Origin of the sequence: Pseudomonas sp. zjy_15 (assembly GCF_043101865.1) — a bacterium.
Lineage (GTDB): Bacteria > Pseudomonadota > Gammaproteobacteria > Pseudomonadales > Pseudomonadaceae > Aquipseudomonas > Aquipseudomonas putida_Y.
In genome coordinates, this window is the sequence record NZ_JBICII010000103.1 from 1 (window position 1) to 54539 (window position 54539).

General features: G+C 61.5%; 59 protein-coding genes and 1 tRNA gene (1 of these 60 running past the window's edge). 17 read left to right on the forward strand and 43 right to left on the reverse strand.

Translation table 11 applies throughout. The annotated features are described in order from the left end of the window. Positions 1-396 precede the first annotated feature (396 nt). Positions 397-2268, forward strand: coding sequence for a TonB-dependent receptor domain-containing protein (locus ACF8EF_RS18995; RefSeq protein WP_392461584.1), 1872 nt, complete (start codon positions 397-399; stop codon positions 2266-2268). On the opposite strand, the gene ACF8EF_RS19000 is transcribed toward ACF8EF_RS18995, so the two are convergent. From ACF8EF_RS19000 to nrdR, 12 genes are all read right to left on the reverse strand, one after another. Continuing rightward, complete coding sequence (locus ACF8EF_RS19000) at positions 2246-3058, reverse strand: cobalamin-binding protein (protein WP_176684358.1); 813 nt, start codon at positions 3056-3058, stop codon at positions 2246-2248. The genes ACF8EF_RS18995 and ACF8EF_RS19000 overlap by 23 nt on opposite strands. After that, positions 3058-3477, reverse strand: coding sequence for an MFS transporter (locus tag ACF8EF_RS19005; protein ID WP_176684357.1), 420 nt, complete (start codon positions 3475-3477; stop codon positions 3058-3060). The genes ACF8EF_RS19000 and ACF8EF_RS19005 overlap by 1 nt, the downstream gene beginning before the upstream one ends. Further along, the gene (gene ribA / locus ACF8EF_RS19010) at positions 3474-4091 is read right to left on the reverse strand and encodes a GTP cyclohydrolase II (protein WP_003255389.1); all 618 of its coding nucleotides are present in this window, start codon (positions 4089-4091) and stop codon (positions 3474-3476) included. Before ribA ends, ACF8EF_RS19005 begins: the two co-directional genes overlap by 4 nt. Before the next feature lie 180 nt (positions 4092-4271). Beyond that, positions 4272-5015: an ABC transporter substrate-binding protein gene (locus ACF8EF_RS19015; protein ID WP_176684356.1), complete on the reverse strand. Its 744-nt coding sequence runs from the start codon at positions 5013-5015 to the stop codon at positions 4272-4274. A gap of 16 nt (positions 5016-5031) precedes the next feature. Further along, on the reverse strand, positions 5032-5535 hold the full coding sequence (locus tag ACF8EF_RS19020) for a phosphatidylglycerophosphatase A (protein ID WP_028697792.1): 504 nt from the start codon (positions 5533-5535) through the stop codon (positions 5032-5034). Then, a complete protein-coding gene (gene thiL, locus ACF8EF_RS19025; RefSeq protein WP_392461586.1) occupies positions 5532-6500 on the reverse strand; it encodes a thiamine-phosphate kinase in 969 nt (322 codons plus the stop codon). The genes ACF8EF_RS19020 and thiL overlap by 4 nt, the downstream gene beginning before the upstream one ends. An 18-nt stretch (positions 6501-6518) precedes the next feature. After that, positions 6519-7019, reverse strand: coding sequence for a transcription antitermination factor NusB (nusB, locus tag ACF8EF_RS19030; RefSeq protein ID WP_003255393.1), 501 nt, complete (start codon positions 7017-7019; stop codon positions 6519-6521). Then, positions 7016-7492 carry a 6,7-dimethyl-8-ribityllumazine synthase gene (ribE, locus tag ACF8EF_RS19035; RefSeq protein ID WP_003255395.1) on the reverse strand — a complete coding sequence of 159 codons (477 nt, stop codon included), beginning with the start codon at positions 7490-7492 and terminating at the stop codon, positions 7016-7018. The genes nusB and ribE overlap by 4 nt, the downstream gene beginning before the upstream one ends. A gap of 91 nt (positions 7493-7583) precedes the next feature. Next, positions 7584-8675 (reverse strand): bifunctional 3,4-dihydroxy-2-butanone-4-phosphate synthase/GTP cyclohydrolase II, encoded by a 1092-nt coding sequence (gene ribBA, locus ACF8EF_RS19040; protein ID WP_209968241.1) that lies wholly within the window; start codon positions 8673-8675, stop codon positions 7584-7586. Positions 8676-8693: 18 nt separating this feature from the next. Continuing rightward, complete coding sequence (locus ACF8EF_RS19045; protein ID WP_003255399.1) at positions 8694-9359, reverse strand: riboflavin synthase; 666 nt, start codon at positions 9357-9359, stop codon at positions 8694-8696. Between the two features lie 42 nt (positions 9360-9401). Continuing rightward, positions 9402-10532 carry a bifunctional diaminohydroxyphosphoribosylaminopyrimidine deaminase/5-amino-6-(5-phosphoribosylamino)uracil reductase RibD gene (gene ribD, locus ACF8EF_RS19050; RefSeq protein ID WP_339443320.1) on the reverse strand — a complete coding sequence of 377 codons (1131 nt, stop codon included), beginning with the start codon at positions 10530-10532 and terminating at the stop codon, positions 9402-9404. Positions 10533-10534: 2 nt separating this feature from the next. Then, on the reverse strand, positions 10535-10999 hold the full coding sequence (nrdR, locus tag ACF8EF_RS19055) for a transcriptional regulator NrdR (protein WP_003255402.1): 465 nt from the start codon (positions 10997-10999) through the stop codon (positions 10535-10537). A 106-nt stretch (positions 11000-11105) separates the two neighbouring features. Here nrdR and ACF8EF_RS19060 point away from each other — a divergent pair, with 106 nt between their 5' ends. From ACF8EF_RS19060 to trxA, 3 genes are read left to right on the forward strand one after another with little or no spacing between them, the layout of a single operon-like run. Beyond that, entirely contained in the window at positions 11106-11552 is a 447-nt protein-coding gene (locus ACF8EF_RS19060; RefSeq protein ID WP_339535389.1) for a YbaY family lipoprotein, read from the forward strand. Then, entirely contained in the window at positions 11553-12212 is a 660-nt protein-coding gene (locus ACF8EF_RS19065; RefSeq protein ID WP_176684351.1) for a 50S ribosomal protein L11 methyltransferase, read from the forward strand. 31 nt (positions 12213-12243) lie between these two features. Continuing rightward, the gene (gene trxA, locus ACF8EF_RS19070; protein WP_176684350.1) at positions 12244-13116 is read left to right on the forward strand and encodes a thioredoxin; all 873 of its coding nucleotides are present in this window, start codon (positions 12244-12246) and stop codon (positions 13114-13116) included. 151 nt (positions 13117-13267) lie between these two features. On the opposite strand, the gene ACF8EF_RS19075 is transcribed toward trxA, so the two are convergent. Further along, entirely contained in the window at positions 13268-13612 is a 345-nt protein-coding gene (locus ACF8EF_RS19075) for a hypothetical protein (RefSeq protein WP_392461588.1), read from the reverse strand. A 130-nt stretch (positions 13613-13742) separates the two neighbouring features. Between ACF8EF_RS19075 and ACF8EF_RS19080 the strand changes: the two genes are divergently transcribed. From ACF8EF_RS19080 to ACF8EF_RS19100, 5 genes are all read left to right on the forward strand, one after another. After that, positions 13743-14330 carry a DUF2796 domain-containing protein gene (locus ACF8EF_RS19080; protein ID WP_392461590.1) on the forward strand — a complete coding sequence of 196 codons (588 nt, stop codon included), beginning with the start codon at positions 13743-13745 and terminating at the stop codon, positions 14328-14330. Beyond that, a complete protein-coding gene (locus ACF8EF_RS19085; RefSeq protein ID WP_176684347.1) occupies positions 14331-15041 on the forward strand; it encodes an ABC transporter ATP-binding protein in 711 nt (236 codons plus the stop codon). It abuts the gene before it with no gap. Beyond that, entirely contained in the window at positions 15041-16306 is a 1266-nt protein-coding gene (locus ACF8EF_RS19090) for an ABC transporter permease (protein ID WP_392461592.1), read from the forward strand. The genes ACF8EF_RS19085 and ACF8EF_RS19090 overlap by 1 nt, the downstream gene beginning before the upstream one ends. 126 nt (positions 16307-16432) lie before the next feature. Beyond that, a complete protein-coding gene (locus tag ACF8EF_RS19095) occupies positions 16433-16945 on the forward strand; it encodes a DUF3299 domain-containing protein (protein WP_209968269.1) in 513 nt (170 codons plus the stop codon). A gap of 109 nt (positions 16946-17054) precedes the next feature. Next, positions 17055-17738: an OmpW family protein gene (locus tag ACF8EF_RS19100; protein WP_021783920.1), complete on the forward strand. Its 684-nt coding sequence runs from the start codon at positions 17055-17057 to the stop codon at positions 17736-17738. On the opposite strand, the gene ACF8EF_RS19105 is transcribed toward ACF8EF_RS19100, so the two are convergent. Beyond that, positions 17726-18931 (reverse strand): MFS transporter, encoded by a 1206-nt coding sequence (locus ACF8EF_RS19105; RefSeq protein WP_392461594.1) that lies wholly within the window; start codon positions 18929-18931, stop codon positions 17726-17728. The genes ACF8EF_RS19100 and ACF8EF_RS19105 overlap by 13 nt on opposite strands. Positions 18932-19033: 102 nt before the next feature. Between ACF8EF_RS19105 and ACF8EF_RS19110 the strand changes: the two genes are divergently transcribed. Then, positions 19034-19477 (forward strand): helix-turn-helix domain-containing protein, encoded by a 444-nt coding sequence (locus ACF8EF_RS19110; RefSeq protein WP_209968275.1) that lies wholly within the window; start codon positions 19034-19036, stop codon positions 19475-19477. A 30-nt stretch (positions 19478-19507) separates the two neighbouring features. On the opposite strand, the gene ACF8EF_RS19115 is transcribed toward ACF8EF_RS19110, so the two are convergent. Continuing rightward, positions 19508-20446, reverse strand: coding sequence for an NAD-dependent epimerase/dehydratase family protein (locus ACF8EF_RS19115; RefSeq protein ID WP_176684342.1), 939 nt, complete (start codon positions 20444-20446; stop codon positions 19508-19510). After that, positions 20439-21323 (reverse strand): sugar nucleotide-binding protein, encoded by an 885-nt coding sequence (locus tag ACF8EF_RS19120; protein ID WP_176684341.1) that lies wholly within the window; start codon positions 21321-21323, stop codon positions 20439-20441. Before ACF8EF_RS19120 ends, ACF8EF_RS19115 begins: the two co-directional genes overlap by 8 nt. A 261-nt stretch (positions 21324-21584) precedes the next feature. Between ACF8EF_RS19120 and ACF8EF_RS19125 the strand changes: the two genes are divergently transcribed. The 3 genes from ACF8EF_RS19125 to ACF8EF_RS19135 are packed head-to-tail and all read left to right on the forward strand — an operon-like array spanning position 21585 to position 24287. Continuing rightward, complete coding sequence (locus ACF8EF_RS19125) at positions 21585-22625, forward strand: hypothetical protein (protein ID WP_392461596.1); 1041 nt, start codon at positions 21585-21587, stop codon at positions 22623-22625. A gap of 16 nt (positions 22626-22641) precedes the next feature. After that, on the forward strand, positions 22642-23433 hold the full coding sequence (locus ACF8EF_RS19130) for a TSUP family transporter (RefSeq protein WP_209968281.1): 792 nt from the start codon (positions 22642-22644) through the stop codon (positions 23431-23433). Between the two features lie 8 nt (positions 23434-23441). Further along, positions 23442-24287, forward strand: coding sequence for an alpha/beta fold hydrolase (locus tag ACF8EF_RS19135; protein ID WP_339535376.1), 846 nt, complete (start codon positions 23442-23444; stop codon positions 24285-24287). Between the two features lie 11 nt (positions 24288-24298). Here the strand turns inward: ACF8EF_RS19135 and ACF8EF_RS19140 are convergent, their stop codons facing one another. Then, a complete protein-coding gene (locus ACF8EF_RS19140; protein ID WP_176684338.1) occupies positions 24299-25108 on the reverse strand; it encodes a helix-turn-helix transcriptional regulator in 810 nt (269 codons plus the stop codon). 178 nt (positions 25109-25286) lie between these two features. Here ACF8EF_RS19140 and ACF8EF_RS19145 point away from each other — a divergent pair, with 178 nt between their 5' ends. Together ACF8EF_RS19145 and ACF8EF_RS19150 are read left to right on the forward strand one after the other, a co-directional pair. Beyond that, the gene (locus ACF8EF_RS19145; protein WP_176684337.1) at positions 25287-26729 is read left to right on the forward strand and encodes a sodium:alanine symporter family protein; all 1443 of its coding nucleotides are present in this window, start codon (positions 25287-25289) and stop codon (positions 26727-26729) included. Between the two features lie 63 nt (positions 26730-26792). After that, complete coding sequence (locus tag ACF8EF_RS19150; RefSeq protein WP_392461598.1) at positions 26793-27791, forward strand: asparaginase; 999 nt, start codon at positions 26793-26795, stop codon at positions 27789-27791. A 106-nt stretch (positions 27792-27897) separates the two neighbouring features. Here ACF8EF_RS19150 and ACF8EF_RS19155 read toward each other — a convergent pair. The 9 genes from ACF8EF_RS19155 to ACF8EF_RS19195 form a co-directional block, all read right to left on the reverse strand. Then, positions 27898-27993, reverse strand: a tRNA-Sec gene (locus ACF8EF_RS19155). 6 nt (positions 27994-27999) lie between these two features. Then, on the reverse strand, positions 28000-29922 hold the full coding sequence (gene selB / locus ACF8EF_RS19160; protein WP_392461599.1) for a selenocysteine-specific translation elongation factor: 1923 nt from the start codon (positions 29920-29922) through the stop codon (positions 28000-28002). Further along, on the reverse strand, positions 29919-31346 hold the full coding sequence (gene selA / locus ACF8EF_RS19165) for an L-seryl-tRNA(Sec) selenium transferase (protein WP_176684334.1): 1428 nt from the start codon (positions 31344-31346) through the stop codon (positions 29919-29921). Before selA ends, selB begins: the two co-directional genes overlap by 4 nt. Positions 31347-31485: 139 nt before the next feature. Further along, complete coding sequence (gene fdhE, locus ACF8EF_RS19170; protein WP_392461600.1) at positions 31486-32412, reverse strand: formate dehydrogenase accessory protein FdhE; 927 nt, start codon at positions 32410-32412, stop codon at positions 31486-31488. Positions 32413-32416: 4 nt separating this feature from the next. Beyond that, on the reverse strand, positions 32417-33073 hold the full coding sequence (locus tag ACF8EF_RS19175; protein ID WP_392461602.1) for a formate dehydrogenase subunit gamma: 657 nt from the start codon (positions 33071-33073) through the stop codon (positions 32417-32419). Further along, positions 33070-34020 carry a formate dehydrogenase subunit beta gene (gene fdxH, locus ACF8EF_RS19180; protein ID WP_176684331.1) on the reverse strand — a complete coding sequence of 317 codons (951 nt, stop codon included), beginning with the start codon at positions 34018-34020 and terminating at the stop codon, positions 33070-33072. Before fdxH ends, ACF8EF_RS19175 begins: the two co-directional genes overlap by 4 nt. Then, positions 34020-37088, reverse strand: a complete 3069-nt coding sequence (gene fdnG, locus ACF8EF_RS19185) for a formate dehydrogenase-N subunit alpha (protein WP_176684330.1) — start codon at positions 37086-37088, stop codon at positions 34020-34022. The genes fdxH and fdnG overlap by 1 nt, the downstream gene beginning before the upstream one ends. Positions 37089-37235: 147 nt before the next feature. Further along, a complete protein-coding gene (locus ACF8EF_RS19190; RefSeq protein ID WP_021783900.1) occupies positions 37236-37997 on the reverse strand; it encodes an SDR family NAD(P)-dependent oxidoreductase in 762 nt (253 codons plus the stop codon). Positions 37998-38018: 21 nt separating this feature from the next. Beyond that, complete coding sequence (locus tag ACF8EF_RS19195; protein ID WP_021783899.1) at positions 38019-38804, reverse strand: TSUP family transporter; 786 nt, start codon at positions 38802-38804, stop codon at positions 38019-38021. 201 nt (positions 38805-39005) lie between these two features. Here ACF8EF_RS19195 and ACF8EF_RS19200 point away from each other — a divergent pair, with 201 nt between their 5' ends. Continuing rightward, positions 39006-40388, forward strand: a complete 1383-nt coding sequence (locus tag ACF8EF_RS19200; RefSeq protein ID WP_176684328.1) for a PLP-dependent aminotransferase family protein — start codon at positions 39006-39008, stop codon at positions 40386-40388. Between the two features lie 90 nt (positions 40389-40478). Here the strand turns inward: ACF8EF_RS19200 and ACF8EF_RS19205 are convergent, their stop codons facing one another. Further along, entirely contained in the window at positions 40479-41024 is a 546-nt protein-coding gene (locus tag ACF8EF_RS19205) for a single-stranded DNA-binding protein (RefSeq protein ID WP_003255446.1), read from the reverse strand. Between the two features lie 9 nt (positions 41025-41033). Continuing rightward, complete coding sequence (locus ACF8EF_RS19210; RefSeq protein ID WP_392461631.1) at positions 41034-42428, reverse strand: MFS transporter; 1395 nt, start codon at positions 42426-42428, stop codon at positions 41034-41036. A 129-nt stretch (positions 42429-42557) separates the two neighbouring features. On the opposite strand from ACF8EF_RS19210, the gene uvrA reads away from it, so the two are divergent. Continuing rightward, entirely contained in the window at positions 42558-45392 is a 2835-nt protein-coding gene (gene uvrA / locus ACF8EF_RS19215; RefSeq protein ID WP_392461633.1) for an excinuclease ABC subunit UvrA, read from the forward strand. 72 nt (positions 45393-45464) lie between these two features. On the opposite strand, the gene bfr is transcribed toward uvrA, so the two are convergent. From bfr to rpsH, 15 genes are all read right to left on the reverse strand, one after another. Further along, entirely contained in the window at positions 45465-45929 is a 465-nt protein-coding gene (gene bfr / locus ACF8EF_RS19220) for a bacterioferritin (RefSeq protein ID WP_003255449.1), read from the reverse strand. Positions 45930-46092: 163 nt separating this feature from the next. Next, complete coding sequence (locus tag ACF8EF_RS19225; protein ID WP_339443336.1) at positions 46093-47532, reverse strand: catalase; 1440 nt, start codon at positions 47530-47532, stop codon at positions 46093-46095. Between the two features lie 172 nt (positions 47533-47704). Beyond that, on the reverse strand, positions 47705-48091 hold the full coding sequence (rplQ, locus tag ACF8EF_RS19230) for a 50S ribosomal protein L17 (protein ID WP_003255451.1): 387 nt from the start codon (positions 48089-48091) through the stop codon (positions 47705-47707). 42 nt (positions 48092-48133) lie between these two features. Then, positions 48134-49135 carry a DNA-directed RNA polymerase subunit alpha gene (locus ACF8EF_RS19235; RefSeq protein ID WP_003255452.1) on the reverse strand — a complete coding sequence of 334 codons (1002 nt, stop codon included), beginning with the start codon at positions 49133-49135 and terminating at the stop codon, positions 48134-48136. Positions 49136-49157: 22 nt separating this feature from the next. Next, positions 49158-49778 (reverse strand): 30S ribosomal protein S4, encoded by a 621-nt coding sequence (gene rpsD / locus ACF8EF_RS19240; protein ID WP_003255453.1) that lies wholly within the window; start codon positions 49776-49778, stop codon positions 49158-49160. 15 nt (positions 49779-49793) lie between these two features. Beyond that, entirely contained in the window at positions 49794-50183 is a 390-nt protein-coding gene (gene rpsK / locus ACF8EF_RS19245) for a 30S ribosomal protein S11 (protein WP_003255454.1), read from the reverse strand. An 18-nt stretch (positions 50184-50201) separates the two neighbouring features. Further along, positions 50202-50558 (reverse strand): 30S ribosomal protein S13, encoded by a 357-nt coding sequence (gene rpsM / locus ACF8EF_RS19250; protein WP_012316515.1) that lies wholly within the window; start codon positions 50556-50558, stop codon positions 50202-50204. A 131-nt stretch (positions 50559-50689) separates the two neighbouring features. After that, entirely contained in the window at positions 50690-50806 is a 117-nt protein-coding gene (gene rpmJ, locus ACF8EF_RS19255) for a 50S ribosomal protein L36 (RefSeq protein ID WP_002555468.1), read from the reverse strand. A 28-nt stretch (positions 50807-50834) separates the two neighbouring features. After that, entirely contained in the window at positions 50835-52166 is a 1332-nt protein-coding gene (gene secY / locus ACF8EF_RS19260) for a preprotein translocase subunit SecY (RefSeq protein WP_003257108.1), read from the reverse strand. Continuing rightward, complete coding sequence (rplO, locus tag ACF8EF_RS19265; protein ID WP_003255461.1) at positions 52167-52601, reverse strand: 50S ribosomal protein L15; 435 nt, start codon at positions 52599-52601, stop codon at positions 52167-52169. A gap of 3 nt (positions 52602-52604) precedes the next feature. After that, positions 52605-52781: a 50S ribosomal protein L30 gene (gene rpmD / locus ACF8EF_RS19270; protein WP_003255463.1), complete on the reverse strand. Its 177-nt coding sequence runs from the start codon at positions 52779-52781 to the stop codon at positions 52605-52607. Positions 52782-52783: 2 nt separating this feature from the next. Continuing rightward, on the reverse strand, positions 52784-53284 hold the full coding sequence (gene rpsE / locus ACF8EF_RS19275) for a 30S ribosomal protein S5 (protein ID WP_003255465.1): 501 nt from the start codon (positions 53282-53284) through the stop codon (positions 52784-52786). A 3-nt stretch (positions 53285-53287) separates the two neighbouring features. Beyond that, the gene (gene rplR / locus ACF8EF_RS19280; RefSeq protein WP_003255467.1) at positions 53288-53638 is read right to left on the reverse strand and encodes a 50S ribosomal protein L18; all 351 of its coding nucleotides are present in this window, start codon (positions 53636-53638) and stop codon (positions 53288-53290) included. 10 nt (positions 53639-53648) lie between these two features. After that, entirely contained in the window at positions 53649-54182 is a 534-nt protein-coding gene (gene rplF, locus ACF8EF_RS19285; protein ID WP_003255469.1) for a 50S ribosomal protein L6, read from the reverse strand. Positions 54183-54194: 12 nt separating this feature from the next. Continuing rightward, a protein-coding gene (gene rpsH / locus ACF8EF_RS19290) for a 30S ribosomal protein S8 (protein ID WP_003255471.1) crosses the window boundary here: on the reverse strand, positions 54195-54539 show its 3' portion. The gene runs 48 nt beyond the window's last position; 345 of the gene's 393 nt are visible here — the last part of the coding sequence; its start codon lies beyond the right edge, outside the window; it ends in the stop codon at positions 54195-54197.

The following is a 54539-nucleotide window of genomic DNA, read 5'->3' on the forward strand; positions in this document are numbered from 1 at the left end:
GGTAGCGGCGGCAACGGTGAACGGCTGGTGGAAATTGGCCTGCAGGACCGGCCCTTTCGCGGGTGAACCCGCTCCTACGACGGCCTGCGCCCGATTACCGATGTGTGCCCACTGTAGGAGCGGGTTTACTCGCGAACACGGTAGCGGCGGCAACGGTGAACGGCTGGTGGAAATTGGCCTGCAGGACCGGCCCTTTCGCGGGTGAACCCGCTCCTACGACGGCCTGCGCCCGATCACCGTTGTGTGCCCACTGTAGGAGCGGGTTTACCCGCGAATACGGTAGCAGCGGCAACGGTGAACGGCTGATGAAAATTGGTCAGCAGGACCGGCCCTTTCGCGGGTGAACCCGCTCCTACGGGGACAGCACAGTGCTGTGAAAACTCTTTGGAACTGCCCATGAAAAAATTTGCCTGTACCACGATTCTCTGTGCCCCTACATTCCTTCTGGCCGCTGAGCGCGACGACGCCCTCAAGCTCCCCGACGTGCTGATCAGCGCCAGCCGTCAGGTCGAATCGCGAACCGCCACCAGTGCCGCCAACACGGTTTTCACCCGCTCCGACATCGACCGCCTGCAACCCACCAGCGTCACTGACCTGCTCTCCCGCGTACCGGGCGTGCAAGTGGCACCTACCGGTGGCCGTGGCAGCCTGCCGGGCATCTTTATCCGTGGCACCAAGGCGGCGCAAAGCCTGGTGCTGGTCGATGGCGTACGTATCGCCAATGCCACTTCGGGCGACAGCGGCCTGCAGTTTCTGGACGTCGATCAGATCGAGCGGGTTGAAGTGCTGCGTGGCTCGCGCTCGGCGGTGTACGGCAGCGATGCCATTGGCGGGGTTATTCAGATCTTCACCCGCCGCAGCAATGGCCCCGGCCTGCAGCCACGCCTGCGCATGGCCGCCGGCAGCAACCAGACATTCCAACGCAGCCTGGGGCTTTCTGGCGGCAACGACTCGACCCGCTTCAACCTTGGCGCCAGCCTGGATGAAACTGCCGGTATCGACTCGACCGGGCCATCCTTCGCCAGCGATGGTGACCACGACGCCTACCGCAACAAGGCGGTGAACCTGAGCCTGAGCCACACCTTCGGTGAGCGTTTCGAGGTCGGCCTGAACCTGCTCGACAGCCGTGGTCGCAGCGAGTACGACAACCCGTTCGGTGGCTTCGACCCGGTCACCTTCGAAAGCTTCGGTCAACAACCCTACACCGACTTCAGCGTCAGCAGCCTGGGCAGCTACTTTGACGTTCAGTTCACCGAAACCTGGCATTCACGCCTTGAACTGGCACATAGCGAGAACCGGGACGACAAACGCGACAAGCTCAGCGCTGAGCGCTTCGTGTTCAACACCTACCGCGATCAGGCTACCTGGCAGAACGACCTGTCCATCGGCGAACGGAACACCGTACTGATCGGTGGCGACTGGTACGAAGACCGCGTACACGGCAGTACCGACTTCACTGAGGACAGCCGCTGGAACCGTGCCGTGTTCGCCCAGCACCGCTACCAGGGCGAGCCGTTTTCCACTGAGCTGGGCGTGCGCCATGACCGCAACCAACAGTTTGGTGGCCAGACCACCTGGAGCGGCAGCCTGACCGTACCGCTGAACGCGAACAACGATGTGCTGCTGTCATACAGCGAAGGCTTCCGCGCTCCGACGTTCAACGACCTGTATTACCCACAGTTCAGCAACCCGAACCTGGACCCAGAGCACTCCAGAAGCTACGAGCTGCAATGGCGCAGCCAGCTGAGTACAGAGAGTCGGCTGGAGACTTCGCTGTACCGCACCGATCTGCGCGACGCGATCATCTTTGGCCAGGACTCGATACCCCGTAACGTCGCCTCGGCACGAATCAATGGGGTGGAAATGGCACTAGCGCAGCAATGGGGCGCCTGGCACAGCCAGCTTGGCCTGGCGCTGATCGACCCACGCGACCGCGAGACCGGCCATACCCTCGCCCGCCGAGCCCGCCGCTCCTTGAGCCTGGACCTTGACCGTGAGTTCGGGCGTTTCAGCGTGGGTGCCAGCTGGCAGGCGGTCAGCAGCAGTTATGACGATGAGGCCAACCGTAACCGCATCGGTGGCTATGGCCTGCTTGGTTTGCGCGGCAGTTGGGCGGCTAGCGATGAACTGGAACTCGAAGCCAAACTGGATAACCTGCTGGACCGCAACTACAGCCGCGCCCTTTACAGCTACGAGGGCACGTATCACCCTTACCGCGAAGAAGGCCGCACTGTGCTCTTCAGCGTCACCTGGACGCCGGCGCTTTAGCGTCCAGCAACGCACACAAGCGGGCGGTGGCTTCGATCATCTGCCCGCTGGGACGCTCCAGCCCTTTGTCCGGCACCACCAGCAGGCGCCCATCAGCAACCGCCCGAATCTGCGGCCAGGCCTTCCAGCTGGCCAGTTGCGCCTCATCGGCTGCCAGGATGACCTGCGGATTACGCAGCAGCACGGACTCCACATTCACTTGCGGCGCGGGCTGGGCAAGGTCAGCGAACACATTGCGCGCCCCGCACACGGCCAAGGCGTCGGTCACCACCTGGCGGCCACCGAGCGTGTACAGCGGCCGATCCCAGACTTGATAAAACACCTGCAAGGGCTCGTCACGCCGATACTGTTGGCGCAGCTGCTGCAGCCGCTCACGCAGGGCTCGCGCGTACGAATGGCCCTGCTCGGCCCGCCCGATACGCCCGGCAATGGCCTCGATCTGCTCAATCAACTGGTCGATGTCATGGGGTTCGGCGCTGAAGGTGGCAATACCCAGGCGCTTGAGTTGGTCACGCTGGGCCGGTGGCACACTGCCTGGCCACAGCAGCAACAGATCGGGGCGCAGGCTGAGCAGGCGCTCCATGTCCAGTTGCCCCTGGCGCCCGACCGAAGGCAAGTGGCGCAGCGCAGCCGGCCGGTCGCCGCCATCCAGCACGCCCACCAGCAGGTCGTCGGCCTGCAGCTCAAGCATGATCTCGCTCATCGAGGGGGCCAGGCTGACGACACGCAGCGGTTCGGCAGCCTGTACGGTGCAGGCGAACAACGCCAGCAGGCCAGGTAGCAGTCGCATCAGCCCAACTGGCGCGGAATGCGATAGAGGTACAGCACTACAACCGTCGACAATGCGAGCAGGATCTGCGGCACCGCCTCCAGGCCGACCAGCACCGACAGTGCGGCGACCCAAGCCGGGAAGCAGGCATACAGCATGGCCACGCGCCGTACCCGTGCCAGTTCGATCCAGGCAGTGGGCTCTTCACCCGTACCGAGCACTTTGGAGGTGGCAATAAGTGCGCGCTTATAGGCGCCGAAGCGCGGCAGGCTGAGAAACATGGTGGCCGCACCGGCGATGAATAGCGGCATGGCCAACACCGGAGGCAGCGCATCGCCTCCCCCAAAGGCCCAAGCCATGACTGGCAACGGTACCAGGCCCACCGCCAGGTACTGCCACCAGGCCAGTGCCAGGCGCCGCTTGACCTCGGCGCGGGTCACGCCTGGGGCACCTCGCCCTGGTGTTCGTTGCCCAGCATGTGGCCCAACTTGCCGGCCTTGGTCGCCAGGTAGTAGCGGTTGTGCGGGTTATGCCCGGTGTGCAGCGGCACACGCTCGGCAACCACGATGTTCATGTCGGTCAGGGCTTTGACCTTGCGCGGATTGTTGGTCATCAGGCGCAGCGACTTGACGCCCAGGTGCTCGAGCATCGGCAGGCATATGGCGTAGTCACGCTGGTCGGCAGCGAAGCCCAGGCGCTCGTTGGCTTCGACGGTGTCGGCGCCGCCATCTTGCAGCTCGTAGGCGCGTATCTTGTTCAGCAGGCCGATGCCACGGCCTTCCTGACGCAGGTACAACAGCACCCCACGGCCTTCGCGGGCGATGGCCTGCAGCGCGGCTTCAAGCTGCGAGCCGCAGTCGCAGCGCTGGCTGAACAGTGCATCGCCGGTCAGGCACTCGGAATGCAGGCGCCCCAGTACCGGCTGGCCGTCCGCGATATCACCCAGGCTGAGCACCACATGCTCACGGCCTGTAGCTTCGTCGAGGAAGCCATGCATGGTGAAGGTCGCGAAGGGCGTCGGGAGTTTAGAGGCGGCAACAAAGACGACGGGCACGTTGTGCTCCTGGAATAAGTAGGAATTTTCTCGTGGGCCGATTGTATCAGCAGGTTGGGGGATGTGGGCTGGCTGTATACGGTGGGTTAAGATCGAAAAGTTCGATACTTATTGAAAGCCACCGCTCAATCACAAGCCCGCTGCCACAGAGAACCGCGATCTACCTCAATGTATTCGGCCTCAGTGCGGGCGACTGTCCGCGTTGAACGGATAGGGCTGTTTCCAGTGCTCGAAAATCGGCTTCAGTTCGCCGCTACGTACCAGCTCTTTCATGCGCTTGTCGAACAGATCGCGCAGGGCCCTGGCCTGGTCGTTACGGGCAAAGGCCAGGTACAACGGCAACTCGGCCACATGGGTACGCCGAAAGCGCTCGGGCTGGGGGGCTTGCCCGAGCACGTAGTCCACCTCGGTCAGTGCGTCGATGTAGTAGTCCACCCGGTCATGCTCGAGCATCGGCAAAATGCCCTCGCGACGCTGGATTTCGCGGAACTCGTGCACATTGGGCAAGTAGCTGCCGTAATCATAGCCACGCACCCAGGCCAACCGGTACTTGCCGATGGTCTCCAGCGTAGGCGCAGGCTTGCTGGCCAGCCCCAAGGCATAGATATGGTCCATGTCGAAGTGCCAGCGCGGGTACAGATTGTCGTCGTTTTCTTCCTTGTACGAGCCAACCCAGGCATCAGCCTCGCCGCGCCTGACCAGGCCAACCGCCCGGCTGTAGGGCGCGCTCTGGGTGACCACCTCGACTCCGGCCGGCTCGAACACTTTGCGCAGCACATCCCAGGCCACCCCGGTACCGTCGGCGTTGGTGTAGTCGAGCCACTCCTCGCTAACCAGATGGATCTGTTTCGGCATGCTCTCGGCAGCCGCCACCCACGGGGCAACACTCAGCAGCATTGCCAGCAGTACAGTCCTTATGGCCATTCACGCACTCCCTGTTTCAGGCAACCGCCCACACCAGAACCTGCATGCCCAGCCAGGCAAACACGCCGGCCAGGATATCGTCGAGCATGATGCCGACGCCCCCGTGCACATGGCGGTCGATCCAGCGGATCGGCCACGGCTTGAGGATGTCGAAGAAGCGGAACAGCAGGAACCCTGCCAACAGCCACTGCCAGCCCTCCGGCACCAGCCAGAGGGTGATCCACATGCCGACAATCTCGTCCCAGACAATGCCTTCATGGTCGTGTACGCGCAAGTCATTGGCAACTTTGCCACACAACCAGAAGCCAAACAGCATGCTCACGCCGAGCAACAGCCAGTAACCCCAGTCGGGCAGCATCTGCCACAGCGGGATGAACGGTATGGCCACCAGCGAGCCCCAGGTACCCGGCGCCTTGGGCAAGGTGCCAGAACCAAAGCCAAAAGCGATGAAGTGCCACGGGTTGCGCCAGACCGAAGGCGGAACGAACTCCGCAGGCACCTGATTGGGGTGATCGGTCACGGTATCTCCCTGAAGTGTTGATAGCCCCGCTGAACGGGAGTGATGTCCTGGCCCTGCGCGTCGCGCAAGGTCACGCCTTGCCCTTCGAGCACACGGCCGACGGTATGCACTTCGATAAAATCGAAGGCTGCCAAGGGCGCCAGCGCCTCGGGTGGCAAGGTGAAGGCCAGTACGTAGTCGTCGCCACCGGTAAGCGCCGCCTTCACCGCTGCTTCCCGGCCGAGGAAGGCCTCCAGAGCAGGAGACACTGGCACTTGCGCCAGGTTCACCTCCAACGCGACACCGGATGCCTTGGCAATATGCCCACAGTCGGCGAGCAACCCGTCGGAGATGTCCAGCGCCGCCGTGGCCCGGCCACGCAGCAGGGCACCGAGTGTGAGCTGCGGCATCGGTGACCAGTAATGGGCCAGCAGCGGTTCGGCCTGCGCGGCAGGCGCCTCGCGCTCACCCAGCACCAGCGGCAATGCACCGGCGGCCTTGCCCAGCGAACCACCGACACACAACAGGTCACCCGGCCTTGCACCGCTGCGGCGCAAGGCCTGGCCAGCTGGCACGCGGCCGAACACGGTCACAGTGATACTCAGCGGGCCGCGCGTAGTGTCACCACCGATCAGGCTCATGCGACAACGGTGGGCCATGCGACCAAGGCCGTCGGCAAAGGCCGCCAGCCAGTCAGGGCCAACGTCAGGCAGGGTCAGTGCGAGGGTAAAGCCGATTGCAGTCGCACCCATGGCTGCCAGGTCACTGGCCGCCACGGCCAACGAACGCTGGCCAAGCAGCAACGGATCGCAAACAGCAGGAAAGTGCACCCCGGCGACCAGGGTATCGGTCGACACCGCCAGTTGCTCACCGGGGGGAAGGTCCAGCAGGGCGCAGTCGTCACCGATACCCAGCGCCACGCCCTCGCCGCCCTGCGCACAAGGCGCAGCGGCGAAGTAATGGTTGATCAGCTCGAACTCACCCATGGCCAGGCAGCGCCAGGATCAGCGCTTGTTCGCCTTGACTTCTGCTTCACGCAGCGCCGGGGCGAGCTTGTCCAGTACGCCGTTGACGAACTTGTGGCCGTCAGTGGCACCGAAGACCTTGGCCAGTTCCACACCTTCGTTGATCACGACGCGGTACGGCACGTCGACGCGCTTGATCAGCTCCCAGGTGGACAGGCGCAGCACGGCCAGCTCGACCGGGTCGAGCTCTTCCAGTGCGATGGTCATGCAAGGCACCAGCGCCTTGTCGATTTCGCCCTTGATTGCCGGGACCCCATGCAGGATCTCGCGGAAATAGGCACCGTCGACATCGGTGAAATCGTTATCCACCCGGAACTGCGCTTCGATCTCGTTCAGCGAATGCTGGGCCATGTGCCACTGGTAGAGGGCCTGGGTCGCGAGCTTGCGGGCTTCGCGGCGCTTGGCGCTCTTCGAGGGCTTGCCGGCATCCGCAGGTTTTGGATCGCGCGGGTTGAAACGATCGCTTTCGTCGCTAATCACTTGGCCTCCAACTGCGCCAGCAGGCTGACCATTTCCAGTGCGGACAGGGCAGCTTCAGCACCTTTGTTGCCGGCTTTGGTGCCAGAACGCTCGATGGCTTGCTCGATGGAGTCGACGGTCAGTACGCCGAAGGCCACCGGAACACCGAACTCCATGGACACCTGGGCCAGGCCCTTGGTGCATTCGCCCGCCACGTATTCGAAATGCGGGGTACCGCCACGGATCACGGCGCCCAGGGCGATGATCGCGTCGTAGGCGCCTTGCTGGGCGACCTTCTGTGCCACCAGCGGGATCTCGAATGCACCCGGGGCACGGATGATGGTGATGTCGCTTTCGCTGACACCATGGCGTACCAGGGCGTCAACGGCACCGCTTACCAGGCTTTCGACAACGAAGCTGTTGAAGCGGCCAACCACCAAAGCATAGCGACCTTTGGGGGCGATGAAGGTACCTTCGATGGTCTTCAGGGTCATTCCGATATTCTCATCTTCAAGAGCGAGGCCGCATACAAGCGGCCTCGACAGGGGTCTGGACTCGAGCAGAGGGCGTCAATGCCGCCTCAAGTCACTCGGAGGGCACGTATTCTACAACTTCCAGATCGAATCCGGATATCGCGTTGAACTTCATCGGCGAACTCATCAGGCGCATCTTGCGCACGCCGAGGTCGCGCAGGATCTGCGAACCGGCACCCACAGTGCTGTAGGTGGTCGGGGCCTTGGTCGGCGCATCGCCCGCACTTTCGCGGATGTGCGCCAGCAGCACGTCGCCGTCCAGTGGGTGGCCCAGCAGCAAGACCACACCGCTGCCGGCCTCGGCCACGGCGGCCATGGCCGCGCGCAGGCTCCAGCGACCTGGCTGTTTGACCAGCAGCAGGTCACGCAGTGGGTCCATATTGTGTACCCGTACCAAGGTCGGCTCTTCGGCGCAGATCTTGCCCAGGGTCAAGGCCATGTGCACGTCGCCTTCGACCGCGTCACGGTAGGTGACCAGGTTGAACTCACCCAGCTCGCTCTCCACCGATTGCTCGGAAACACGCTGCACGGTGCGTTCGTGGATCATGCGGTAGTGGATCAGGTCGGCGATGGTGCCGATCTTCAGGCCGTGCTCGGCGGCGAACACTTCCAGTTCGGCGCGGCGCGACATGGTGCCGTCGTCGTTCATCACTTCGCAGATCACGCCGCTTGGCTCGAAACCGGCCATGCGCGCCAGGTCACAGGCGGCTTCGGTGTGGCCGGCACGCGCCAGCGTACCGCCTGGCTGGGCCATCAGCGGGAAGATGTGACCTGGGCTGACGATGTCTTCGGCCTTGGCGTCCTTGGCAGCAGCAGCCTGCACAGTGCGTGCGCGGTCGGCGGCGGAAATACCGGTGGTGACGCCTTCGGCGGCTTCGATCGACACGGTGAACTTGGTGCCGAAGCCCGAGCCGTTGCGCGGTGCCATCAGCGGCAGCTTCAGCGTTTCGCAACGCTCGCGGGTCATCGGCATGCAGATCAGGCCACGGGCGTGCTTGGCCATGAAGTTGATGTGCTCGGGCTGGCAGCATTCGGCCGCCATGATGATATCGCCTTCGTTCTCACGGTCTTCGTCATCCATCAAGATGACCATTTTGCCCTGGCGGATGTCTTCGACCAGTTCTTCGATGCTGTTGAGCGCCACGCGGCACCCCCTTCTCAATCAGGATTTCAAGAAGCCATTGGCGGCCAGGAAGCTTTCGGTAATGCCACTGCCCTTGCTCGGTTCGGCGGCCTTGTCACCCAGTAGCAAGCGCTCCAGGTAACGGGCCAGCAGGTCGACCTCAAGGTTTACCCGACGCCCTGCACGGTAATCGGCCATGATGGTTTCGGACAGAGTGTGCGGGACAATGGTCAGCTCGAACTCGGCGCCATTGACCTCGTTGACCGTCAGGCTGGTGCCGTCGACGGTGATCGAACCCTTGTGGGCGATGTACTTGGCCAGTTCCTTCGGTGCACGCACGCGGAACTGGATGGCGCGAGCGTTATCGCTGCGCGAAATGATTTCGCCGACCCCGTCGACGTGGCCGCTGACCAGGTGCCCGCCCAGGCGGGTGGTGGGCGTCAGGGCTTTCTCCAGGTTGACCTTGCTGCCGCTCTTGAGGTCGATGAAGGCGGTGCGCTTGAGGGTTTCGACGCTGACATCGGCCCAGAAGCCGTCGCCCGGCAGCTCTACGGCCGTAAGGCATACACCGTTGACGGCGATGCTGTCGCCGAGTTTGACGTCCCCCAAGTCGAGCTTGCCGGTTTCTACGTAGACGCGCACGTCACCACCCTTGGGGGTCAGGCTGCGGATGGTGCCAATGGATTCGATGATGCCGGTGAACATGGGGTCTTCCTCAAAAACGGTTTGCGCAGGGCAAGCCCGGCATTATACGCCGGGCGCCGGCAGGGGGATGGCAGTGACCCGCCAGTCATCGCCCACTGCGCGCATTTCGGTAATTTTCAGCCGCGGCGCCTCGCTCATCTTTTCCAGTGGCCAGTCCAGTAATGGGCGGGCGTGGGAGCCGAGGAAGGTGCCGGCGACGAACAGCTGGAACTCATCGACCAGGCCCAGCCTGGCAAAGGCACCCACCAGGCCAGCGCCAGCTTCCAGCAGGATTTCGTTTACGCCGCGGGCGGCCAGGGCCTGCAGCAGCGCCGCAAGGTCGACCTGGCCATTGTCGCCCGGCAAGCTGAGCAATTCGTGGCCGGCAGCGGCATAGCGCGGGTCATCTGCGACAGCAGTCACCACCAGAGCCGGGCCGGCCTGGAAGAACGGCGCAGCCAGTGGCAGGCGCAGGCGGCCATCGACCAACACTCGCAAGGGTGTGCGGCTGAGTGCCTGGGCAGTGGTTTCGGCATCCAGACCCAGCTCGGCGCCACGCACGGTCATGCGTGCGTTATCGGCCAGTACACTGGCGGCGCTGGTCAGCACCACGCTGGAACGGGCGCGCAGGCGCTGTACCGCCGAGCGGGCGGCCGGGCCGGTGATCCACTGGCTTTCACCACTGGCCATGGCGGTGCGGCCATCCAGGCTCATGGCCAGCTTGGCGCGAACGAACGGCAGGCCATGCTCCATGCGCTTGAGGAAGCCTGGGTTGAGGGCGCGAGCCTCGGCTTCGAGCACCCCGCTGGCCACTTCGATTCCGGCTTCGGCCAGGCGCCGCAGGCCCTGTCCCGCCACTTGCGGGTTAGGGTCCTGCATGGCGGCTACTACACGCGCCACGCCGGCCTTGACCAGCGCTTCGGCACACGGCGGCGTACGGCCATGGTGGCTGCATGGTTCCAGGGTGACGTAGGCACAAGCCCCGCGGGCAAGTTCACCCGCCTGACGCAGGGCATGCACTTCGGCATGCGGCTCGCCGGCGCGTACGTGCCAGCCTTCGCCAACCACCTCGCCATCACGTACGATCACGCAGCCGACCCGCGGGTTCGGGTGGGTTGTGTACAGGCCTTTGCGCGCCAGCTCCAGCGCGCGGGCCATGTAGTGGGCGTCTAGGATGGCGGCTTGGCTGGGCATGTTCACTCTTTAGCTGGCTCACGGGCCAGACGGTCGATTTCTTCGCGGAACTCGTCGAGGTCCTGGAAGCGCCGGTACACCGAGGCAAAGCGGATATAGGCCACTTCATCGAGTTTGCGCAACTCGGCCATGACCATTTCACCGACCACCAGCGATTTGACTTCGCGTTCGCCAGTGGCTCGCAGCCGGCTCTTGATGTGCGCCAGCGCGGCTTCCAGGCGCTCGACGCTGACCGGACGCTTTTCCAGCGCCCGCTGCATGCCGGCGCGCAGCTTTTCTTCGTCGAAGGGCTGACGCGTGCCGTCCTGCTTGATCAGCCGGGGCAGCACCAGCTCGGCGGTTTCGAAGGTGGTGAAGCGCTCGCCGCAGGCCACGCATTCACGGCGGCGGCGCACCTGCTCGCCCTCGGCGACGAGGCGAGAGTCGATGACCTTGGTGTCGTTGGCACCGCAAAAGGGACAGTGCATGGTGGCAGGCAACAAAAAAAGGGAGGGCCATGGTAGCGCATTGCACTGGCAAGACAAGCCAAAGGGGTTAACATCCATGGGAAATATGCCCGTGAAGGACTCCCCCATGCACTACCGAGCGCTCGTCGTGCTGTGCTGCGCCGGTCTGCTTGCCGCCTGCGGCAGCGACAGGCCAAAGACCGACAACCCGGCGCCCGCCCCTGCCCGCTCGGCCAAGGCCGAAGTACCGGGTCCGCTGCCGGCCTACCAGCGCGAGCTGAGCGGCACCTTGCTGGAAATCCCGGCAGGTGCCGACGTGGAACTGGCCTTGCTGGTCATCGACGAACGCGACCGTCCGCAGCGCCTGCTGGCAAGCAGCAAGCTGACCGGTACTGGCCAGGCACTGCCCTACCACCTGCGTTTCAACCCCGAAGCCTTCCCGCCCGGTGCCCGAGTCGAACTGCGTGGCCGCGCCAGCAACTCTGGCCAGCTGATCATGCACCTGCCCCCTGTGCGCATTATCCAGGCACAGACCCAGGCCACAGGCCCGCTGCGTTTCGAGAAGGCGCCGTAAGTGGCGCCGCTGGCCCTGCAACAGGCCCTCAGCGGCCTGATCGGCGAAGCGCGCCTGATCGTCAGCGAACTGCCCGATTGCGACCTGAAGCTATGGCTGATCGACGACCAGAACATGGATCGCGCCTTCAGCAGCGAAGAAACCCGGCGCATTCTTGAAGAGCCCCCCTATTGGAGTTTCTGCTGGGCCAGTGGACTGGCAATGGCCCGCTACCTGGCCGAACGCCCGGAGTGGGTGGCGGGCAAGCGCGTGCTGGACTTTGGCGCCGGCTCTGGCATCGCCGGCATTGCTGCTGCACGCGCCGGTGCACTGGAAGTGGTGGCCTGCGACCTCGACCCGCTGGCCCTCGATGCCTGCCGTGCGAATGCAGCACTGAACGGGGTGACACTAAGCTACAGCAGCGATTTCTTTGCCGAGGAAGACCGCTTCGACCTGATCCTGGTTGCCGATGTGCTGTACGACCGCGCCAACCTGCCGCTGCTGGATGCCTTCCTGAGCCGCGGTCGCCAGGCCCTGGTGGCCGACTCGCGAGTACGTGACTTTCGCCACCCGTTGTACCAGCAATTGGGCGTGCTCGAAGCACTGACCCTGCCGGACCTGGCCGAGCCACACGAATTCCGCCGGGTCAGCCTGTACCACGCCAGCCGCGACACCTTATAGTGTTGCCATACACGAGTTTGCGAGAGTCGCGATGACCCAAGACACGCCTTACATTTTCGACGCCACCGATACCACCTTCCAGCAACTGGTGATCGAGAACTCCTTCCACAAGCCGGTGCTGGTAGACTTCTGGGCCGAGTGGTGCGCGCCGTGCAAGGCGCTGATGCCATTGCTGGCAAAGATTGCCGAGGGTTACCAGGGCGAACTGCTGCTGGCCAAGATCAACTGCGACGTGGAGCAACAGGTGGTTGCCCAGTTCGGCATCCGCAGCCTGCCGACAGTGGTGCTGTTCAAGGACGGCCAGCCGGTTGACGGTTTTGCCGGGGCACAACCGGAGTCGGCGATCCGCGCCATGCTCGAGCCGCATGTACAAATGCCAGCCGCGCCCACCGCCTCGCCACTGGAACAGGCTAAGGCGCTGTTTGCCGAAAGCCGTTTTGCCGAAACCGAAGCGCTGTTGCAGGCGCTGCTGGGTGAGGACAACAGCAATGCCGAAGCGCTGATCCTGTATGCCCGCTGCCTGGCCGAGCGTGGCGAGCTGGGCGAAGCGCAAGTGGTGCTGGATGCGGTCAAGACTGACGAACACAAAGCTGCACTGGCCGGTGCCAAGGCCCAGCTGACCTTCCTGCGCCAGGCTGCCAGCCTGCCGGAAGTGGCTGACCTTAAAAGCCGCCTGGCGCAGAACCCGCAAGACGACGAGGCGGCTTATCAGCTGAGCATTCAGCAACTGGCGCGCCAGCAGTACGAGGCGGCGCTGGAAGGGCTGCTGAAGCTGTTCCAGCGTAACCGTGGCTACGAGAACGGGCTGCCGCAAAAGGCGCTGTTGCAGGTGTTCGATTTGCTGGGTGGCGATCACCCGCTGGTTGGTGTTTATCGTCGCAAGCTGTCGGCGGCAATGTTCTGAGTGACCTTGAAGCCTGCGCTGGACCTGTGGGAGCGGGCATGCCCGCGAAGAAACCGACACAGTGGATGGCACCGGCTCTGCCGGTGTTCGCGGGTAAACCCGCTCCTACGGGCGACCGCGCAGACTTTTCAGATTTTGAGCAAGACAGCGCTCACCCGACCCAGTGATAAACCGGCGCATCCACGCCACTCTCCACCTTGACCTCACTGCTGTGCCGCAAACGCACCAGCAGCCGTTTGCCCGCCGCCGTACTCCCGGCCAACCCTTCCAGCCGGTCCAGCAATTCCGGCCCGCTCATCTGTCCTGCCAGGCGCAACACATCACGCGCCGCAGCCCACTGAGCGTCATTCTGGCGCGGCCCGGCCACCGCTGCTGTCGCAGCCGCCTGGGCTACCACCGGCACCTCGGTCTGCCGCCCCAACTGCGCCCACTCTTCAGGCGTAAGCTCGATGGTCAGGTCCACCGGCCAGTCACCAATCTGTCCACGAACTCTCATGATGCATTCCTTGAACTCACGTCAATGCAGCCATGCTACCGCAACATGAAACCTGTGCCACACAGACTGGCGGCAAGCAGAAAAGTTGTTATAACATAACCGAATCTTTCAGCCCGCTCCGGAGTCGTCCATGCGTCGCCTGCTGCTCGCCCTGCCCTTCGCTTTGCTGCCACTGGCCGTTGCCCATGCCCACGATGACCATGATCATGACCACGCCCACGGCTCGCTCGGCGCCCACGAGCATGGCGTGGCCAAGCTCAACGCGGTACTCGATGGCAATACCCTGGAACTGGAGCTGGACAGCCCGGCAATGAACCTGGTCGGCTTCGAGCATGCCGCCAGCAGCGATGCCGACAAGGCCAAAGTTGCCGCCGTGCGCCAGCAACTTGAACAACCACTGAAGCTGTTCGACCTTTCTGCTGCCGCAGACTGCAAGGAAGAGCAGCAGGCGCTGGAAAGCCCTCTGTTCGGTGACGCTTCGAAGGCCGATGACGATGGTGACGAGCATGAACACGAACACGAACACGGCCATCAGCACAGCGACATCGGCGCCCATTATCAGCTGACCTGCGCCAACCCCGACAAACTGACCCAGCTGGACCTGGCGCCGCTGTTCAAGGCCTTCCCCGCCACCCAGAAAATCAACGTGCAACTGATCGGTCCCAATGGCCAGAAAGGCCTGGAATCCACGCCGGCCAAGGCAGCGGTCGCCTTCTGAATGAACCAGCCGTTGATCGATCTGCATGACCTGGTGTTCGCCTGGCCAGGCCACCCGCCGCTGCTGGATATTCCGGCATTGCGCCTGGACGCTGGTGAGGCACTGTTTCTCAAAGGCCCCAGCGGCAGTGGCAAGACGACCTTGCTGGGCCTGCTGGGCGGGGTGAACGTGCCGGACAAGGGTCGCATCCAGCTGCTCGGCCAGGACCTCGGCAGCCTGAGCCAGGGCGCCCGCGATCGTTTTCGGGTCGATCACACAGGGTACATCTTTCAGCAGTTCAACCTGCTGCCGTTCCTCTCGGTACGTGAAAACGTCGAGCTGCCCTGCCGCTTCTCGCGCAGCCGCAAGGCACGCGCCGAGCAGCGCCATGGCAGTGTTGACCAGGCGGCCAGCACGCTGCTGACCCACCTGGGCCTGGGCGACCCTGCCATGCTTGCCCGCCGCGCCGACAGCCTGTCGATCGGCCAGCAGCAGCGGGTCGCCGCCGCCCGCGCACTGATCGGCCAGCCTGAGCTGGTGATTGCCGACGAACCGACCTCGGCTCTGGATGCAGACACCCGCGAAGCGTTCATCCGCCTGCTGTTCGATGAGTGCCGCGCCGCCGGTGCCAGCCTGCTGTTCGTCAGCCACGACCAGAGCCTGGCACCGCTGTTCGACCGCCACCTGTCGCTTGCTGAACTGAACCGTGCCGCCAAGCCCCGGGAGGCCTGATGTACCTGCTCCGCCTTGCCTTGGCCAGCCTGGCCAACCGCCGCTTCACCGCTTTTCTGACCGCCTTCGCCATTGCCCTGTCGGTGTGCCTGCTGCTGGCTGTTGAGCGGGTCCGTACCGAAGCCCGTGCCAGCTTCGCCAGCACCATCAGCGGCACCGACCTGATCGTCGGCGCACGCTCTGGCTCGGTGAACCTGCTGCTGTATTCGGTGTTCCGCATTGGCAACGCGACCAATAACATCCGCTGGGACAGCTTCCAGCACTATGCACAGGACCCACGGGTGAAGTGGGCAATCCCGATCTCGCTGGGCGATTCGCACCGCGGCTACAGAGTGATGGGCACCACCACAGATTACTTCAGCCATTACCAGTACGGCCGCCGCCAGCATCTGCAACTGAGCCAGGGGCGAGAGTTTGCCAACGACCCCTTCGAGGTGGTGCTCGGCGCCGAAGTGGCCGAGGCATTGCACTACAAGCTGGGTGACAGGCTGGTGCTGGCCCACGGTGTGGCCGCAATCAGTCTGGTCAAGCACGACGACAAGCCGTTTACCGTGGTCGGCATACTCAAGCGCACCGGCACACCTGTCGACCGCACCTTGCATATCAGCCTGGGCGGCATGGAGGCGATCCATATCGACTGGCACAACGGCGTACCCGCCCGTGGCGCCGGGCGCATCAGCGCCGAGCAGGCCCGTACGATGGACCTGCAACCTGCTGCCATCACTGCATTCATGCTTGGCCTGAACAGCAAGATCGCAACCTTCAGTCTGCAGAGGGAAATCAACGAATACCGCAGCGAGCCGTTGCTGGCGATCCTGCCTGGGGTCGCCCTGCAAGAGCTGTGGAGCCTGATGGGCACCGCAGAGCAGGCATTGTTCGTGGTGTCACTATTCGTGGTGCTGACCGGTTTGATCGGCATGCTCACGGCGATTCTCACCAGCCTCAACGAACGCCGCCGAGAAATGGCGATCTTGCGCTCGGTCGGGGCCCGGCCTTGGCATATTGCAGGGTTGCTGGTACTGGAAGCACTGTCACTGGCGTCGGTCGGTATCGTGGCAGGGCTTGGCTTGCTATATGCGGGTATCGCCCTGGCACAGGGGTATGTGCAGGCCAACTATGGTTTGTATTTGCCACTGGCTCTGCCAAGTACTCATGAATGGGCCTTGCTGGCTATCATCATGGGGGCCGCGTTGCTGATGGGCAGCGTGCCGGCGTGGCGGGCTTACCGCCAGTCGCTGGCCGACGGCCTGTCCATCCACCTCTGAGTGCGCGTAATGATCAAACACCTCACCGCCTGCCTCGCGGGCACGCCCGCTCCCACAGGGAGCCCCGCAGGCTTCGGACCTTGTGCAGTACCTATGGGAACGGGCATGCCCGCGAAGAGGCCGGCAATGCACATGCTGCTGGCCCTGCTGTTGCTGGTAGCGATGCCTCTGTGGGCCGCCGAACCCAAGGAGCTGGACTGGCCCGCGCTGATCCCTGAAGGTGCACCGGTCATCCCGCCGCAACTGGCTCCGCTGCACGACATGTCACAGCTCAGCAGCGCATTGTCTGCCGAATCCGCCCCGCCCGCGCGCCAGCAGGCGCCCGACGCGCCAGTGGTAAAAAGCCTCGACGGCCAACAGGTCAAACTGCCCGGCTACATCGTGCCCCTGGAGGTCAGCGAGGAAGGCCGCACCACCGAATTCCTGCTGGTCCCTTACTATGGCGCGTGCATCCACGTGCCGCCGCCACCACCGAACCAGATCGTGCATATTTTCAGCGAGATGGGCGTGCGCGTCGAAGACCTCTACCAGCCCTACTGGATCGAGGGAAAGATGCAGGTTAGAGCTTCCAGCAGCGAGCTGGCCGACGCTGGCTACCAAATGGAAGCCGAGAAAATCTACGCTTATGAGCTGAGATGAGAACTGTTTCGAATTCGTGAAGACGCTTCGTTGAGCTGGGTCAAACTTTCCGTTTAACCAGCTCCGTACCATTGGACTACTCGATTAATAACGTCCTTTGGGAGCTTCCATGAACAAGTCCTTGCTGGGTGCCTCGCTTGTGGCCCTTGCGCTCGCCGCCCCTGCCGCCCACGCCTATCAGGCGGGGGACATGATCCTGCGCGCAGGCGCCATCACCACCGCCCCGAACGAGAGCAGCGGCGACCTCAAGTTCGACGGTAACAAGGTGTCGGGCACCAAGGCGACCCTGGACAGCGATACCCAGTTGGGCCTGACCTTTGCCTACATGCTCACCGACCACATCGGCCTGGAGCTGCTGGCAGCTACCCCGTTCAAGCACACTGTCGCCGTAAAAGGTCTGGGCGGCGGGCTGGACGGCAAGCTGGCGGACATCAAGCAACTGCCGCCGACGCTGTCGCTGCAGTACTACCCAATGGAGCCAAATTCGCGCTTCCAGCCGTACGCTGGCGTCGGTATCAACTACACCCTGTTCTTTGACGAAGACTTGAGCAGCGCACGCAAGCAACAAGGCTTCAGCAACCTCAAGCTGCAGGATTCGGTAGGTATCGCCGGCCAACTGGGCATGGACTACATGCTGACCGACAACCTGCTGGTAAACGCCTCGGTCTGGTACGTCGACATCGACACCAAGGCCAGCGTCAACGGCCCGACCGCCCTTGGCTACAGCAAGACCAAGGTCGACGTCGACGTCGACCCGTGGGTATACATGGTCGGCCTAGGCTACAAGTTCTGACCTGAACATTGCAGGGCGGCCTCGGCCGCCCTCGCGCGCTGCAGCCATAGCCAGTAGCACAGCGCGGCGGCACTGATGCCCATGCCAAGCCCACACACCGCAACCCAGCCCCAGTGTGCAAACACCCAGCTCGCCAACACCGCCCCCAAACCGCTGCCCAGCGAATAGCAACACATGTAGGCGCCGATCAAACGGCTAGCCATCGCACCACGTCCGGTCAGCAACAGGCTCTGGTTGGTGACATGCACTGCCTGCACGGCAAAATCCAGCATCAGCACACCCAGCACAAAGGCCAGCAATGAATGCTCGACGAACGCTGTTGGCAGCCACGACAACGTCAGCAGGGCCAACGACACCCCGGTTGTACGCTCACCCCGCCCATGGTCGGCCAGACGCCCGGCATGCGAAGCCGCCAGCGTACCCACGACACCTGCCAGGCCAAACAGGCCGATCTCGGTATGGCTCAGCGCCAGCGGCGCAGCGCTTAGCGGCATGACCATGGCGCTCCAAAGCACGCTGAATGCAGCGAAGATCAATACACCGAACACGCCGCGCTGGCGCAGCAACCTGTCGTGCCGATACAAACTGAACTGGGCCATGATCAGCGCCCGGTAACGCGGCCGGCTCCTCATCGGCTGCCCGCCGGGCAGACTGCGCCACAGCACCAGCGCCAACAACATCAAGAGCCCTGCGGCGACCAGGTACACACTTCGCCAACCGGCCAGGTCGGCAAGCCCGCCCGAAGCCAGCCGTGCCAGCAGAATGCCCAGCACCACACCACTGGTGACAGTGCCTACCGCCTGCCCTTGCTGGCCAGGTGAGGCCAGGCTCGCGGCATGAGCCACCATCACCTGCACCATGACGGCCATCAACCCGGTGATAGCCAGAGCCAGCAGCAATATTGCCCAGTTCGGCGCCATGCCAACGCCGACCAGCGCAAGCGCCGAGAACAGCAACTGGCCAAGCAACAGACGTTTACGGTCGACCAAGTCCCCGAGCGGCACAATCAGTAGCAGCCCCAGGGCGTAGCCCGCCTGGGTCGCGCCGACTACCCAGCCAATCTGCTGCTGCGCCACCCCCAACTCAGCAGCCATCGACTCAAGCAGCGGTTGAGCGAAGTACACCGTCGCCACAGCCATCGCACTGGTGGTGGCAAGCAACAGGGTTATCCAGCGTGTCAGCGAAGGTATCATCGGGCAAGCCTCTGGAATCTGGTTTCAATTTGAAACCACACGCTGGCTATTTAACAAAAGTGGTTTTAATCTGCAACCAGATAATCAAGACAGGCGTGCCCCATGCTCGATGAAAACAATGCGCAGTGCCCCGTGGCCCGGGCTCTGGAGGTGCTGGGTGACCGTTGGGCGCTGATGATCCTGCGCGATGCCTTTGACGGCCTACGGCGTTTCAGTGAATTTCAGAAGAACCTGGGGCTGGCGAAGAACATCCTCACCTCGCGGCTAAAGCTGTTGGTGGAAAGTGGGTTACTGATGACACAGCCGGCATCGGATGGCAGTGCCTACAAGGAATATGTGTTGACCGATAAAGGGCGGTCGGTGTTTCCAGTGGTGATTGGTTTGAGGCAGTGGGGGGAGCGGTTTCTGTTCGAGGCGGGTGAAACGCGTTCGGAACTGGTGGACGGCGTGACGGGGCAAGCGCTTGAGATATTGCAGGTCCGCAGCCAGGATGGGCGGGCCTTACATCCCGAAGATTGCCAGCGCAGAAGGGTGCGGCATGGGTGATTTCAGGGCCGCGGCGCAGCCCCGAGGGGTTCAGCCTTTACCGAGAAGCTTTGCCAGGCCTTCAACCATCGGCGTCACCTGCGCAAAATCGAACCGCGCCAACAACCGCTGGTTATCCGCTCGCGAATGGCGGATATCACCCGATCGCGCCGCCGCATAGCTGATCGCTGGCAAGCGCCCCACAACCTTCTCCAGCGCAGCCAGCAACTGGTTCAGTGAGGTCGCCTGGTTCAGCCCGATGTTCACCGCCCCCTCCTCGACCTGCGGCTGCTCCAGTGCCTGCACCATCACCTGCACCAGGTCGCCCACGTAAAGGAAGTCCCGCGTCTGCTCGCCATCACCGAACACTGTAATCGGCAAGCCCTGTACAGCACGCTCGCAGAAGATGCTGATCACCCCGGAATACGGTGAGGAAGGGTCCTGCCGTGGCCCGAAGATGTTGAAGAAGCGGAACACCACCGGCTCCAGGCCATGCTGGCGGCGGTAGAAGTCCAGGTACTGCTCACTGGCCAGCTTGTCCACGGCATAAGGTGTCAACGGCGCCTTGGGTGTGTCTTCGGAAATCGACTCCCCTTCACCATTGTTGCCGTACACCGCTGCGCTGGAGGCGAACAGCACCCTACGCAGCCCATGCACGCGCATGGCTTCGCAAACGTTGAGGGTACCGATGAAGTTACTCTGGTGAGTACGCACCGGGTCTTCGACCGAGGCCTGAACCGAGGCCACCGCGGCCAGATGCACCACAGCACGGCAACCAGCCGCAGCCTGAGTGACCAGCCCGGCATCGGCAACATCACCTTCGATCAGTTCCAGCCGGGGGTGGTCGACCTGCAGATTGCTTCGTCGGCCGGTGGAGAAGTCGTCGAGAATGCGTACGGCGTAACCTTTGTCCAACAACGCATCGCACAGGTGGGAGCCAATGAAGCCGGCACCGCCGGTGATCAGGATGGGGGCGTCAGCGTCAGCCATGGCGGTAGAACCGGTCCAGTAGAGGTGGCAAGCCAGCGCGCCAGGCACGCGGCTTGATACCGAAGGTATGAAGGATTTTCTTGCAGGCCAGTACCGCATGCTGTGGCTCTTCGCTGGCATCCGGACGCGCGGCATGGGCCTGCGCCGTGGGGGCCTGCACGGCCAGCTGGCGGTATTGACCGGCCTCGGCGAGGATCGCCTGGCCCAGCGCCAGCGGCGTGGTCGCCTCATTGCCGGCGTAATGGTAGGTGCCCCACAGCGGCGCATTGCAATCAAGTTGCTTGAGTACCGACAGGATCACTCGGGCGGCATCATCGATCGGCGTCGGGTTGCCACGTCGATCATCGGCCAGCAGCAGCTCTTGTGGTTGCTCGGCACGGGTCAGGAAGCGGCCCAACGCGCCATCGATACTCTCATCCAGCAACCAGCCAAAGCGCAGCAGCACATGCTGCGGGCAGGTCGCACGCACGCTCTGCTCGATGCGCCAAAGGGCCTGGCCACGCAAGCCCAGCGGCACTGGCTCGTCCTTTTCGCTATAGGCCGTGGCCCGCGAACCATCGAACACACGGTAGCTGGATGGCTGCACCAAGGTGATCTGATGGTGCTGGCACAGCTCTGCCAACCGCTCCACCGCCCGCTCCTGTTGGGCCAGGCGCTGCTCGCTGACCGACTCGGCCTGGAACCAGTCGAAGTAATAGGCCAGGTTGACCAGCGCGTCGGGGCGATGGTCATCGAGCAGCTGAGTGAGGCTTGAGGGCGCCCAGCCGTTCTCGGGCGGGCGCGGTGCCAGGAATGCGATGTCCTCCTCGGCCCCAAGACGAATCAGCGCTTGCCCGAGGGCATTGCCACCACCCAACAGCATTAGGCGCATACGCATAGAGTCAGCAGATCCGGAGAGGTTGATGGAGTAAAGGGGTTATTTTGCGGTTTCCTGCCCGGGAAGTCCAACACCGGCCCCGTTGGATGCCGCAGGCGGGAGCGATTCCACAGTTTCACCGTTCAATACCGCCACAGGCAGAAATCTCCTACGACACACAAGGAATGGGCTGACTTCCACGTATCGGCATAACTGCATTGAATAGTCGACTCCCCACTTGCCAGGCAGGGAGCCTCACAAAAAAACTACAAGGAACGTTCAATGCCTCATTCCGAAGCTGCGTACCTGGATTTTTACCCAGAGCAAAGCCAGGCCATAGCCTTTGCAAGCCAAACCCTTGCTGATTTGGGTGGACCGGAGGCTAAAGGAGTAGCACTTCAGGCTCGTATATTCGCCGATCAACTCGAAAAAGCCTTGAGTGAAGAACAGCGTGCGCTCCTCCGGCGCTTCAGTGAAGGCCATCTATCTGCCTTGATGTACAGGCAGATGCACTGTGCCAACGAGCCAATACCAGAATACCTACCCGACATTACCGCCCTGGCGCAAAGCCCTCGCAGCCAATACCTTGCCTCGCGCAATCAACTGCTGCTGGAGCTCGTACGCCACCGCAGTTTCGCCTTCGATATCGACAACGATGGCAAACAGGTCCGCCTGGTCGGCAACTTCAAGGGCGGTGGCCGCGTCCCGCGACCCGACGAAGATCCCTGCCTGGAGGTTGAAACCAGCTCGCATGCGGGCTTGCGCTTAGGGCCACACACTGAAGCACCTTACAACTGCTCAACAAACGCCAGCAACGCTCACTCCCCTGCTCCCTCAGCACTGATTCTCACTGCGCGCTGGAACCCCGCCAATGAACCTACGAATGTCTTCCCACTCCGGGAAATCATCGAACGCTTGAGTAACCTGGACACACTTGCGCTGACTTCAAAGTCTTTCGACTTCACACGCAGTGACTGCTTCGCTCAGGGACAGGGCAATGCTGGCAAAGCAGTTTCAATGCTGCAGTTCGAGCCCAATGGTGGTTTCTCTGTTCGATACAACAGCTATCGCTTCAGTCTGAATGAACGTGCCTGCAACGCTGCGGCGCGCGCGTTCAGCGCCTTTCAAAAAGCACTGAGCACTGCACAACCGCTGACGTTTGCCCTGCAACCTGATAGCGCACTGTTGATCAACAACAGCCGAGCCTTGCACGGCCGCGACAAGGTCCAGGACAACCGGCGCCTGCTTATCCGTCAGTTCGGATACTCCCCCTTCGCCGTACCGTTGGTGCTCGCTGAAGACCCGCTGCTGGTCCGTGGTTGAGCACAGGAAATACCCCATGATCGAAATCGACTTGACGTTTGTTCTGCTACTCGCACTGGTTGCACTGATGGCCGGCTTTTTTGATGCTATCGCCGGCGGCGGTGGCCTTATCACGCTCCCGGTGCTGTTCATTGCCGGTGTAGAACCCTTGGCAGCTATTGCCACAAACAAGTTCCAGGCAGCTTCGGCTACGGTTTCGGCTACGTGCGCCTTCGCCCGCAAAGGCATGATCGACTGGAGACGAGGCAGTCCCATGGCTGTCATGTCGTTCATCGGTGGGGCGTTGGGAGCCTTGTCGATAACTTACGTCCCCAAAAGCGTTTTGCAGGCGTGCGTCCCACCACTGCTGATCCTGATCGCCGCCTACTTTGCCTTCAGCCCAAAGCCGAATGAACAAGCGCGCAAGGCAAAGGTATCGACTAGCCTATTCTGCGTGACGGCTGCACCATTCATTGGCTTTTATGACGGCATCTTCGGCCCTGGAGTCGGCTCGTTCTTCATGCTGGCTTGCGTGGTCCTCCTGGGCCAGCACCTCATTCAAGCCGTATGCACCAGCAAGCTTTTGAACGCAGCCTGTAACCTGGGCGCATTGTCAGTCTTTTCTCTCAGCGGGGCGATCATCTGGCCGCTGGCGCTGGCAATGGCGCTCGCCGCCTTTCTGGGCGCGCAATTGGGGGCACGCTGCGCAGTACGCTTCGGCTCGCGCCTCATAAAACCGCTGCTGGTCAGCGTCTGCTGCATCATGGCACTCAAACTGCTGCTCGATACGGGCAACCCGCTCGGCGAATGGCTCAACCAGTTCTTCTAGAGAGCACCATGCACATTCAAAAGGCTTCCCCGCAGCGCGTGAAGTGGCAGTTTGACGAGCCCGCCCCAGGCAAAGAGCTGTTCATCAATGAAGTCTTTGGAAACTATCAGCAACAGGCGCGATTGCTGGTACCTGATATCGAGCGCGCAGCTCCAGCATTCGTTTTGGGGGGAGCGCGTTCCGACTTTACCCGGCTCAACCCCCTGCTTTATCGCCTGCAAGCCGCAGGCATTGGTTCCCTCACTGGCAATCTGTCAGGTCATAGCCTCGCCAGCGAGCCAGGCGCAATGTCGCCGTCACTGGCTACGAACCTTGATGAAGCACAGCGTTTCCACGCGCATATCGCGCCTCGATGCCGAACGCTCATAGGCCACAGCCTTGGCGCGGCAATTACGCTCAAGCTTGCAGCACAGTTGCCACAAGTGGACAACATCGTATTAATCTGCCCAGCAGTTTATCCAGACCACGCCTACCAGGCGCCGTTCGGCCCAGCCTTCACTGCTGCCATCAACAAGCCTTTCGGTTTTCTGGAGAGCGATAGCTACACCTTCCTCAACCAGTTTCGTGGAAGAGTATTGATGGTGATCGGCGAGTACGACGGGCTCAACTCCCAGAGATTCGGCAAAGGCCCTGGCACCAGCGCTGGCAACCTGTGGATTGCCGGCACTGAACGCTATAGCCCGATTCCTGAAGAAGTTACCCTCGCCTTGATGCGAGCAGTTTCAGCGTCGCGCTTGCAATGCCTGTTTCTTACCGACTGCGACCATGGCATCGCGGCACATTTGCGCAGGGCTCCAGCGATAGCGGACCAGGTTGCGGACGCAGTAGCAACGTTCATCCTCGACAATGCTTAAGGCGTTGAGCATTACTCGATCTCGAACAGACCATCGCGCAACGGCGCCACACTCAACCGCTTACGCACATCGTCGTCTATGCGTGGATCATCCGGCCGGTACAGTTTCACCTGTCGATACGCATTGATGCGATTGATCTCCTCGCCCAGGTATTCCCATACCACCCGGGTACAGGCCGGGTTGCGCCGGTCGCCGCTGGATACGCCGGCCTTCAGGCCATTCAACCGGGTGATGCGGCTTTTGAAGCTGGGGATGAGGATGGTCTGGCTCATCTCGTTGAACGTCAGCGACTCGTAGTCGATGAGGAACATCCGGTCCTGCAACTGGAACGCCGCCCCCAGGTAGCGACAGCGTACCTCGGCATGCTGATCGGTGGCGCTGGAGCGCTCCTGCCGTTCCTGGCGCTCGAACAGAAAACGGCCGCGTTCTTCCCACAGGTGCACCAGCGACACGAGGATCGTGCCCGGCACCGACATGCAGTTGGAGTACTCGAAGTAGTAACCGCAATAGCGCGAAAGGTTGCCGCCATGTTCGTGCAACGGGCGGAACAACTCGCTGATCGGGTCACTGGACTGCTGGGCCCGGGGCGATACCCGCGCACCGATCAGACGGGCGAACTGCTCGGCGGGCAGGTTCAGTTCGTAATCCTCGACACCGAAGAAGTCGCCGATACGCTTCAGGTTGAAAGCCGTCGGACGGCTTTGCCCGCTCAGGTACTTGTTGAACTGCGCGCGGTTGATCGAGAGCTGGCGGCAAACTTCGGAAATAGAGCGGTAGTGGCTGCAGGCAAGTTTGAGGTTGGTAGCGAAATGATCGCTCATATGCGGGATCCAGGTGACGCGAATGACGCCATTGTAGCATCAACTCGCATCAAGTCAGAGCAATCCGCGAAATTGTAACCACTCTTGTCATAGCCAACCATGCGCCCCAACGAATAGCGGTGCGCCTGCCGTCCGCTGGTCTTTCCACACGAAGAATAAGAATCGAGGTCATTTTCCAATGCTCGAAGTAATCAACGATTTCCTTTCGGGGAAACTCCTCATCGTGCTGATCGTAGGGCTGGGTAGCTACTTCACCATCCGCTCCCGGTTCGTCCAGTTCCGCCACTTCACCCATATGTTCAGCGTGTTCAAGGAATCGCTGCGTGGCCAGGCAGGCCAGCTGAGCTCCTTCCAGGCCCTGATGCTGAGCCTGGCCGGCCGCGTGGGCGCCGGCAACATCGCCGGTGTCGGTATCGCAGTCACCCTGGGTGGCCCAGGTGCGGTGTTCTGGATGTGGGTCACCGCACTGGTAGGCATGTCCAGCAGCTTCTTCGAATGCACCCTCGCCCAGGTGTATAAGCGCGCTGATGGCGATGGCCTGTACCGTGGCGGCCCGGCCTATTACATCCAGCACGGGCTGAAGCGCAAGAACATGGCCATCGTGTTCTCGGTCTTGCTGCTGGTCACCTACGGCTTCGCCTTCATCGGCCTGCAGTCGTACACCATGACCCATTCGCTGCAGAACGCCTTTGCCTTCGACCCAAGCCACAGCGGTATTGTCCTGGCCGTGCTGATGGCCATCACCTTCATCGGCGGCATCAAGCGCATCGCGGCGGTGTCGGACCTGCTGGTACCCGTCAAGACCCTGGCCTACATCGGCGTGACCTTGTACGTGATCGGCACCCAGATCGAACACGTGCCAGCCATGCTTGAAACCATCTTCAAGAGCGCCTTCGGCCTCGACCCGGCTTTCGGCGGCCTGCTCGGCAGCGCTATCGTCATGGGTGTGAAGCGTGGCGTGTTCGCCAACGAAGCCGGCCTGGGCAGTGCGCCAAACGTCGCTGCCGTGGCTGCCGTGAAACACCCGGGCGCGCAGGGCGTGGTCCAGGCCTTCAGCGTGTTCCTCGACACCTTCCTGATCTGCACCTGCACCGCACTGCTGATCCTGCTTTCGGGCTTCTACACCCCGGGCTTCGAGGGCGACGGCATTGTCCTGACCCAGAACTCGCTGGCCGCCGTAGTCGGTGACTGGGGCCGGGTGTTCGTCAGCGTGGCGCTGTCGCTGTTCGTCTTCACCTGCATCCTCTACAACTACTACCTCGGCGAGAACAGCCTGCAGTTCCTCAGCCGTAACCGCGTAGTGTTGATGGTGTTCCGTGGCCTGGTGCTGGCACTGGTCGTGTGGGGTTCGATGCAAGACCTGTCGACCGTGTTCGCCTTCGCCGACATCACCATGACCTGCCTGGCCTTCGTCAACCTGGTGGCCCTGGCCATGTTGTTCAAGGTCGGCCTGCGAGTCATGCGCGACTACGACGACCAGCGCAAGGCCGGTGTAAAGCAGCCTGTGTTCGACTCGTCCAAGTTTGCCGACCTGGACCTGGACCGCAATGCCTGGCCTGCCAATCCTCAGGTGGAAACAGCCACTGACAAAGCAGTCGGCCAAGTTCAGCCGCAGCGCTGATATCCTCCCCTGCCCAGCCGCCCCTTCCGCGGGCGGCTTTTCTTTCTCCGCTCACTGCTACGGATGCTTTCCATGCGCGCAGTAAAGAATCTTCTCGTTCTCTATACCGGTGGCACCATCGGCATGCTCGAAACCCCCGAAGGCCTGGCACCGGCCGGTGGTTTTGAAGCGCGGATGCGTGAACACTTTGCCCAGATGGCCAATGCACCCCAGGTGCAATGGACGCTGCACGAGCTGGACCCGCTGCTCGACAGCGCCAACATGCAACAGCACAACTGGCTGGCGATGCGCGATGCCATCGTCGAGGCGGTGGATGTAGCGGGCCACGATGGCGTGCTGGTGCTGCACGGCACCGACAGCATGGCCTACAGCGCTGCAGCGTTGTCGTTCCTGTTGCTTGGCTTGCCCGTACCAGTGTTGCTGACCGGCTCGATGCTGCCGGCAGGTGCCCCGGACAGCGATGCCTGGGACAACCTGTGCGGCGCATTGCGCCAGTTCGAACAAGGCCTGGAAGAGGGCGTGCAGCTGTACTTCCACGGTCAGCTGCTGCATGGCTGTCGGGCGTCGAAGCTGCGCAGCGAAGCGTTCGATGCCTTTGCGGCGCTGCCACGCCATCGTGACGCTGAGCGGGCCGATACGATCCCTGCCGAGCTGGGCTACAGGCAGCCGCGCAAGCCGGTCAACCTGGCGGTCGTGCCAGTGTTCCCAGGGCTGCAGGCCGGGCATTTGCAGGCCTTGATCGACAGTGGTGTGCAGGGTTTGCTGCTGGAGTGCTACGGCAGCGGTACCGGGCCGTCGGATGACCAGGCGCTGCTGAATGTTCTGAGCGCAGCGCGCCAGCGCGGCGTGATGCTGGCAGCGATCAGCCAGTGCCCGGAAGGCTCGGTGGTGTTCGACACCTATGCAGCGGGCAACCGCTTGCGCGGGGCCGGGCTGGTCAGTGGCGGTGGCATGACCCGTGAAGCGGCACTGGGCAAGATGGTGGCACTGCTGGGCGCAGGGTTGGATGCTGACGCAGCAGACCGCTGGTTTGTCCTGGATTTGTGTGGCGAACGGGCTTGATCAGCGCCTTTGAGGGCCTCTTCGCGGGTAAACCCGCTCCTACGACGATAGCGTTTCCTGTGTAGGAGCGGGTTCACCCGCGAAGAGGCCCTAAAGGGTGAAAAAATGGCGGAAGGCAGCGGGAGTCGAACCTGCCCGGGAACGGCTGCCGTCCCCAACCGGGTTTGAAGCCCGGCCGCGCCACCGGGCGCGATTGCCTTCCTTGAACTCAGTGCCTGGCCTGCTGTTGGGCCAGGGCGCTGTCGGCGCGGATGTGACGCTGGTCGGCCACCCTCCGGGTCAGGCCGATACGGTCGAAGTATTCCAGAATCTGCACACTGCGCTTGCGACCGATGCCCAACATATCGCGAAACGCAGAAACCTGCACTATCGTCGTTTCGCTGGCCTGCCCCAGCATCAACGCTGCGATGCGCTGTAGCGTCGCCTCTGGGTAGAACAGGTCGCGCACCACCTGATGTACCAAGCCCAGCCGCGCCAACTTGCGCAATAACAGGCGCACATCGGCTTCGGCACGGTTCTCCTCACTCGCCAGTGTCCTGACCCAAGGTGGGTCATATTGCCCTGCGATCAACTTCGGCTGCAGACGTGCCCACAATGCACTGTCGGCTTCGCTCAACTGGACCTTGTGATCGGGCAGATGCAGCCATGGTCCACTGCTGGCGATGGCGCTGTCGTCGAGCAGCTCATCCAGCAGGCTGACGAATGCCGGCCGTTCCAGGGGCAAGGCTACAAAGCGCCGCAAGCGATCACGGTCAGGGCCGAGCTGGTCGGGCTCTTGCTCGTGAAAGCGCGCCAGCTGTTCCAGAACCTGCTGCTTGAGCGCCTGCCATTGGGCGTTGGCGAACAACAGTTGGCCCTGCCGGGTGGCCACCACCCGCACATCGTCCGGTAACTGCCAGGTTTCCCGCAGGCGGTTGAACTGCCGCTCGAGTCGCTGCGGGCTAATACCGCCCGGGGCACTGGCAAGCAGTGCTGGCAGTGCCTGCTCCAGATCCGCTGCATCGCGCAGCACCTGCAACTGCTGCAGACGGGCATCGCTGCGGCGTTGGCGGCTTGGTGCGAACGGGTCGAGCACCTTGCCGCCGCCCAATGTGCGCTGAGCACGCTGATCGCGCAGCACCAGGCGGTCGCCGTGCACGGCCTGCAACGGCGCGTTGAGCAACAACTGGGCAAACATGCGCTGGCCGGCAGCCAGGCTTTCGCCTTCGAGCAAGGCGACCCGGGCCGTAACATCCTGAGTGCCGAGGTGCACATGCACGGCGCTGAAATGTTCGAAAGTACGCGTCTCATCAGGTAACAGGTTCAGCTCGATATCCACCCGAACACTGGGCGCATGCAACCACTCGGGCACCAGCCAGTCGCCCCGGTGCACCTGCTCCACGGCCAGGCGCTCGGCAGCGATGTTCAGCGCCACCCGTTGACCGGCTTCTGCCACCAACGCGGCCTGGTTCTGAGCATGCAGGCCACGCACGCGCACCACTTTGCCAGCCTTGCCCAGCAGCAACGTATCACCCGCACTGACCCGCCCTGCCAGTGCCGTGCCGGTGACCACCACACCCGCGCCGGTAACCGCAAAGGCACGGTCGACGGCCAGGCGAAAACCACCGTGCACACTGCGTTGCCGCGTACCTGCTTCGGCCTCCAGCAGGGCTTGGCGCAACGCTCCCACGCCCTCCCCGCTGATGCTCGACAGCGGAAACTGCCGCGCACCGCCATACGGCCCACGCGCCAGCAGTTCACTGACTTGCATCTGCACCTCGGCCAGGCGCGACGGCTCGACCCGGTCGCATTTGCTGATCGCCACCAAGGCCTGGGGAATACCCAGCAGCTCGATGATCGCCAGGTGCTCACGGGTCTGCGGCATGACCCCGTCGTCGGCAGCCACTACCAACAGCACCAGATCGATGCCATGGGCGCCGGCCAGCATGTTATGGATAAAACGCTCGTGGCCCGGCACATCGATGAAGCCGGTCAACGGCGCGCCTTCGCTCAGCGCCGCATAGCGGTAGCCAAGGTCGATGGTCATACCGCGGGCGCGCTCCTCCTGCCGCTGGTCGCCGGCTTGGCCAGTTAGCGCCTGCAGCAGTGCGGTCTTGCCATGGTCGATGTGGCCAGCGGTTCCAACGATCACTGCACCGGCCCCAGCTGCAGAGCTGGTAACTGGGCCAGCCACTGGGTTTCGTCATCCAGTTGGCGCAGGTCCAGCCACAGGGCATCGTCGTCAATCCGGCCCAGCACCGGCACCGGCAGGTCGCGCAGGGCTCGCTCCAGCACATGCAGGCTGCGCCCGCGCAGCTTCTTCGACACTTGCGGGCGCAGGCACAGCGCGGCACTGGGCAAGCGCGCAACCGGCTGGCTGCCACTGCCGATCATGCCCAACGCAGGCTCTACGCTGATTGCCCATTGCTCACCGAGGCGCGCCTTGAGTTCAGGCGCCAGGCGCTCGGCCTGGGCCTGGATCTCGGCCTGGTTGCGAGTCAGCAGGCGCAGACTGGGCAGGCGCTCGGCCAGGCGATCGGGATTGCGGTACAGCGCCAGCACCGCCTCGAGTGCAGCGAGGGTGATCTTGTCGACGCGCAACGCACGCTTGAGCGGATTTTTCTTGATCCTGGTGATCAAGTCCTTATGGCCGACGATGATCCCGGCCTGCGGACCACCCAGCAGTTTGTCGCCACTGAAGGTGACGATATCGGCACCATCGGCCAGGGCCTGGCGTACCGTGGGTTCGGCGGGCAGGCCCCAGCGGGTAAGGTCGAGCAGGCTACCGCTGCCCAAGTCTTCAAGCAGCGGCAATTCATGTTGGTGGGCGATACGTGCCAGCTCGGCAGTAGCCACCTGGGTGGTGAAGCCCTGGATGCTGTAATTACTGCAATGCACCCGCATCAGCAGGCCAGTGCGCGGACCGATGGCGGCCTCGTAGTCGCGGGCGTGAGTACGGTTGGTGGTACCGACCTCATGCAGCTTGACGCCGGCACGGGCCATGATGTCGGGAATCCGGAAGGCACCACCGATCTCGATCAGCTCGCCGCGAGAGATGATGCCTTCCTTGCGCGCGCCCAGGCTGTTGAGCGCTAGCAGCACGGCGGCGGCATTGTTGTTGACCACGGTGACGGCTTCGGCACCGGTCAACTCGCGGATCAAGCCTTCGATCAGGTCATCACGATCACCCCGTTTACCGGTGGCCAGGTCGAATTCCAGGTTGAGCGGATAACGAGCGGCGGTCCGCATGGCCTCGATGGCTTCTTCCGGTAGCAAGGCGCGGCCCAGGTTGGTGTGCAGCACGGTGCCGGTGAGATTGAACACGCGGCGAACCTGGCTACGTTGCTGGAGGGCGAGGCGTTCGCCGCTGCGGCCAAGGAGGATTTCCGGGGCCAGCTCGGCGCTGCCGAGTTCGCCATTACGGGCGGGCTCGCGCAGGTCGTCGAGCAACTGGCGCAGGGTAGTCAGCACGGCGTCGCGACCGTGGCGGTCGATCAGCGGGAGGCAAGCCGGGTGGCGCAGGAGGGTATCGATGGACGGCAGGCGTGGGGTGTCGCTGGCTAGGCTGTTGGACATGCGGTACTACCTTGGACTGATCCGTTGTCTGTGCTGGCCCATTCGCGGGTGAACCCGCTCCTACAAGTACAGCGTCATCCTGAAGGTTGGCGCAATTACCTGTAGCTACGAAGGCAAGTCGGTGTTTCAGTGTAGACCCTCACCCACTACCCGGGGCGAGCATCAGGTTGGGCGCCAGGCGATGGAAACCCTCCCCGTCCAGGCGTATATCCAAGGCCAGGCTGGCCAGGTCGTCGGCCAGCGGCTCGGCCGCCGCATCGTTCTCCAGGTAGTTCTGCTTCAGGTAGCTGTCGCAACCTGGGCAGCACTCGGCGCGCAGTGGCGCCTTGCCGGGTGCATGGCGATCATCCTCAAGGCTGGTGTAACGCAAGTCCTTGCTCGACTCGCAGTACACACACTTGACTCGCACAACATGCCACTCACAGGCACACAACGAACAGGCCAGGTAACGCAAGCCGTTGTGCTTTCCACGGTTGCGCACCACCCCGGCCATCGCCGGCGAACCACAAGCCGGGCATTGAGCCAGGCTGCCGGCAGGCTTGAGCTGGTGTACGGGCAGCGCCAGCAACCAGCTGGACCAAGCCGCCTGCAACGCGGCCCCGAGGAACGGCACCAGTGCTGCGGGCACACCATCGTACTGGCCTGCCAGCAAAGCAATGCCCCAGCCCTTGCGCTGATGGTCATCACTGCCTCGTAGCAGCTGCAGCGCCTCACCCAGCGGGCCACTGCGTTCGCCGCTGAGGTGCTCTAGCAGTGCCTGCAACCAGACCAGCCACGGCCCTTCACGCACCAGGCTGTCAGCCGCCAGCGGCGGCAAACCATGGTCCATGCACAGGCGCTGACGCTCCTCGGCCACGGGCAAGCCGCTGGGCGGGTTATCCACAAGCTGCTGCTGGATGCGGCATAAACGCGCAATCAACCTCAGGTAGTCGCCAAGCGCGTTGCCCTCAGCCAGTTGCTCCAGGCGGGCGGCGCGCAGTTCAAACAGGTTGCCAGCAGGCAGGTGCAGAAATGGCGGCGTGACCGCCGACGCTTCGATCTGCCCGGGTTCAAGTATGATGCTCAAGCGCTCATCCTTTTTTTCGTCCGTGATCACCCGGCGTCTTTTCGCCGGTCACTTCGCGGTACCACAACTCATGATGCTTGCGTGCCCAGGCGCGGCTGACCCAGCCATGCAGCATGGCGCCGATCGAGCCCTTGATCCAGATGCCGGCGTAGATGTGCACGATGATGCTGAGAATCAGCACGAAGGCCGCCAGCGCATGCAACAGCGCAGACAAACGAATGGCATCGATGCCAAACCAATGGCTGAAGTATGCCCGCCAGATCACCACGCCACTGATCAGCAGCACCAGCATGCACACCAGCAGGGTCCAGAACAGCAGCTTCTGCCCGGCATTGTATTTGCCGACCGGCGGCACCCCCTCCTCCTCGTTGCGCATTACCCGGTCCACCCGGCGCAGCCACAGGCGGTCGTTGCCAGTGATGAAGTTGGCCCGCCAGAAGCGCAATACCAGGCCGAGGAAGAACACGAACATCGCTACCCCGATGAAGGGATGCAGAATGCGCGTCCACGGCCCGCCGCCGAACAGGTTGCTGAGCCAGAATAGCGCCGGATGGAACAGCGCAAGCCCCGACAGCCCAGCCAGGATGAACAGGATCGCCACCACCCAGTGGTTGCTACGCTCGTTGGCGTTGTAGCGCAGGATGGGTTTGTTGTCGTTCATGGCCGCTGCTCCCCTTGCCCACCGGGCTGCTTCGGATCATAGACATGGACCGACGGGTCCACTTGATGCACGCTTTCGTCCGGCGGTGTCGGGTGCTCATCCTCCTCAACCCGCTGTGGACCAATGCGCACATAGTGGAAGAACCCCGCCAGCACCGCCGCACCCATGGCCAGCAGCGCCAGCGGCTTGGTGAAGCCCTTCCACAACCCCACCAACGGGCTGATCACTGGCTGGTCCGGCAGGCCGGCATACAGCTTCGGCGTGTCGGCATGGTGCAGCACATACATCACGTGGGTACCACCGACGCCGTCCGGGTCGTACAACCCGGCGTTGTCGTAGCCCCGCGACTTCAGATCGACGATGCGCTCGGCCGCATGCACTTTCATCTCGTCCTTGCTGCCGAACACGATCGCACCGGTAGGGCAGGTTTTCACGCACGCCGGCTCCAACCCCACGCTCACGCGATCGGAACACAGGGTGCACTTGTACGCCTTGTGGTCTTTCTGCGAGATGCGCGGGATGTCGAACGGGCAGCCGGTGATGCAGTAGCCGCAGCCGATGCAGTGGTCCTGGTTGAAGTCGACGATACCGTTGGCGTGCTTGATGATCGCACCCGGGCTCGGGCAGGCCTTCAGGCAACCTGGGTCGGCACAGTGCATACAGCCGTCCTTGCGGATCAGCCACTCCAGGTTGCCGTCGTCGCGCTCGTGCTCGGTAAAGCGCATCAGTGTCCAGGTCTCGGCAGTGAGGTCCTGGGGGTTGTCGTAGGTGCCGTGGTTATGGCCAACCTCGTCACGCAGTTCATTCCACTCCGAGCACGCCACCTGGCAGGCCTTGCAGCCGATGCACTTGGTAGTGTCGATCAGCTTGGCGACCTCCTGCTGCTGACGCACCGAGGGCGGGACGGTAGTGGTGGCCGAGCGGGCGATGATGTCTTGGCTGGCCATCAGAGTTTCTCCACTTTGACGAGGAACGACTTGGACTCTGGCGTCTGCGTGTTGCCATCACCGAGGAACGGCACCAAGGTATTGGTCAGGTAGCCATGCCGGGTAACGCCGGTGAAGCCCCAGTGCAGCGGGATGCCGATCTGGTGCACGGTCTGATTGTTGACCTGCAGCGGGCGAATCCGCTTGGTTACCACCGCCACCGCATCGATATGCCCACGCTTGCTCGACACCCGTACCCGGTCGCCGGCCTTGATGCCTTTCTCGTTGGCCAGCACCTCGCCGATCTCGACGAACTGCTCGGGCTGGGCAATGGCGTTGAGCCGGCAATGCTTGCTCCAGAAGTGGAAATGCTCGGTCAGCCGGTAGGTGGTCGCCGCATAGGGGAACTCGTCGTGCGTGCCGAGGGTGTCCCACACGGAATCGAAGATGCGCCCGGCCGGGTTGCTGGTGGCCTTCTTGTTCTGCGGGTGCAGCGGGTTGATGCCGATCGGTGTTTCGAATGGCTCATAGTGCTCGGGGAACGGGCCTTCGGCCATTTTGTCGATGGCAAAGAAACGCGCCACGCCTTCGGGGTTCATGATGAACGGGTTCATCCCCGCTTCGGGCGGCGAGTCGACCTTGAAATCCGGCACGTCGGTGCCGGTCCAGGCCTTGCCGTTCCACCACACCAGGCGCTTTTTCTCCGGGTCCCAAGGCTTGCCTTGCGGGTCGCTGGAGGCACGGTTGTAGAGGATGCGGCGGTTGGCCGGCCAGGCCCAGGCCCAGTTCTGCACCTGGTGCATGCCATACGGGTCGCTGTTGTCGCGGCGAGCCATCTGGTTGCCCTGTTCGGTCCAGCAGCCGGCGAAGATCCAGCAGCCAGACGCGGTGCTGCCATCGTCCTTGAGCTGGCCGAAGCCCGCCAGTTGCTGGCCCGCCTTGATCACCGCGCCAGTCGGGTCGGTGACATCGGCCACCGCCCAGCCGTTCATCTCCTTGGCCAACTCCTCCGGGGATGGCTCCTCAGGTATCTTGTACGGCCAGCTGATGTTCATTATCGGGTCGGGGTAGGCGCCGCCCTCGGCCTGGTAGCGTTGGCGCAGGCGCAGGAACAACTCGCTCATGATGTGCACGTCGGTACGGGTCTCGCCCGGGCCGTCTGCGCCCTTCCAGTGCCATTGCAGCCAACGGCTGCTGTTGACCAGCGACCCGTCTTCCTCGGCGAAGCAGGTAGTGGGCAAGCGGATCACTTCGGTCTGGATATTGGCCGTGTCGACGTCGTTGAACGGCCCGGCATTGCGCCAGAACTCCGATGTCTCGGTAGCTAGCGGGTCCATGACCACCAGCCACTTGAGCTTACTCAGCGCCGCGGTGACACGGTTCTTGTCCGGCAGCGCTGCAATCGGATTGAAACCTTGGCACATATAGCCGTTGACCTTGCCCTGGTCCATCATCTCGAACATGCGCAGCACGTCGTAGCCAGGCACGTCGAGCTTGGGTAGCCACTCGTAGCCCCAGTTGTTTTCTACCGTGGCGTTGGCCCCGTACCAGGCTTTCATCAGGCTGACGTGGAACTTGCCGTAGTTCTGCCAGTACGACAGCTGGCCCGGACGCAGTGGCTTGGAGGCGCGCTTGTCGATGTAGGCGGCGTAATCCTGCTCGGCATCGCCGGGCAAGGTCAGGTAACCCGGCAGCAAATTGGACAACAGGCCGAGATCGGTCAGCCCTTGGATGTTGGAGTGTCCACGCAACGCGTTGACCCCGCCCCCCGGCATGCCGACGTTGCCCAGCAGCAACTGGACCATGGCCGCGCTACGAATGATTTGCGCGCCGATCGAATGCTGCGTCCAGCCGAGCGCATAGAGGATCGTCATGGTCTTGCCCGGTACCGAGCAGGAGGCGATCTCTTCCCAGACCTTCATCATGGCGTCCTGTGGCATGCCACAGGTCATGCTCGCCAGTTCCGGGGTATAGCGGCTGTAATGCTGCTTCATCAACTGGAACACGCAGCGAGGGTGCTGCAGTGTCGGGTCGACCTTGGCATAGCCGTCCTCGCCCAACTCGTAACCCCAACCGGACTTGTCGGCGTACACACGCTTGGCCTCGTCGTAGCCGCTGAACAGCCCGTCCTCGAAGCCATAGTTCTCTTTGACGATGAACGACACGTCAGTGTAGTTGCGCACGTACTCGTGCTGGATCTTGTCTGTGCTAAGCAGATAGTTGATCAGCCCGCCCATGAAGGCGATGTCGGTACCAGTACGGATCGGTGCATAGTAATCCGCCACCGAAGCGGTACGGGTAAACCGCGGGTCGACCACAATCAGCCGCGCCTTGTTGTGCGCCTTGGCCTCGGTCACCCACTTGAAGCCGCACGGGTGCGCTTCTGCTGCGTTGCCACCCATCACCAGGACCAGATTCGCGTTGGCGATATCGGACCAGTGGTTGGTCATGGCGCCACGGCCGTACGTCGGGGCAAGACTTGCCACCGTCGGGCCATGTCAGACACGTGCCTGGTTATCGAACCCCAGCATGCCTGTTGCGCGGACGACCTTGTGGGTCAGGTAACCAGCCTCGCTGGAGGCGGCGGAGGCAGCAAGAAAACCGGTGGTGAGCCAGCGGTTGACTGTTTGCCCTTGGGCGTTCTTCTCGATGAAGTTGGCATCGCGGTCCTGCTTCATCAGGTCGGCGACGCGGTCGAGCGCCTCGTCCCAGCTGACCCGCACCCATTCTTTGCTGCCCGGCTTGCGAACCTCGGGGTACTGCAGGCGGCTCGGGCTGTGGATAAAGTCCAACAGGCCGGCGCCTTTCGGGCAGAGGGTGCCGCGGTTGACCGGGTGGTCGGCGTCCCCTTCGATATGGATGATGTTCTGTTTGACGTTTTTTCCCGCATCACCCTGGCTGTACATGATCAGGCCGCAGCCGACCGAACAGTATGGGCAGGTGTTACGGGTTTCTTTGGTATGCGCCAGCTTGAAGTGACGCACCTGCTCGGCGAATGCCGGCGTCGGGGCCATGCCCAACGCTGCAAGGCTCGAGCCTCCAAGGCCGACGGCGGCGACCTTGAAGAACTGCCGACGGTTCAGGTCCATCGTGCACTCCTGATCAGGTGGTGGACGCGCGGAACATTGCCGGCGCCTCTTGGTAGTCACGGTGGCGGCCAATTGATAGCCGCCAAACGATAAGACTAGTCAAGAATCCAGAAGGTGCGATGACCTGAGTCAGTGGTACAGCACCGATCAGGTACGTGGCAGGTTGCGCACCACATTCAGTGCCGCACTGCTCTGCGCCACAGGCATGATCTCGATGGTGTTGATGTTTACATGCGCCGGCTGCTCGGCAACCCAGGCTACCGTTGCTGCAATGTCCTCCGGCAGGAGGGCCTCTACATCCCGATACAGGGCCTGCACGGCGTCCACGTCGCCATTCAGGCGCACCATCGAGAAGTCAGTGCCTGAGCACAGCCCCGGCTCGATGTTGCTTACCCGCACGCGGGTACCAGCCAGGTCGGCACGCAGGTTGAGGCTGAACTGGCGGACGAACGCCTTGCTGGCGCCATACACGTTACCGCCCGGGTAGGGGTAAGTACCGGCGATCGAGCCGATGTTGATGATCATGCCGCTATCGGCTTCCACCATCTGCGGCAGAATCTTGTGGGTGACCATGGCCAGGCCGGTGATGTTGGTGTCGATCATCTGCTGCCAGTTTGCGGCACTGCTGGCTTGGGCACGGTCCACGCCCAGCGCCAGCCCCGCGTTGTTGACCAGCAGATCGATCTGCAGCGACGCCTCACGCATCTGCTCGACCGCCTTCTCGAGCGATACTGAATCAGTGACATCCAGCGCCAGCGGAATGAAATTGGCGCCCAGTTCAGCCTCCAGTGCTTTCAGTTTGTCCATGCGCCTGGCCCCACCGACCACGCGGTAGCCTTTGCCGATCAGAGTGCAGCAGATGGCGCGGCCAAAGCCTGAGGAAGCACCGGTTACAAATGCGGTTTTCATTCGTTATCTCCTATCAATGGGTCAGGTCAGGTACTTCACGCCCAGGCTGGTGAACAGGCAGAGCATCGAGAACACCAACACCTTGCGCACCACGTCGTTACCTTTACGCAAGGCCAGGGAACTGCCCAGGTGGTTACCGAGGATGTTGCAGGCCACAAGTGGCAATGCCAGCAGGTAAACGACCTTGCCTGCGCTGACGAAGGCGACCAACGCGCCGATGTTGGAAGCGAAGTTGAAGGTTTTGGAGTTGGCCGAACTGGAGACCAGGTCCATGCGCAACAGGTAATGGAAAGCGATGATGAACATGCTGCCGGTGCCGGGGCCGAAGAAGCCGTCATAGAAGCCAATGGCCAGGCAGGTCAGCGGGACCACGGTGAACAGCATGCGCGATGACAGTTCGCGCTCCTCGACCGGGCGGTCCTTGGGAGTAAGGAAAATGAGAATGCCGAGCGGGATCAGTGCCAGGATGATCTTGCCCACAGTTTCCTGCGAGATCGATACGATCAGGTGAGCCCCCAGATAGGCGCCTAGCAGCGAAAACGGCACCCCGACCAACGCTACCTGCCAGACCATCTTGCTGTTGGCCAGGAAGTTTCGTATAGCCGCCAGTGTGCCGAGGGTACTGACCAGTTTTTCCTGACCCAGTGCCACCTGCGGCGGCATGCCAACCAGCAGAAAGCCCGGTACCAGGAACAAACCACCACCACCGGCAATGCTGTCGACGAAACCTGCAACAAAGGCGATCGCGCCAAGCATGAGGATGGCCAGCAACCAGTGCTCCGCCCAGTAAGAACCCAAAATTTCCATAGCAATGTCCATCCAGTGGAGCGTTTAAGCCAGGCACAGCCCGAGTGCGGCTGGCCTGATCGGTGCGATGATTGTAATTTCAAAAATTAAATCGATTCAATCTAAAATAAAACCAAATCAATCCAACCAATTACTATCATTACCTGCATCAGAGCTTTCATGCTAGGCTTTCGCGCTCTTGCAGCGTCTGGTGCCATCTCCATGTGGGTCCCTCAATACAGCCATCAAACACAGCCGGTTTACCTGATGATCGCTGATGCCCTTGAACAGGACATCGAAAGTGGTCGGCTTGCAGAAGGCGATCGCTTACCCACACTCAAGGACCTCGCCGAGGCGCTGAACGTAACCCCCGGCACTGTTGGCAGGGCCTACGACGAAGCAGCCAAGCGCGGCTTGGTGGCGGGCGAGGTAGGCCGAGGCACATTTGTCAGGCAATTGCGACAGCCATTAACCGCCCCGTCGGTGCCCGCCCCTGTGGCCGGAGAGAGCAGCCAGATTGATCTCTCGATCATCAAGCCCAACGACGCTCACATGAGCGAATGGCTAGGCACGGCTATCAGCGAACTGGCCGCCTCCTCGGACTTGGGGCAGGTACTCGACTATGTGACAGAGGGTGGCCACACGTCCCACAAACAAGCCGGTGCGACCTGGCTACAGCGCTGGCTGCCTGATGCGCGCTGGCAACAGGTAGTACTGACCGCTGGCGCCCAGCATGGGCTGCTGGTGGCCATCAGCAGCCTGTCGAAGAGTGACGATGTGGTGCTGTGCGAGTCGCTCTGCTACCCGGGCATCATATCCCTGGCCCACAGCATGGGCCGACGCCTGCGCGGCGTCGCCGTGGACGAACACGGGCTCATCCCGGAAGCATTACGCGCGGCCTGCCTGGAACACCGCCCTTCCCTGCTGGTGTGCGTCACCACGCACCAAAACCCGACCAACTCGATCATGCCCCCTGCAAGGCGTCAGGCTATTGCCGAGATCGCCCGTGAGTTCGACCTGTTCATCGTGGATGACGATATCTACGGTTTTCTCGAGCCCAGCCCAGACTACAAGCCGCTTGCAGCGTATGCGCCAGAGCGCTCGGTATACCTCACCAGCCTGTCCAAAAGCGTGCTGCCGGCGCTGCGCATCGGCTACCTGTACGCCCCGCCGCAAACCCTGTCACGGTTATCATCGATGGTACGCAGCAGCGTGTGGATGCCATCGCCATTGATGGCGCAACTGGCCAGTAACCTGATCAACAGCGGCAAGGCCGACCAGTTGGTGCGTATGCAGCAGGAAGAGGCGGCCGCGCGCCAGCACATGGCCAGGGAGATTCTTGGCCAATACAAGATCCGCATTCAGCCCCATAGCTTCCATATCTGGCTGGAGCTGCCAGAACCGTGGACCAGCGACGAGTTTGCCAACCTGGCGCGTGACAACGGCGTAACGGTGGTCAGCGGCAGCCAGTTTCTGCCAGAACGCAGCCACGCCACCAGCGGTGTGCGCATCGCCCTGATGGCACCCAGCCGCCAGGAACTGGCCTTTGCCCTGACCAAGCTGGCAAGCCTGCTGGATTCGCCTGAGCCGCGGTTGTTTTATTGAAAGCGCTGTCAGATACGCGGTGCGGCCCATAAAAAAACCCGGGGCAACTGCCCCGGGTTTCTGGTCTTGCTGAACGCCTTACCGCTCTGATCAGAACGGAATATCGTCATCGAAGCTGTCGAAATCAGCAGCCGGCTGCGGCGCAGGCTGTTGCGGCGCTGGGCGCTGAGGGGCCTGCTGCGGGCGCTGGGCCTGCTGGCGTGGCGGTGCCTGGTTGTATTGTTGCTGCTGGCCGCCACCGTAATTGCCGCCACCCTGGTTGTACGGGTCGCCGCCCTGCTGCTGGCCTTGCGGACGACCGCCGAGCAGCTGCATGGTGCCGTTGATATCGACGATGATCTCGGTGGTGTAGCGCTTGATGCCGTCTTTTTCCCACTCGCGGGTCTGCAGCTTGCCTTCGATGTAGCACTGCGAACCTTTGCGCAGGTATTCGCCAGCGATTTCGGCAACCTTGCCGAACAGCGACACCCGGTGCCACTCGGTACGCTCGACCTTCTGGCCCGACTGCTTGTCAGTCCACTGCTCGCTGGTGGCCAGGCTCAGGTTGGTCACGGCGTTACCGTTGGGCAGGTAGCGGACTTCGGGATCCTGGCCACAGGTACCGACCAGAATGACTTTGTTAACCCCACGGGCCATAACGTTCTCCTAGGCTTCGCACGCCGAAGAGGCTGGATTCACCAGTCGCTCCAGGGTCGCACGGTCCAAAATTTTCGTATCCAGTTTGATATAGATGGCGGCTTCTTCTGCCACCACCACAGCGTCGGTCACACCCGGCACGGCCATCAGGCGCTCGGTCAGGCCGGCTTCCCGGACCGCCTCAGGCGTCAGGGGCATGCGCAGGCTGGTCACATATGGCGGCTCGTTCATGCGCAAGGCAACGATCAGCCAGATAACACACAGCGCCGCGCTACCGAGGAACACCGTGTCCAGCCCACCGTGCTGGAACAGCCAGCCACCCAGAATCCCGCCTAACGCTGCACCGAGGAACTGGCTGGTGGAATACACCCCCATTGCCGTCCCCTTGCCACCGGCAGGCGACACCTTGCTCACCAGAGAAGGCAGCGAAGCCTCCAGCAGGTTGAATGCGGTAAAGAATACCACGGTGCCAATCACCAGTCCGCGCAAACCGTCAGCCCACTCCCAGAAGTATATCTCTGTCAGCAGCAGGACACTGACCGCGCCGGCCAACACACGTTTCATCTTGCGCTTTTTTTCGCCATAGATGATGAACGGGACCATTGCAAAAAATGAGATGAACAGCGCGGTCAGGTACACCCACCAGTGCTGCTCCTTGGGCAGGCCGCCACGCTCGACGAACGCCAGCGGCAGCGCAACGAAGCTGGCCATGAGGATGGCGTGCAGGATGAAAATGCTGACGTCCAGGCGCAGAAGGTCCGGATGGCGCAGGGTCGGGCCGATGGCCTGGCGCGCCACACCCGACTCGCGGTGCTGCAGGATGCTGTGGGTATTGGGCACGACAAAGGCGATCAACAGGATGCCTACCAGGGCAAGCCCAGCCGTGACCAGGAACAAACCTGACAAACCAAAGGCACTTGTCAGCAGTGGACCAACGACCATGGCGACAGCGAACGACAGGCCGATGCTCATGCCGATCATGGCCATGGCCTTGGTCCGGTGTTGTTCGCGGGTGAGGTCGGACAGCAGCGCCATGACCGCAGCAGAAATTGCCCCGGCGCCCTGCAGGATGCGCCCGGCAATCACGCCCCAGATAGAGTCGGCCTGGGCCGCCAACACGCTACCAAGGGCAAAGATCACCAACCCCAGATAAATCACCGGCCGGCGACCGATGCGGTCAGAAATCATCCCGAACGGGATCTGAAATACCGCCTGTGTAAGACCATAGGCACCAATGGCCAGGCCGATCAGCGCAGGCGTGGCGCCAGCCAGGTCCATGCCGTAGGTAGCCAGTACCGGCAAGACCATGAACATGCCCAGCATACGAAAGGCAAAGACCAGGGCAAGGCCGCCAGCGGCGCGGGTTTCGCCGCCACTCATGCGCTCGTTGTGGGTGTCGTGCATGGATTAACCTCGTGTGAACCGGCGGCGATTCTATCAGTCCGACAGCTTGACGGCATCTACGCGACGCTTTGCCGCGTACTGGCAGGGCGCCGTATACTTCCTTGTTTATGCCCGCCGAGCGAGGCCGTAGTGGACAAGATCCTGATTCGTGGGGCACGTACCCACAACCTGAAGAACATCGACCTGACCCTGCCCCGGGACAAGTTGATCGTGATCACCGGCCTGTCCGGTTCCGGCAAGTCGTCCCTGGCGTTCGATACCTTGTACGCCGAAGGCCAGCGCCGCTACGTGGAGTCGCTGTCGGCCTACGCCCGGCAGTTCCTGTCGATGATGGAAAAACCCGACGTCGACACCATCGAAGGCCTGTCGCCGGCGATTTCGATCGAGCAGAAATCGACCTCGCACAACCCGCGTTCCACGGTCGGCACCATCACCGAAATCTATGACTACCTGCGCCTGCTGTACGCCCGCGTCGGTACGCCACGCTGCCCGGACCACGATATTCCGCTGGAGGCGCAAACGATCAGCCAAATGGTCGACCTGGTGCTGGAAAACCCGGAAGGCAGCAAGCTGATGCTGCTCGCGCCGGTAGTGCGCGAGCGCAAAGGTGAGCATCTGGCAGTGTTTGACGAGCTGCGCGCCCAGGGCTTCGTGCGGGCCAGGGTCAACGGCAAACTCTACGAACTCGATGAGTTGCCCAAGCTGGATAAGCAGAAGAAGCACAGCATCGATGTGGTGGTGGACCGTTTCAAAGTCCGCGCCGACCTGCAACAGCGCCTGGCCGAATCGTTCGAGACCGCGTTGAAGCTGGCCGATGGTATTGCCTTGGTGGCACCGATGGACGGCGAACAAGGCGAAGAGACAATCTTCTCCGCGCGCTTCGCCTGCCCGGTATGCGGCCACGCGATCAGCGAGCTGGAACCGAAGCTGTTCTCCTTCAACAACCCGGCTGGCGCCTGCCCGACCTGCGACGGCCTGGGGGTCAAGCAGTTCTTCGACACCAAACGCCTGGTCAACACCGAGCTCACCCTGGCCGAAGGCGCGATCCGCGGCTGGGACCGCCGTAACGTGTACTACTTCCAGATGCTTGGTTCGTTAGCCGCGCACTATGGCTTCAGCCTGGAAGAGCCTTTCGGCGAGCTGTCGGCCGAACACCAGAAGGTGATCCTGCAGGGCAGCGGCAAGCAGAGTGTCGACTTCAAGTACCTCAACGACCGAGGCGACATCGTCAAGCGATCGCACCCGTTCGAAGGCATTGTGCCGAACCTTGAGCGCCGCTACCGCGAAACCGAATCGGCCACGGTGCGTGAAGAACTGGCTAAATTCCTTGGCACGCAACCGTGCCCGGATTGCCGGGGTACGCGCCTGCGCCGCGAGGCGCGCCATGTGTGGGTGGGCGAGAAGACCCTGCCGGCGGTAACCAATATGCCGATCGGTGAAGCCAGCAACTACTTTGGCGAACTGACCCTGACCGGCCGGCGTGGCGAAATCGCGGCAAAAATCCTCAAGGAAATCTGCGAACGACTTCAGTTCCTGGTCAACGTCGGCCTCGACTACCTGACCCTGGATCGTAGCGCCGACACCCTGTCCGGTGGTGAAGCGCAACGTATCCGCCTGGCCAGCCAGATCGGCGCCGGTCTTGTGGGGGTGATGTACATCCTCGATGAACCGTCCATCGGCCTTCATCAACGCGACAACGACCGCCTGTTGGCCACCCTCAACCATTTGCGCGACCTGGGCAACACGGTAATCGTGGTGGAGCACGACGAGGACGCCATCCGGCTGGCCGACTACGTGGTCGACATCGGCCCTGGCGCTGGTGTGCACGGCGGGCAGATCGTCGCCGAAGGCTCGCCTCAGGAGGTCATGGACCACCCTGACTCGCTGACTGGCAAGTACCTGTCCGGGCGCAAGAAGATCGTTGTGCCGGCCAAGCGCACACCGCGCAACAAGAAGCTGCAGCTCAAGCTCAAGGGTGCGCGTGGCAACAACCTGCAGAACGTCGACCTGGAACTACCGATCGGCCTACTGACCTGCGTGACCGGTGTATCCGGCTCGGGTAAATCGACGCTGATCAACAATACCCTTTACCCCTTGGCCGCCACCGCCCTCAATGGCGCAAGCAGCCTGGAAGCCGCGCCACACAGCAGCATGGACGGCCTGCAGCACCTGGACAAGGTGGTGGATATCGACCAGAGCCCGATCGGCCGCACCCCACGCTCCAACCCGGCGACCTACACCGGCATCTTCACGCCGATCCGCGAACTTTTCTCTGGTGTACCGGAGTCACGCTCGCGTGGTTATGGCCCGGGGCGTTTCTCGTTCAACGTCAAGGGTGGCCGTTGCGAGGCCTGCCAGGGTGATGGCCTGATCAAGGTGGAAATGCACTTCCTGCCGGACATCTACGTGCCGTGTGACGTGTGCAAGAGCAAGCGCTACAACCGCGAAACCCTGGAGATCAAGTACAAGGGCAAGAACATCCACGAGGTGCTGGAAATGACCATCGAGGATGCCCGAGAGTTCTTCGATGCGGTGCCGGCGCTGGCGCGCAAGCTGCAAACGTTGATGGACGTGGGCCTGTCATACATCAAACTGGGGCAGTCAGCGACCACGCTGTCCGGCGGTGAGGCGCAGCGGGTGAAACTGTCGCGCGAGCTGTCCAAGCGCGATACCGGCAAGACCTTGTACATCCTCGACGAACCTACCACCGGCCTGCACTTTGCCGATATCCAGCAACTGCTGGACGTATTGCATCGCCTGCGCGACCACGGCAATACCGTGGTGGTGATCGAGCATAACCTGGATGTGATCAAGACCGCCGACTGGCTGGTTGACCTGGGCCCTGAGGGTGGCTCCAAGGGTGGGCAGATCATTGCCTGCGGTACGCCAGAAGAGCTGAGCGTGATGAAACAGTCGTATACCGGCCATTACCTGAAACCATTGCTGGAGCGGGATCGGGCCTGAGTGCTGTCAACGCAATGAAAAAGCCCCTGGTACCGTTGGTGCCAGGGGCTTTTACTTGTGTCTGTGGATAACTTACATCTGCGACTGCAGATAGTTTTCCAGCCCGATGGCCTTGATCAGGCCCTGCTGCTTCTCGAGCCAGTAGGTGTGATCTTCTTCGGTGTCGGCCAGCTGCGCACGCAGGATGTCACGACTGACGTAATCCTTGTGCAATTCGCACAGCTCGATGCCTTTGCAAAGCGCACCGCGCACCTTGTATTCGAGCTTGAGGTCTGCCTCGATCATTTCCGGCACGGTGCTGCCGACCTCCAGGTCATCCGCACGCATGTCAGGGGTCCCTTCGAGCATGAGGATACGACGCATCAGGGCATCGGCGTGCTGCGTCTCTTCCTCCATCTCGTGGTTGATGCGCTCGTAGAGCTTGGACAGGCCCCAGTCTTCGTACATGCGCGAATGAATGAAGTACTGGTCGCGTGCCGCCAGTTCGCCCTTCAACAGCGTGACGAGATAGTTGATTACATCCGGGTGGCCTTGCATCGCCCTGATTCTCCATGTGAAAACGTCTATGCCACATAGTGTGAACCAGCTTTTGTCTACGGTCACTGAAAAACGCGCAATCAGACGCAAAAAATCGGTTAAACAGTAGTGATATTCATTGAAAAACCGCCCAAATGAGGGCGGTTCTTCTTATCACTTCGACTTAGGCGAGATTGATGCCCAAAGCCTTCGCAATCCCTTCACCGTAGGCCGGATCCGCCTTGAAGAAGTACTGTAACTGACGCTGGATCACGTCTTCGCTGACGCCCGCCATGGTACCGGCGATGTTGCTGATCAGCAGGGCCTTCTGCTCATCGCTCATCAAACGGAACAAAGCGCCGGCATGGCTGAAGTAGTCGGTGTCCTCGCGGTGATCGTAGCGATCAGCCGAACCATTCATGGCCAATGCTGGCTCAGCATGACGTGGGGACTGTTTCGGGGCACCGCTGTAGCTGTTTGGTTCATAGTTCGGTGCACTACCGTAGCCACCGGTGGCCATGGAGCCGTCGCGCTGATAGCTGTTAACCGGGCAGCGCGGCGCGTTGACTGGCAATTGCTGGTGATTGGTACCCACGCGATAGCGGTGCGCATCAGCGTAGGCGAATACGCGGCCTTGCAGCATGCGGTCTGGCGAAAGACCGACGCCGGGCACCATATTACTCGGCCCGAACGCGGCCTGCTCGACCTCTGCGAAATAGTTGAGCGGGTTACGATTGAGCTCCAGCACACCCACCTCGATGAGCGGATAGTCCTTCTGCGACCATGTCTTGGTCACGTCGAATGGGTTCTCGTCACGGCTAGCAGCCTCGGCTTCGCTCATCACCTGAATGCAGACCGTCCAGCGCGGGTAGTCGCCACGTTCGATGGCCTCAAACAGATCTCGCTGAGCGTAATCCGGGTCGGTACCTGCAAGGCGTGCAGCGTCTGCCGGGGTGAGGTTCTTGATGCCTTGTTGAGTCTTGAAGTGCCACTTGACCCAAGTGCGCTCCCCCTTTGCATTGATGAGGCTGTAGGTATGGCTGCCAAAGCCATGCATATGGCGGTAGCCGTCCGGAATGCCACGGTCGGAAAAGAGGATGGTGACCTGGTGCAGCGCTTCAGGAGAGTGCGACCAGAAATCCCACATCATCTGAGCGTTCTTCAGGTTGGACTGCGGATGGCGCTTCTGGGTGTGGATAAAGTCCGGGAACTTCAGTGGGTCGCGAATGAAGAATACTGGCGTGTTGTTACCGACGATGTCCCAGTTGCCTTCCTCGGTGTAAAACTTCACCGCGAAACCGCGCGGGTCACGCTCGGTATCTGCCGAACCGCGCTCGCCACCAACGGTGGAAAAACGTAAGAAAGTCTCAGTTTGTTTACCGATCTCTTCAAACAGCTTGGCGCTGGTATAGCCGGTAATATCGTGAGTAACGGTAAAAGTGCCATAGGCACCCGAGCCTTTGGCATGGACGCGGCGTTCTGGAATGTTCTCGCGGTTGAAATGGGCGAGCTTCTCGATCAGGTGGAAGTCGTCGAGCAGCAGCGGACCGCGCGGGCCGGCGGAGCGGGAGTTCTGGTTGTCGGCTACAGGTGCACCGCTAGCGGTAGTGAGAATCTTGCTCATGGGCTCTCCTTATCGGTCTTCAAGCGCCGGCTAATCGGCTGTGAAGAGAGTATTGCCGAGCGAGATTACAGGCACAAATTTATTACATGACTTACATCAATAGAAATAAACAATAGATGTGCAAACAAAAAACCGGGCACTAGGCCCGGTTTTTTGTAGCAGACAGAACGTCTTACTCAGCAGCTTCTACAGCACCGCCGACCGGACGATCAACCAGCTCGACGTACGCCATAGGCGCGTTGTCGCCAGCGCGGAAACCGCACTTCAGGATGCGCAGGTAGCCGCCCTGACGGGTGGCGTAACGCTTGCCCAGATCGTTGAACAGTTTGCCAACAGCGGACTTCGAACGGGTACGGTCGAAGGCCAGACGACGGTTAGCAACGCTGTCTTCCTTGGCCAGGGTGATCAGCGGCTCGGCAACGCGGCGCAGTTCCTTGGCTTTCGGCAGGGTGGTTTTGATCAGCTCGTGCTCGATCAGCGACACTGCCATGTTCTGGAACATAGCCTTGCGGTGAGAGCTGGTGCGGCTCAGGTGACGTCCACTTTTACGATGACGCATGATTCATTCCTTACCAAACACTACGTTCGGTGATTACGACGATCAGGCGGTCGCCTTGTCGTCTTTCTTAAGACTTGCAGGCGGCCAGTTGTCGAGGCGCATGCCGAGAGACAGACCACGAGAGGCCAGAACGTCCTTGATTTCAGTCAGGGACTTCTTACCCAGGTTAGGAGTCTTCAACAGCTCTACTTCGGTACGCTGAATCAGGTCGCCGATGTAGTAGATGTTCTCCGCCTTGAGGCAGTTGGCCGAACGTACAGTCAGTTCCAGGTCGTCAACCGGACGCAGCAGGATCGGATCGATCTCGTCTTCCTGCTCGACTACGACAGGCTCGCTGTCACCCTTGAGGTCGACGAACGCGGCCAGCTGCTGTTGCAGAATGGTCGCAGCGCGGCGGATAGCCTCTTCAGGATCCAGGGTGCCGTTGGTTTCCAGATCAATGACCAGTTTGTCCAAGTTGGTACGCTGTTCAACACGGGCGTTCTCGACCACATAGGCGATACGACGCACCGGGCTGAACGAAGCGTCCAACTGCAGACGGCCAATGCTACGGCTTTCGTCTTCGTCGGTTTGACGGGAGTCGGCCGGCTCGTAACCACGACCACGAGCTACAGTGAGCTTCATGTTCAGAGCGCCGTTCGACGCCAGGTTCGCGATTACGTGATCGGGGTTGACGATCTCGACATCGTGATCCAGCTGAATATCGGCAGCGGTAACCACCCCCGAACCCTTTTTCGACAAGGTCAGCGTAACTTCGTCACGACCATGCAGTTTGATAGCCAGGCCTTTCAGGTTCAACAGGATTTCAATTACGTCTTCCTGAACACCTTCGATCGCGGAGTACTCATGGAGTACGCCATCGATCTCGGCCTCGACTACTGCACAGCCAGGCATGGAGGACAACAGGATGCGGCGCAGCGCGTTGCCCAGGGTATGGCCGAAACCACGCTCGAGAGGCTCGAGCGTAATCTTGGCGCGGGTCGGACTGACTACCTGCACATCAATATGGCGGGGAGTCAGGAACTCATTTACCGAAATCTGCATGGATGCACCTATTTTCTAGCCCTTACTTGGAGTAGAGCTCGACAATCAGGTTTTCGTTGATGTCGGCAGACAGGTCGCTGCGAGCAGGAACGTTCTTGAAAACGCCCGACTTTTTAGCAGCATCCACGTCAACCCACTCAACGCGGCCACGCTGGGCGCACAGTTCAAGGGCTTGAACAATGCGCAACTGGCCCAGCGATTTCTCGCGGACTGCGACCACGTCACCCGGACGAACTTGGTAGGATGGAATGTTTACAGTTTTACCGTTGACGCTGATCGCTTTGTGCGAAACCAGCTGACGGGACTCGGAACGAGTCGAGCCGAAGCCCATACGGTAAACGACGTTATCCAGACGGCACTCGAGCAGTTGCAGCAGGTTCTCACCGGTTGCGCCTTTTTTCGAGGCAGCAGCTTGGTAGTAACCGCGGAACTGACGCTCCAGAACACCGTAGATACGACGGACTTTTTGTTTCTCACGCAGCTGGGTGCCGTAGTCGGACTGACGGCCACGGCGCTGGCCGTGGATACCTGGGGCTGCTTCGATATTGCACTTCGATTCCAGAGCGCGAACGCCGCTCTTCAGGAACAGGTCAGTGCCTTCACGACGAGACAGTTTGCATTTTGGACCAATGTAACGTGCCATTCTTCTGTCTCCTGATTACACGCGACGCTTCTTCGGCGGACGGCACCCGTTGTGCGGGATTGGCGTCACGTCGGTGATGCTGGCGATCTTGTAGCCGCAGCTGTTCAATGCACGAACGGCGGACTCACGACCTGGACCTGGACCCTTGACGTTAACGTCGAGGTTCTTCAGACCGTATTCCAGCGCAGCTTGACCAGCACGCTCAGCAGCGATCTGGGCTGCGAACGGGGTGGATTTGCGCGAACCACGGAAACCCGAACCACCGGAGGTCGCCCAGGACAAAGCATTGCCCTGACGGTCGGTGATGGTCACGATGGTGTTGTTGAAAGAAGCATGGATGTGGGCGATGCCATCAACCACTGTCTTTTTGACTTTCTTACGAGGACGAGCAGCAGGTTTTGCCATGTCTATATTCCTGGGCGATTACTTGCGGATCGGCTTACGCGGGCCCTTACGGGTGCGTGCGTTGGTCTTGGTGCGCTGACCGCGAACCGGCAGACCTTTACGATGACGCAGGCCGCGGTAGCAACCCAGGTCCATCAAGCGCTTGATCTTCATGTTGACGTCACGACGCAGGTCACCTTCGGTGGTGAACTTCGCGACTTCGCCACGCAGGGTTTCGATTTGCTCGTCGCTCAGATCCTTGATCTTAGCGGCTGGGTTTACACCAGCGTCTGCACAAATCTTCTGTGCAGTTGTGCGACCGACACCATAGATGTAGGTCAGCGAGATAACAGTATGCTTGTTATCTGGAATGTTGACGCCTGCAATACGGGCCATTCAGTGGGACTCCAATTGACAGCTACCTACGCCCCGGAAGCCAAGAAATAGGGCGCGAGATAATATCGCTGTAGAAACGAATAATCAACCCAGCAGCACACTAGCTGCTGGGTTTGAAGCGCAGATCACACTCAGCCTTGGCGCTGTTTGTGACGCGGTTCCGCGCTGCAGATCACTCGTACGACGCCTTCGCGACGGATGATCTTGCAGTTACGGCACAGCTTTTTCACCGATGCACGAACTTTCATTACCGACTCCTCGAACCTTAGGGGCGTATCAGCGCAGCAGACCGCTGCCACCGTAGCCTTTCAGGTTGGCTTTCTTCATCAGGGATTCGTACTGGTGCGAAACGAGGTGCGATTGTACTTGGGACATGAAGTCCATCACAACCACTACCACAATCAGCAACGAGGTCCCGCCAAGGTAGAACGGCACATTTGCTGCCACCACCAGGAACTGGGGCAGAAGGCAGACGGCCATCATGTAAAGAGCACCGAACATGGTCAAACGGGTCAGAACGCCATCAATGTAGCGCGCCGACTGCTCACCAGGACGGATGCCCGGAATAAAGGCACCGGACTTCTTCAGGTTTTCCGCTACGTCTTTCGGGTTGAACATCAACGCTGTGTAGAAGAAGCAGAAGAAAATGATCCCTGCACTAAACAGCAGAATGTTCAACGGCTGACCAGGAGCGATCGACTGCGAGATGTCCTGCAGCCAGCCCATACCTTCGGACTGACCAAACCAGGCACCCAGCGAAGCCGGGAACAGCAGAATGCTGCTCGCGAAAATGGCCGGGATAACCCCCGCCATGTTCACCTTCAACGGCAAGTGGCTGGTCTGCGCAGCGAAGACCTTGCGGCCCTGCTGACGCTTGGCGTAATGAACGGCGATACGACGCTGACCACGCTCAATGAACACCACAAAACCGATAATCGCTACTGCCAGCAGACCGATAGCGACCAGGGCGAAAATGTTGATATCGCCTGTGCGTGCAGACTCGAAAGACTGCCCGATTGCTCTCGGAAGACCGGCAACGATACCTGCGAAGATCAACATCGAGATACCGTTGCCCACACCGCGCTCGGTGATCTGCTCGCCCAGCCACATCATGAACATCGCGCCTGCCACGAAAGTGGAAACAGCGACGACGTGGAAGCCCAGGCCTACAGAAAACGCCACGCCCTGGTTGGCCAGGCCAATGGACATGCCAATGGCTTGGACCAGTGCCAGGATAACGGTGCCGTAGCGGGTGTACTGGCTGATCTTGCGACGGCCAGCTTCACCTTCCTTCTTCAACTGCTCCAGTTGCGGGCTGACCGCCGTCATCAACTGCATGATGATCGATGCCGAAATGTACGGCATGATCCCCAGTGCAAAGATGCTCATGCGTTCGAGCGCGCCACCGGAAAACATGTTGAACAAGCTAAGAATGGTCCCCTCATTCTGCCGAAACAGATCCGCCAGACGGTCCGGATTGATGCCGGGAACCGGGATATGCGCACCTATCCGATAGACGATGATCGCCATGAACAGAAAGCGCAGACGAGCCCAGAGTTCCGACATCCCGCCCTTACCGAGCGAAGAGAGAGCACCTTGCTTAGCCATTTATTCCTCGAATTTGCCGCCAGCTGCTTCGATAGCCGCACGCGCACCCTTGGTGGCTGCGATACCCTTGATGGTGACTGCGCGAGTAACTTCGCCAGACAGCATGATTTTCACACGCTGAATGTGCTGGTTGATCACGTTGGCATCCTTCAGGGATTGCACGGAGATCACGTCGCCTTCCACTTTAGCCAGCTCGGACAGACGCACTTCGGCGCGGTCCATGGCCTTCAGGGAAACGAAGCCGAACTTCGGCAGGCGACGGTGCAGCGGCTGTTGACCGCCTTCGAAGCCAGGAGCGATCGAACCACCCGAACGGGAAGTCTGACCTTTGTGGCCACGGCCGCCGGTCTTACCCAGACCGCTACCGATACCACGACCTGGACGATGCTTCTCGCGACGGGAACCCGGCGCTGGACTCAGATCATTGAGTTTCATCGATTAGCCCTCGACCTTCAGCATGTAGTAAGCCTTGTTGATCATCCCGCGGTTCTCGGGAGTATCCTGGACTTCTACAGTGTGACCGATGCGACGCAGACCCAGGCCTTTAACACACAGCTTGTGGTTAGGCAGACGGCCCGAGACGCTCTTGATCAGCGTTACTTTTACGGTTGCCATGATCAGAAGATCTCCTCGACGCTCTTGCCACGCTTGGCGGCAATGGATTCAGGAGATTGCATGGCTTTCAGACCCTTGAAGGTGGCGTAAACCACGTTCACTGGGTTGGTCGAACCGTAGCACTTGGCCAGAACGTTCTGAACACCAGCAACTTCCAGGACAGCACGCATTGCGCCACCGGCGATGATACCGGTACCTTCCGAGGCAGGCTGCATGTAAACCTTCGAGGCGCCGTGGGCAGCCTTGGTGGCGTACTGCAGGGTGGTGCCCTTCAGGTCAACCTGGATCATGTTGCGGCGAGCAGCTTCCATGGCTTTCTGGATCGCGGCTGGTACTTCGCGCGACTTGCCACGGCCGAAGCCAACACGACCTTTACCATCACCCACCACGGTCAGCGCGGTGAAAGTGAAGATACGGCCGCCTTTTACGGTTTTGGCAACGCGGTTAACTTGAACCAGCTTCTCGATGTAGCCTTCGTCGCGCTTTTGATCGTTATTTGCCATAACTTAGAACTCCAGCCCGCCTTCACGAGCAGCATCAGCCAGCGCTTTGACGCGGCCATGGTACTTGAAGCCGGAACGGTCAAAGGCAACTTGAGATACACCGGCGGCTTTCGCACGCTCAGCTACCAGCTTGCCAACCTTAGTGGCCGCGTCGATGTTGCCAGTGGCGCCATCACGCAGGTCTTTGTCCAAGGTCGAGGCGCTTGCCAGAACCTTGCTGCCGTCGGCCGAAATGACCTGGGCGTAGATGTGCTGCGAGGAGCGGAACACGCACAGGCGCACGACTTCGAGTTCGTGCATCTTGAGACGTGCTTTGCGAGCGCGACGCAGTCGAATAACTTTTTTGTCGGTCATTTACTAGGCCCTACTTCTTCTTGGCTTCTTTACGACGGACTACTTCGTCCGCGTAACGCACACCTTTACCTTTGTAAGGCTCTGGCGGACGGAAGTCGCGGATTTCAGCGGCCACCTGACCTACCAGCTGCTTGTCGATACCCTTGATCAGGATGTCGGTCTGGCTAGGTGTTTCAGCGGTGATACCGGCTGGCAGTTCGTAGTCCACTGGGTGAGAGAAGCCCAGGGCCAGGTTCAGGACGGTGCCTTTAGCCTGTGCCTTGTAACCAACACCGACCAGCTGGAGCTTGCGCTCGAAGCCTTGGCTTACGCCTTGGACCATGTTGTTGACCAGAGCGCGGGTGGTACCGGCCATGGCACGAGCTTGCTGGTCACCATTGCGAGCGACGAAACGCAGCTCACCAGACTCTTCGGTAACTTCAACAGACGAGTGAACGTTCAGTTCGAGAGTACCTTTGGCACCCTTCACCGAAAGCTGCTGACCGGCGAATTTGACTTCGACACCGGATGGCAGCTTAACGGGGTTCTTAGCGACGCGAGACATGTCTATCCCCCCTTAGAACACTGTGCACAGAACTTCGCCGCCGACACCGGCAGCGCGCGCAGCGCGATCCGTCATCACACCTTTGTTGGTGGAGACGATAGACACGCCCAGACCGCCACGTACTTTCGGCAGATCGGTGACGGCCTTGTACTGGCGCAGGCCTGGACGGCTGGAGCGCTTCAGTTCCTCGATGACCGGACGGCCTTCGAAGTACTTCAGTTCGATCGACAGGGAAGGCTTGGCCTCACCAGTTACCTGGTAGCCAGCGATGTAACCTTCGTCCTTCAGAACTTTGGCAACCGCGACCTTCAGGGTAGAGGAAGGCATGCTTACGACGGACTTTTCAGCCATCTGGGC

Coding starts and splice junctions, on each gene's coding strand:
- secY (WP_003257108.1), bottom strand. CDS start 52,166: ATGGCTAAGCAAGGTGCTCTCTCTTCGCTCGGTAAGGGCGGGATGTCG.
- ACF8EF_RS19045 (WP_003255399.1), bottom strand. CDS start 9,359: ATGTTCACCGGCATCATCGAATCCATTGGCACCATCCGCAGCCTGACC.
- rpmJ (WP_002555468.1), bottom strand. CDS start 50,806: ATGAAAGTTCGTGCATCGGTGAAAAAGCTGTGCCGTAACTGCAAGATC.
- ribD (WP_339443320.1), bottom strand. CDS start 10,532: ATGCCCAGCCAAGCCGCCATCCTAGACGCCCACTACATGGCCCGCGCG.
- ACF8EF_RS19225 (WP_339443336.1), bottom strand. CDS start 47,532: ATGAGCAAGATTCTCACTACCGCTAGCGGTGCACCTGTAGCCGACAAC.
- ACF8EF_RS19125 (WP_392461596.1), top strand. CDS start 21,585: ATGCCTCATTCCGAAGCTGCGTACCTGGATTTTTACCCAGAGCAAAGC.
- ACF8EF_RS19135 (WP_339535376.1), top strand. CDS start 23,442: ATGCACATTCAAAAGGCTTCCCCGCAGCGCGTGAAGTGGCAGTTTGAC.
- ACF8EF_RS19205 (WP_003255446.1), bottom strand. CDS start 41,024: ATGGCCCGTGGGGTTAACAAAGTCATTCTGGTCGGTACCTGTGGCCAG.
- ACF8EF_RS19210 (WP_392461631.1), bottom strand. CDS start 42,428: ATGCACGACACCCACAACGAGCGCATGAGTGGCGGCGAAACCCGCGCC.
- ACF8EF_RS19140 (WP_176684338.1), bottom strand. CDS start 25,108: ATGAGCGATCATTTCGCTACCAACCTCAAACTTGCCTGCAGCCACTAC.
- bfr (WP_003255449.1), bottom strand. CDS start 45,929: ATGCAAGGCCACCCGGATGTAATCAACTATCTCGTCACGCTGTTGAAG.
- rplQ (WP_003255451.1), bottom strand. CDS start 48,091: ATGCGTCATCGTAAAAGTGGACGTCACCTGAGCCGCACCAGCTCTCAC.
- trxA (WP_176684350.1), top strand. CDS start 12,244: ATGACCCAAGACACGCCTTACATTTTCGACGCCACCGATACCACCTTC.
- ACF8EF_RS19130 (WP_209968281.1), top strand. CDS start 22,642: ATGATCGAAATCGACTTGACGTTTGTTCTGCTACTCGCACTGGTTGCA.
- rpsM (WP_012316515.1), bottom strand. CDS start 50,558: ATGGCCCGTATTGCAGGCGTCAACATTCCAGATAACAAGCATACTGTT.
- ribE (WP_003255395.1), bottom strand. CDS start 7,492: ATGACCCTGAAGACCATCGAAGGTACCTTCATCGCCCCCAAAGGTCGC.
- ACF8EF_RS19085 (WP_176684347.1), top strand. CDS start 14,331: ATGAACCAGCCGTTGATCGATCTGCATGACCTGGTGTTCGCCTGGCCA.
- rpsE (WP_003255465.1), bottom strand. CDS start 53,284: ATGGCAAATAACGATCAAAAGCGCGACGAAGGCTACATCGAGAAGCTG.
- ACF8EF_RS19080 (WP_392461590.1), top strand. CDS start 13,743: ATGCGTCGCCTGCTGCTCGCCCTGCCCTTCGCTTTGCTGCCACTGGCC.
- rplO (WP_003255461.1), bottom strand. CDS start 52,601: ATGAAACTCAATGATCTGAGTCCAGCGCCGGGTTCCCGTCGCGAGAAG.
- ACF8EF_RS18995 (WP_392461584.1), top strand. CDS start 397: ATGAAAAAATTTGCCTGTACCACGATTCTCTGTGCCCCTACATTCCTT.
- rplF (WP_003255469.1), bottom strand. CDS start 54,182: ATGTCTCGCGTCGCTAAGAACCCCGTTAAGCTGCCATCCGGTGTCGAA.
- ACF8EF_RS19100 (WP_021783920.1), top strand. CDS start 17,055: ATGAACAAGTCCTTGCTGGGTGCCTCGCTTGTGGCCCTTGCGCTCGCC.
- ACF8EF_RS19075 (WP_392461588.1), bottom strand. CDS start 13,612: ATGAGAGTTCGTGGACAGATTGGTGACTGGCCGGTGGACCTGACCATC.
- rpmD (WP_003255463.1), bottom strand. CDS start 52,781: ATGGCAACCGTAAAAGTAACGCTGATCAAGAGCGTCTCGGGCCGTCTG.
- ACF8EF_RS19195 (WP_021783899.1), bottom strand. CDS start 38,804: ATGGAAATTTTGGGTTCTTACTGGGCGGAGCACTGGTTGCTGGCCATC.
- ACF8EF_RS19120 (WP_176684341.1), bottom strand. CDS start 21,323: ATGCGTATGCGCCTAATGCTGTTGGGTGGTGGCAATGCCCTCGGGCAA.
- ACF8EF_RS19095 (WP_209968269.1), top strand. CDS start 16,433: ATGCACATGCTGCTGGCCCTGCTGTTGCTGGTAGCGATGCCTCTGTGG.
- rplR (WP_003255467.1), bottom strand. CDS start 53,638: ATGACCGACAAAAAAGTTATTCGACTGCGTCGCGCTCGCAAAGCACGT.
- ACF8EF_RS19200 (WP_176684328.1), top strand. CDS start 39,006: ATGTGGGTCCCTCAATACAGCCATCAAACACAGCCGGTTTACCTGATG.
- selA (WP_176684334.1), bottom strand. CDS start 31,346: ATGTCCAACAGCCTAGCCAGCGACACCCCACGCCTGCCGTCCATCGAT.
- ACF8EF_RS19190 (WP_021783900.1), bottom strand. CDS start 37,997: ATGAAAACCGCATTTGTAACCGGTGCTTCCTCAGGCTTTGGCCGCGCC.
- ACF8EF_RS19145 (WP_176684337.1), top strand. CDS start 25,287: ATGCTCGAAGTAATCAACGATTTCCTTTCGGGGAAACTCCTCATCGTG.
- ACF8EF_RS19060 (WP_339535389.1), top strand. CDS start 11,106: ATGCACTACCGAGCGCTCGTCGTGCTGTGCTGCGCCGGTCTGCTTGCC.
- rpsK (WP_003255454.1), bottom strand. CDS start 50,183: ATGGCAAAACCTGCTGCTCGTCCTCGTAAGAAAGTCAAAAAGACAGTG.
- thiL (WP_392461586.1), bottom strand. CDS start 6,500: ATGGGTGAGTTCGAGCTGATCAACCATTACTTCGCCGCTGCGCCTTGT.
- ACF8EF_RS19110 (WP_209968275.1), top strand. CDS start 19,034: ATGCTCGATGAAAACAATGCGCAGTGCCCCGTGGCCCGGGCTCTGGAG.
- ACF8EF_RS19150 (WP_392461598.1), top strand. CDS start 26,793: ATGCTTTCCATGCGCGCAGTAAAGAATCTTCTCGTTCTCTATACCGGT.
- ACF8EF_RS19015 (WP_176684356.1), bottom strand. CDS start 5,015: ATGGCCATAAGGACTGTACTGCTGGCAATGCTGCTGAGTGTTGCCCCG.
- ACF8EF_RS19235 (WP_003255452.1), bottom strand. CDS start 49,135: ATGCAGATTTCGGTAAATGAGTTCCTGACTCCCCGCCATATTGATGTG.
- fdxH (WP_176684331.1), bottom strand. CDS start 34,020: ATGGCCAGCCAAGACATCATCGCCCGCTCGGCCACCACTACCGTCCCG.
- ACF8EF_RS19115 (WP_176684342.1), bottom strand. CDS start 20,446: ATGGCTGACGCTGACGCCCCCATCCTGATCACCGGCGGTGCCGGCTTC.
- ACF8EF_RS19105 (WP_392461594.1), bottom strand. CDS start 18,931: ATGATACCTTCGCTGACACGCTGGATAACCCTGTTGCTTGCCACCACC.
- rpsD (WP_003255453.1), bottom strand. CDS start 49,778: ATGGCACGTTACATTGGTCCAAAATGCAAACTGTCTCGTCGTGAAGGC.
- ACF8EF_RS19175 (WP_392461602.1), bottom strand. CDS start 33,073: ATGAACGACAACAAACCCATCCTGCGCTACAACGCCAACGAGCGTAGC.
- nrdR (WP_003255402.1), bottom strand. CDS start 10,999: ATGCACTGTCCCTTTTGCGGTGCCAACGACACCAAGGTCATCGACTCT.
- ACF8EF_RS19000 (WP_176684358.1), bottom strand. CDS start 3,058: ATGCGACTGCTACCTGGCCTGCTGGCGTTGTTCGCCTGCACCGTACAG.
- ACF8EF_RS19090 (WP_392461592.1), top strand. CDS start 15,041: ATGTACCTGCTCCGCCTTGCCTTGGCCAGCCTGGCCAACCGCCGCTTC.